44 protein-coding genes, 2 tRNA genes, 3 pseudogenes, 1 riboswitch and 1 other annotated feature (1 of these 51 running past the window's edge) are annotated in these 57,671 nt (G+C 33.1%); of the genes and pseudogenes, 12 read left to right on the top strand and 37 right to left on the bottom strand.

Annotation, left to right across the window (positions count from 1 at the left end; genetic code table 11):
* From SAMSHR1132_RS00250 to SAMSHR1132_RS14030, 3 genes are all read right to left on the bottom strand, one after another.
* Positions 1-329: the 5' portion of a hypothetical protein gene (locus SAMSHR1132_RS00250; RefSeq protein WP_000673114.1), read on the bottom strand. Its footprint begins 292 nt before the window's first position; only the first 329 of its 621 coding nucleotides appear in the window; it begins with the start codon at positions 327-329; its stop codon lies beyond the left edge, outside the window.
* A 128-nt stretch (positions 330-457) separates the two neighbouring features.
* Positions 458-829: an HNH endonuclease gene (locus SAMSHR1132_RS00245; protein ID WP_001549968.1), complete on the bottom strand. Its 372-nt coding sequence runs from the start codon at positions 827-829 to the stop codon at positions 458-460.
* Entirely contained in the window at positions 826-963 is a 138-nt protein-coding gene (locus tag SAMSHR1132_RS14030; protein WP_001791883.1) for a hypothetical protein, read from the bottom strand. The genes SAMSHR1132_RS00245 and SAMSHR1132_RS14030 overlap by 4 nt, the downstream gene beginning before the upstream one ends.
* A 55-nt stretch (positions 964-1,018) precedes the next feature.
* Between SAMSHR1132_RS14030 and cstB the strand changes: the two are divergent.
* Positions 1,019-2,337: pseudogene (gene cstB / locus SAMSHR1132_RS00240) on the top strand (persulfide dioxygenase-sulfurtransferase CstB).
* 372 nt (positions 2,338-2,709) lie between these two features.
* Here cstB and SAMSHR1132_RS00230 read toward each other — a convergent pair.
* Positions 2,710-4,200, bottom strand: coding sequence for an RNA-binding domain-containing protein (locus SAMSHR1132_RS00230; RefSeq protein WP_000554504.1), 1,491 nt, complete (start codon positions 4,198-4,200; stop codon positions 2,710-2,712).
* A 562-nt stretch (positions 4,201-4,762) separates the two neighbouring features.
* Positions 4,763-5,812 carry a hypothetical protein gene (locus tag SAMSHR1132_RS00225; protein WP_000613248.1) on the bottom strand — a complete coding sequence of 350 codons (1,050 nt, stop codon included), beginning with the start codon at positions 5,810-5,812 and terminating at the stop codon, positions 4,763-4,765.
* Positions 5,813-5,950: 138 nt separating this feature from the next.
* Here SAMSHR1132_RS00225 and ssb point away from each other — a divergent pair, with 138 nt between their 5' ends.
* From ssb to SAMSHR1132_RS00185, 8 genes and pseudogenes are all read left to right on the top strand, one after another.
* Positions 5,951-6,241 carry a cassette chromosome ssDNA-binding protein gene (gene ssb, locus SAMSHR1132_RS00220; protein WP_001036438.1) on the top strand — a complete coding sequence of 97 codons (291 nt, stop codon included), beginning with the start codon at positions 5,951-5,953 and terminating at the stop codon, positions 6,239-6,241.
* Positions 6,241-8,028 (top strand): cassette chromosome replicative helicase, encoded by a 1,788-nt coding sequence (gene cch1 / locus SAMSHR1132_RS00215; RefSeq protein WP_000122620.1) that lies wholly within the window; start codon positions 6,241-6,243, stop codon positions 8,026-8,028. The genes ssb and cch1 overlap by 1 nt, the downstream gene beginning before the upstream one ends.
* Before the next feature lie 233 nt (positions 8,029-8,261).
* Complete coding sequence (gene ccrA / locus SAMSHR1132_RS00210; RefSeq protein ID WP_000815640.1) at positions 8,262-9,611, top strand: cassette chromosome recombinase CcrA; 1,350 nt, start codon at positions 8,262-8,264, stop codon at positions 9,609-9,611.
* 21 nt (positions 9,612-9,632) lie between these two features.
* Positions 9,633-11,261 carry a cassette chromosome recombinase CcrB gene (gene ccrB / locus SAMSHR1132_RS00205; RefSeq protein ID WP_001186608.1) on the top strand — a complete coding sequence of 543 codons (1,629 nt, stop codon included), beginning with the start codon at positions 9,633-9,635 and terminating at the stop codon, positions 11,259-11,261.
* Positions 11,262-11,782: 521 nt separating this feature from the next.
* Entirely contained in the window at positions 11,783-12,133 is a 351-nt protein-coding gene (locus SAMSHR1132_RS00200; RefSeq protein ID WP_000849672.1) for an SAUGI family uracil-DNA glycosylase inhibitor, read from the top strand.
* A gap of 86 nt (positions 12,134-12,219) precedes the next feature.
* Positions 12,220-12,531 carry a DUF960 family protein gene (locus SAMSHR1132_RS00195; protein WP_000700851.1) on the top strand — a complete coding sequence of 104 codons (312 nt, stop codon included), beginning with the start codon at positions 12,220-12,222 and terminating at the stop codon, positions 12,529-12,531.
* Between the two features lie 14 nt (positions 12,532-12,545).
* On the top strand, positions 12,546-13,052 hold the full coding sequence (locus SAMSHR1132_RS00190; protein WP_001092189.1) for a DUF1643 domain-containing protein: 507 nt from the start codon (positions 12,546-12,548) through the stop codon (positions 13,050-13,052).
* Positions 13,053-13,100: 48 nt separating this feature from the next.
* Positions 13,101-14,711: pseudogene (locus tag SAMSHR1132_RS00185) on the top strand (IS1182 family transposase); the annotation flags it as partial.
* On the opposite strand, the pseudogene SAMSHR1132_RS00180 reads toward SAMSHR1132_RS00185, so the two are convergent.
* Both SAMSHR1132_RS00180 and SAMSHR1132_RS00175 read right to left on the bottom strand, forming a co-directional pair.
* Positions 14,702-14,944, bottom strand: a pseudogene (locus SAMSHR1132_RS00180) (type I restriction enzyme endonuclease domain-containing protein); the annotation flags it as partial. The pseudogenes SAMSHR1132_RS00185 and SAMSHR1132_RS00180 sit on opposite strands and share 10 nt — an antisense overlap.
* Positions 14,934-15,920: a beta-lactam sensor/signal transducer MecR1 gene (locus SAMSHR1132_RS00175; protein WP_001549960.1), complete on the bottom strand. Its 987-nt coding sequence runs from the start codon at positions 15,918-15,920 to the stop codon at positions 14,934-14,936. The pseudogene SAMSHR1132_RS00180 and the gene SAMSHR1132_RS00175, both read right to left, overlap by 11 nt.
* Positions 15,921-16,016: 96 nt before the next feature.
* On the opposite strand from SAMSHR1132_RS00175, the gene mecA reads away from it, so the two are divergent.
* Complete coding sequence (mecA, locus tag SAMSHR1132_RS00170; protein ID WP_001801873.1) at positions 16,017-18,026, top strand: PBP2a family beta-lactam-resistant peptidoglycan transpeptidase MecA; 2,010 nt, start codon at positions 16,017-16,019, stop codon at positions 18,024-18,026.
* A gap of 45 nt (positions 18,027-18,071) precedes the next feature.
* Here the strand turns inward: mecA and SAMSHR1132_RS00165 are convergent, their stop codons facing one another.
* The 3 genes from SAMSHR1132_RS00165 to SAMSHR1132_RS13615 form a co-directional block, all read right to left on the bottom strand.
* A complete protein-coding gene (locus SAMSHR1132_RS00165) occupies positions 18,072-18,500 on the bottom strand; it encodes a MaoC family dehydratase (RefSeq protein WP_000872606.1) in 429 nt (142 codons plus the stop codon).
* Positions 18,501-18,596: 96 nt separating this feature from the next.
* The gene (locus SAMSHR1132_RS00160; protein ID WP_000958858.1) at positions 18,597-19,340 is read right to left on the bottom strand and encodes a glycerophosphoryl diester phosphodiesterase; all 744 of its coding nucleotides are present in this window, start codon (positions 19,338-19,340) and stop codon (positions 18,597-18,599) included.
* Positions 19,341-20,216: 876 nt separating this feature from the next.
* A complete protein-coding gene (locus tag SAMSHR1132_RS13615; RefSeq protein WP_020444595.1) occupies positions 20,217-20,606 on the bottom strand; it encodes a hydroxymethylglutaryl-CoA synthase in 390 nt (129 codons plus the stop codon).
* A 35-nt stretch (positions 20,607-20,641) separates the two neighbouring features.
* Here SAMSHR1132_RS13615 and SAMSHR1132_RS00150 point away from each other — a divergent pair, with 35 nt between their 5' ends.
* Complete coding sequence (locus tag SAMSHR1132_RS00150; protein WP_001106057.1) at positions 20,642-21,316, top strand: IS6-like element IS257 family transposase; 675 nt, start codon at positions 20,642-20,644, stop codon at positions 21,314-21,316.
* Positions 21,317-21,347: 31 nt separating this feature from the next.
* Here the strand turns inward: SAMSHR1132_RS00150 and SAMSHR1132_RS00145 are convergent, their stop codons facing one another.
* The 21 genes from SAMSHR1132_RS00145 to hutH form a co-directional block, all read right to left on the bottom strand.
* Positions 21,348-21,587 carry a hypothetical protein gene (locus SAMSHR1132_RS00145; RefSeq protein WP_001282728.1) on the bottom strand — a complete coding sequence of 80 codons (240 nt, stop codon included), beginning with the start codon at positions 21,585-21,587 and terminating at the stop codon, positions 21,348-21,350.
* A 414-nt stretch (positions 21,588-22,001) separates the two neighbouring features.
* Entirely contained in the window at positions 22,002-23,258 is a 1,257-nt protein-coding gene (locus SAMSHR1132_RS00140; protein ID WP_000566670.1) for an MrcB family domain-containing protein, read from the bottom strand.
* Positions 23,259-23,579: 321 nt separating this feature from the next.
* Positions 23,580-24,059 (bottom strand): 23S rRNA (pseudouridine(1915)-N(3))-methyltransferase RlmH, encoded by a 480-nt coding sequence (gene rlmH, locus SAMSHR1132_RS00135; protein ID WP_000704775.1) that lies wholly within the window; start codon positions 24,057-24,059, stop codon positions 23,580-23,582.
* Positions 24,060-24,427: 368 nt separating this feature from the next.
* A complete protein-coding gene (gene adsA, locus SAMSHR1132_RS00125; protein WP_000645783.1) occupies positions 24,428-26,740 on the bottom strand; it encodes an LPXTG-anchored adenosine synthase AdsA in 2,313 nt (770 codons plus the stop codon).
* A 227-nt stretch (positions 26,741-26,967) separates the two neighbouring features.
* Complete coding sequence (locus SAMSHR1132_RS00120) at positions 26,968-27,750, bottom strand: MBL fold metallo-hydrolase (protein WP_096001332.1); 783 nt, start codon at positions 27,748-27,750, stop codon at positions 26,968-26,970.
* Between the two features lie 408 nt (positions 27,751-28,158).
* Positions 28,159-28,947, bottom strand: coding sequence for a two-component system regulatory protein YycI (locus tag SAMSHR1132_RS00115; protein ID WP_001104160.1), 789 nt, complete (start codon positions 28,945-28,947; stop codon positions 28,159-28,161).
* Positions 28,948-30,282 (bottom strand): two-component system activity regulator YycH, encoded by a 1,335-nt coding sequence (yycH, locus tag SAMSHR1132_RS00110; RefSeq protein ID WP_001060153.1) that lies wholly within the window; start codon positions 30,280-30,282, stop codon positions 28,948-28,950.
* Positions 30,275-32,101: a cell wall metabolism sensor histidine kinase WalK gene (gene walK, locus SAMSHR1132_RS00105; protein ID WP_000871615.1), complete on the bottom strand. Its 1,827-nt coding sequence runs from the start codon at positions 32,099-32,101 to the stop codon at positions 30,275-30,277. Before walK ends, yycH begins: the two co-directional genes overlap by 8 nt.
* Before the next feature lie 12 nt (positions 32,102-32,113).
* A complete protein-coding gene (yycF, locus tag SAMSHR1132_RS00100) occupies positions 32,114-32,815 on the bottom strand; it encodes a response regulator YycF (protein WP_000101976.1) in 702 nt (233 codons plus the stop codon).
* A 606-nt stretch (positions 32,816-33,421) separates the two neighbouring features.
* Positions 33,422-33,494, bottom strand: a tRNA-Asp gene (locus SAMSHR1132_RS00095).
* 7 nt (positions 33,495-33,501) lie between these two features.
* A tRNA-Glu gene (locus SAMSHR1132_RS00090) sits at positions 33,502-33,576 on the bottom strand.
* Positions 33,577-34,006: 430 nt separating this feature from the next.
* Entirely contained in the window at positions 34,007-35,290 is a 1,284-nt protein-coding gene (locus SAMSHR1132_RS00085; RefSeq protein WP_000095325.1) for an adenylosuccinate synthase, read from the bottom strand.
* A gap of 277 nt (positions 35,291-35,567) precedes the next feature.
* The gene (gene dnaB / locus SAMSHR1132_RS00080; RefSeq protein ID WP_000375656.1) at positions 35,568-36,968 is read right to left on the bottom strand and encodes a replicative DNA helicase; all 1,401 of its coding nucleotides are present in this window, start codon (positions 36,966-36,968) and stop codon (positions 35,568-35,570) included.
* A 31-nt stretch (positions 36,969-36,999) separates the two neighbouring features.
* On the bottom strand, positions 37,000-37,446 hold the full coding sequence (gene rplI, locus SAMSHR1132_RS00075; RefSeq protein WP_000864301.1) for a 50S ribosomal protein L9: 447 nt from the start codon (positions 37,444-37,446) through the stop codon (positions 37,000-37,002).
* On the bottom strand, positions 37,443-39,410 hold the full coding sequence (gene gdpP / locus SAMSHR1132_RS00070; RefSeq protein WP_001081649.1) for a cyclic-di-AMP phosphodiesterase GdpP: 1,968 nt from the start codon (positions 39,408-39,410) through the stop codon (positions 37,443-37,445). The genes rplI and gdpP overlap by 4 nt, the downstream gene beginning before the upstream one ends.
* Before the next feature lie 14 nt (positions 39,411-39,424).
* Positions 39,425-40,363, bottom strand: coding sequence for a YybS family protein (locus tag SAMSHR1132_RS00065; protein ID WP_042354529.1), 939 nt, complete (start codon positions 40,361-40,363; stop codon positions 39,425-39,427).
* Positions 40,364-40,658: 295 nt separating this feature from the next.
* On the bottom strand, positions 40,659-41,627 hold the full coding sequence (metX, locus tag SAMSHR1132_RS00060) for a homoserine O-acetyltransferase MetX (RefSeq protein ID WP_000186483.1): 969 nt from the start codon (positions 41,625-41,627) through the stop codon (positions 40,659-40,661).
* A gap of 59 nt (positions 41,628-41,686) precedes the next feature.
* A riboswitch (SAM riboswitch) is annotated at positions 41,687-41,785 on the bottom strand.
* Between the two features lie 207 nt (positions 41,786-41,992).
* Positions 41,993-42,322, bottom strand: coding sequence for an AzlD domain-containing protein (locus SAMSHR1132_RS00055; protein ID WP_000210511.1), 330 nt, complete (start codon positions 42,320-42,322; stop codon positions 41,993-41,995).
* Complete coding sequence (locus SAMSHR1132_RS00050) at positions 42,319-43,014, bottom strand: AzlC family ABC transporter permease (protein WP_000200566.1); 696 nt, start codon at positions 43,012-43,014, stop codon at positions 42,319-42,321. Before SAMSHR1132_RS00050 ends, SAMSHR1132_RS00055 begins: the two co-directional genes overlap by 4 nt.
* 574 nt (positions 43,015-43,588) lie before the next feature.
* Positions 43,589-44,875 (bottom strand): serine--tRNA ligase, encoded by a 1,287-nt coding sequence (gene serS, locus SAMSHR1132_RS00045; RefSeq protein ID WP_000884201.1) that lies wholly within the window; start codon positions 44,873-44,875, stop codon positions 43,589-43,591.
* Positions 44,876-44,961: 86 nt separating this feature from the next.
* Positions 44,962-45,176: a binding site (T-box leader), on the bottom strand.
* 74 nt (positions 45,177-45,250) lie between these two features.
* Positions 45,251-46,765 carry a histidine ammonia-lyase gene (gene hutH / locus SAMSHR1132_RS00040; RefSeq protein WP_000177481.1) on the bottom strand — a complete coding sequence of 505 codons (1,515 nt, stop codon included), beginning with the start codon at positions 46,763-46,765 and terminating at the stop codon, positions 45,251-45,253.
* A gap of 324 nt (positions 46,766-47,089) precedes the next feature.
* Between hutH and SAMSHR1132_RS00035 the strand changes: the two genes are divergently transcribed.
* On the top strand, positions 47,090-47,902 hold the full coding sequence (locus SAMSHR1132_RS00035; protein WP_000449218.1) for an NAD(P)H-hydrate dehydratase: 813 nt from the start codon (positions 47,090-47,092) through the stop codon (positions 47,900-47,902).
* A gap of 88 nt (positions 47,903-47,990) precedes the next feature.
* Here SAMSHR1132_RS00035 and gyrA read toward each other — a convergent pair whose 3' ends face one another.
* From gyrA to dnaA, 6 genes are all read right to left on the bottom strand, one after another.
* Positions 47,991-50,660, bottom strand: coding sequence for a DNA gyrase subunit A (gene gyrA, locus SAMSHR1132_RS00030; RefSeq protein WP_000819073.1), 2,670 nt, complete (start codon positions 50,658-50,660; stop codon positions 47,991-47,993).
* A 36-nt stretch (positions 50,661-50,696) separates the two neighbouring features.
* The gene (gyrB, locus tag SAMSHR1132_RS00025) at positions 50,697-52,631 is read right to left on the bottom strand and encodes a DNA topoisomerase (ATP-hydrolyzing) subunit B (RefSeq protein ID WP_000255579.1); all 1,935 of its coding nucleotides are present in this window, start codon (positions 52,629-52,631) and stop codon (positions 50,697-50,699) included.
* A gap of 9 nt (positions 52,632-52,640) precedes the next feature.
* Positions 52,641-53,753, bottom strand: a complete 1,113-nt coding sequence (recF, locus tag SAMSHR1132_RS00020; protein ID WP_000774108.1) for a DNA replication/repair protein RecF — start codon at positions 53,751-53,753, stop codon at positions 52,641-52,643.
* A complete protein-coding gene (gene yaaA, locus SAMSHR1132_RS00015) occupies positions 53,750-53,995 on the bottom strand; it encodes a S4 domain-containing protein YaaA (protein WP_001789359.1) in 246 nt (81 codons plus the stop codon). The genes recF and yaaA overlap by 4 nt, the downstream gene beginning before the upstream one ends.
* Positions 53,996-54,379: 384 nt before the next feature.
* Positions 54,380-55,513, bottom strand: coding sequence for a DNA polymerase III subunit beta (gene dnaN, locus SAMSHR1132_RS00010; protein ID WP_000969812.1), 1,134 nt, complete (start codon positions 55,511-55,513; stop codon positions 54,380-54,382).
* Positions 55,514-55,791: 278 nt separating this feature from the next.
* Positions 55,792-57,153 (bottom strand): chromosomal replication initiator protein DnaA, encoded by a 1,362-nt coding sequence (gene dnaA, locus SAMSHR1132_RS00005; RefSeq protein WP_001290429.1) that lies wholly within the window; start codon positions 57,151-57,153, stop codon positions 55,792-55,794.
* Between the last annotated feature and the right edge of the window lie 518 nt (positions 57,154-57,671).

The raw sequence follows: 57,671 nt of genomic DNA, 5'->3' as shown, positions 1-57,671 counted from the left end.
TTCTTTCGGCAATAATCTATAAAATCTTTTCTTTGATATCCTAAGTCCATTTTAACTTCTAGTATATTTTTAATTTCATTATCTTCACAAATTAATAAATCCGGATATCTTGTACTTAAAGATTTATCAATCATAGATAAAGGCTGATCAATAAATATTTGGACACCTTCCAATCTACTAATCAAATAAGCACCCAGCAAGTCTTCTCCAATACCTGAAATACTATGATTACGTCCTCGATATAAATTTTCATGAGGATAAGTAGGCTTTCCTGCTTCTTTATATGCCTTTACAAGATGTTCGATAACTTCCACTTCAGTGAATTTCATACTCAATCACCCTATCTATAGATACTCTATATTTCAACAAACAAAGTATATCACACATTTGAAAGCATAAATACAAAAAACCTCCTAATAAATTAAGAGGGTTGAATGATAGTTTATAAAATATTAAATTATTTGCTATTATAATTAACTATTTTGGTTAATTCTTTAATCGTTAAAGGTTTTTTAGTATTTCTATGAATCATTTTATGGCAATTAGAACATAGTGGGACTAAATCTTTTTGTGGATTTACTTTTATTTCTCTTTTTATTGAAAACATTGGTTTTAAATGATGAATTTCAATAAAACCCTCACCTAAATCGCCATACTTAGCTTTAAAATCAAATCCACATACTTTACATGTAGTTCCATGAATTTTAATAGCTTCATTTCTTAATGCCTGATTTCTTTCATATTTAATACCGTACTGTACATATGGTTTACCTTCGACATATTCAGTGTTTTCTAACTCATTATCTAAATTTAAAATATTCGTTTTCAAGACTTTTGTATATAACTTTTTAAAGGTTCCTTTAAAGTCATAGGACCTTGAACATTACCTTTTAACCCATTATCTTGTAAAAATTCTAAATCTAATTGGTCATCATCAAGTTTGTTTAATAACTTTAATTCCATGTAATTACCATAGTTAATATAATTATCACCCTTGATAACAAATTGACTATCATCAATTTATGATAAACATTTATCTCAAGCATCTTATTTAATCGGTTGTCAAAAAACTGGAGAAGCCATGATCATTGATCCTATTTGTGACTTATCTTCATATATTCGAGTTGCCGATGAAGAGAGTTTAACCATTACTCATGCAGCTGAAACACATATACATGCAAATTTTGTTTCAGGAATTAGAGATGTTGCTATAAAGTTAAATGCTAGTATTTATGTATCGGGCGAAAGTGATGACATGTTAGGTTATAAAAATATGCCTAACCACACTCATTTTGTTCAACATAATGATGATATTTATGTAGGAAATATAAAATTAAAAGTGCTTCATACACCTGGTCACACGCCAGAAAGTATAAGTTTTTTACTTACTGACGAAGGTGCTGGAGCACAAGTTCCAATGGGACTATTCAGTGGTGATTTTATTTTTGTAGGAGATATCGGTAGACCTGATTTACTAGAAAAAGCTGTTAAAGTAGAAGGATTATCTGAAATAGGCGCAAAACAAATGTTTAAATCTATTGAAAGTATTAAAGACTTGCCAGACTACATTCAAATTTGGCCTGGTCATGGCGCTGGTAGTCCTTGTGGTAAATCTTTAGGTGCTATTCCAACATCTACGCTTGGCTATGAAAAACAAACGAACTGGGCTTTTTCTGAAAATAATGAAGCTACCTTTATCGATAAACTCATTTCTGACCAACCTGCACCACCACATCATTTTGCACAAATGAAAAAAATTAATCAATTCGGTATGAATTTATATCAACCTTATACGGTTTATCCAGCTACAAGTACAAACAGATTAACTTTTGATCTCCGCAGTAAGGAGGCTTATCATGGTGGACATATTGAAGGTACAATCAATATTCCATATGATAAAAATTTCATCAATCAAATTGGCTGGTATCTAAACTATAATCAAGAAATTAACTTGATTGGAGACTATCACCTTGTTTCAAAAGCAACACATAACATACTTTACAACTTATTGGATATGATAATGTGTCTGGATATCAGTTACCACAAGCTCAAATTCAAACACAATCTGTTCATAGTAAAGACATAACTGGTAATGAAGCACATGTCTTAGATGTACGTAATGATAATGAATGGAATAATGGCCACTTATCCCAAGCGGTTCATGTGCCACACGGCAAACTTTTAGAAACAGATTTACCTTTCAATAGAAACGATGTTATTTATGTAGACTGTCAGTCTGGCATTAGAAGTTCTATAGCTATTGGTATTTTAGAACACAAAGGTTATCACAACATTATTAATGTAAACGAAGGTTACAAAGATATATACCTTTCTTAATAATTATATTTATACTAATGAAGAAGGACTATAAGTAGTTAGATATAGCTTTTAGATATAGCTTATAGTTCCTTTTTATATTATTGGATAAATATCTATTTAAAAATCATTTATATACCCTCGCTTTATATCATTTAATAAATATTTTACATAGTACATACCTTTTTTGTTTATTGATGTGATCAAAAAACATAACAGCAATTCCTATAAACCTCATATGTTCTGATACGTTCAAAATCCCTTTATGAAGTGTCTAAAAAACCGCATCTCTGCGTATCGGTTAATGATACGGTTTTCTATGATATTTATTAATAAATATAAGATGCGAAGCATTTGTATAATCCAAACACTTCGCACCTATCTCTTGTTTTTTTATTTATTCCTAAAGAAAGACTCTAAACTTTTAATTACTTTTTTAGTTCGCAATATATCAGCTTCTTTTGATTCTATTAACACATATTTAGTAGCCGGACCTTCACCTTCTTTTTTTATCAAGTTATCATCTTTTAGTTTTTTTAAAATATTTCTAAACTGATATTCTGTCATATTTTCCATTTTTAAGGCTTCACCCTTACTTATTGATCCATAGTCAATAATATACTTTATTACTTTTTTGTCTAACTCAGGATATTTTTCAAACTCCTTCATTAAATCTTGTTTCCAAAGTACTACATTAGTGTCCATGTCCGTTAATTCTATTTCAGGCGTTTTAAGCTTATGTCTATTAACTACATCGAATATCCTTGGTCCTCCAGATCCAGCTTTTTCTGAATATCCTACTCTTCTGAAAAGCGTCGATAATATACTATTTCTGTCCTTTGAATGCCCTCCATGAATAAAATCTTCTTTATTTATTCTCATATTACCCGGATTATAAAACTCTATAAAATCTTCACAATTAACTATTTTAATACTTTGCTTAGTATCATAATACGCATGCATTAATGTATTAACCAGTGCTTCGCGAATTGCTACTTTTAAATCTCTTGCATAATTTTGTCTAGTCAAACCATCATTTAGGCTAAATGATTCCTCAATGTTATCAGTTAATTTTATCAATACTTTTTCAAAAAAACTATACACGTTTAAATCTTCATTACCTAAATCTCCACTTGATATTCTATCTTTCCAATCAGTATCTAGGTAATTTGTTTTCTTAAAATAATCTAATTGAAATCCTGGGAATCTATCACTAATCGCATTATACTTACCAAAGAATAATAAACATGCTGTAGTCATTTTATACTGTTTGTCTTTCGAACTTCTATCTTTTCTATATGCTCCTAAATCTATCATTAAATCCAGTTGGCTCATATTCGCATATCTCTCATCATTAGTATTTTTTAATAGAAGTTTCCTATAATTTTCGATAGATTCGTGATTTAAATCAGACATGTCATAGTTATCTAATAATTCTGTATCTATATCGTCTTGAGAATTTACAATCATGAATTTATACTCTTCTTCAGTCGCAATTCTATCAGCATCATCAACTCTTTTATATACTAAATCTTTTTTATTATCTACATATATCGGTTTCTTCGAATAAGGCGCTTCTGGTACATGAATTTCAATGCACGCTTTATTTTCAATATTAACAATTTTAACATCTTTATTTGATAAAATATTTTGACTAACTTTACTTCTTCCATATAGTGCATTCCAAAAATCTTCAATCATTTTCTCTGGATCTTCAACACCAACTGAAACAAAGACTTTTTTGTCCTCGATCTTTTTTTCTTCAATTCCTAAATATATAGTACCACCTTCAGTATTTGCAAAAGCACTATACGTAGACCAAATATCATTAGATAATCCTTTTCGTGATTTCTTATACTCTATATATTTACTTTCTCTATGCAACGCAATTCCTCCAAACCATAAATATTAAAATACTCCATTAATTTACTCAAACCGTCTACCATAGTATTTCACGCGATTTTCGCGCGATTACTACGATGATTTCAAACGATTCCTCTGATTATTTCACGCGATTTTCGCGCGATTACTACGATGATTTCAAACGATTCCTCTGATTATTTCACGCGATTTTCGCGCGATTACTACGATGATTTCAAACGATTCCTCTGATTATTTCACGTGATTTTCGCGCGATTACTACGATGATTTCAAACGATTCCTCTGATTATTTCACGTGATTTTCGCGCGATTACTACGATGATTTCAAACGATTCCTCTGATTATTTCACGTGATTTTCGCGCGATTACTACGATGATTTCAAACGATTCCTCTGATTATTTCACGTGATTTTCGCGCGATTACTACGATGATTTCAAACGATTCCTCTGATTATTTCACGCGATTTCCACAACATTTTTCGTATTTCAGAACGATTAAGACTACATTATCCTGGCTTAATATTAATTAATTTTAATTATATCTATAAATATTTTCAGTGAAAAACTATTTCTTTAAGGCATCTAATGCTTTAAAAAACAACGATACATTGTACTCAATATTGTTATGCTTTGTTTTTTCTCTAGGAAAGCAGTAGGCTTTATAATAATCAATTTTAACTTTCAACATATTTTGTTCAATAGATAAAGTTGCATTTAATAACGATTCTTCTAATCCATTTTTAAATCTTTTAATCTGATCTTTTACGTATCTATACTTTTTAATAGATTCTTCTATCAGTGTAATTCTTTTGTAATTATCTTTTTCTCCTTCACATGTATCTACAATGTCTCTAATAATATATAATCTAACAACAGGTAATCGTATATCTATAAGTAAAATAATGACATATGATTGAATAAATTCGTTTAATTTTTTCCCAAACTCATAATCTGTTTTCTTTTGTCCTTTAAATGCCTTCAAATACAATTCTATCAAATAAAATAGTTCATTTAAAAAAGCCCAAGCATATTCCTGTTCTAATGCAACATAACTAATCAATTGATTATTAAGATTATAAAACTGAATCTCATTATATAAATATTTCCAATGATTCTCCAATTTTGTATACGATATTTTTTCTCCTAACCGTACATATTCATTTTCTTTTTTTGACTGATTATAGAGTGTGTCTATCTTTGTAACTAATCTTTTTTGCGTTTTGTTTATTTCTGCCAATGCTTTTGAAGTAATATTTGAATCATAACTCATATGTGCATCTACTTTCTTTATCGCGAGTAGTGATTTCAATTGTTCTTCATTTATAAATGGATTACGTTTAAAATTATTATTTTGACTATTGATATGCGTCATGATATTTAAATTACTGTAAATCTTATTGATACTTCTAAACTCAGTATCATCTAATAAATAATCGAAATTTGAGTTTAAATGTTTTTTTATAAATGAAACTCTATCCATCTTTTGATGTTCATTTAAATCGCTTAAACTTCTTAATAACAACAAATCTTCATAAACCTCAACTGTTACATCAAATTTCAAATAATCAACTAAGTTTCCATACTTATCAATAATTTCTTCTAGCGTAGGTATCAATATATACCCCCCCTCCCCATTTTTTGTTCCGCGTCTAATCATAATGCTTCATTTATGCTTATTATAGCAATCAATTGAAGATAGTTTAACCTATATGATATTGATTGACTCCTTAAAAATTATTGGAGGAATTTTAAAATGAATAAGAAATCTAAGCAGCAAGAAAAGCTTTATAATTTTATAATTGCTAAATCTTTTCAACAACCAGTTGGAAGTACGTTCACTTATGGTGAATTAAGAAAGAAATATAATGTGGTTTGTAGCACGAATGATCAACGTGAAGTAGGACGTCGTTTTGCTTACTGGATTAAGTACACGCCAGGATTACCATTTAAAATTGTAGGAACAAAAAATGGCAGTTTATTATATCAGAAAATAGGGATAAACCCATGCAATAATAGCACGCCTTCGAAAGGAGGTGATTGCTAATGAGTTACACATTGTTTGAAATTGGCCCATTTGCTTTAGATTCCTTCGGTTGGAAAGAAACGATACCACCTAAAAAAGATGGTGACAGTGAAAAAGTGGTTAGAATGGCTAGCCCTATTATTGTTAATGCAAGATTTTCTGATCCAATTACTGGTGTTGAAAAGTTGATTATTACTAACAACAATGGTAAAAAAGACATTTTTGAGTCTGATATCTTAACAACACGAAACTTACCTTCTTTAATTAAATATGGCTACAGTATTAACGAGAAGTATATTAGATCATTGAGTTATGCCTTGCAATTGATGCGAGATAGATTACCACTTTCTGAATTATATGAGGGTGTAGGTATACTAGAGACACCTTTTGGCTACTTGATATCGCTAGATAAAGTTCTCAAATCTATTCAATTTAATCAGTCCTCACCTTCATACCCTATTGTAGATAGTGCTTATGACTTAACTCCTAAAGGTACATTTGATAATTGGTTTAACATGTATATTGACGAGGTTAAAGGTCATCTTCTTTTAGAATTGGCAGTCATATTTGGGATTTCTGCCTTAGTGACAAGTTTTCTGAAGCATAAACATGAAATCGAATTTGCAGGAATTCTCTTTAGTTTTACAGGTCAATCCTCAACCGGTAAGTCAACCGCAGCTGCTTTAGCTGTATCAGTCGCTGGTAACCCTACCAAAGGTAATGAAACTCTTTTTAGAAGTTGGAATGCCACACGAAACGCACTTGAAGGTTATTTGAGTAACAATTATGGCATTCCTATAGTATTTGATGAGCTTTCATCTACGACACTTAGAGATACCACGGGTTTGTTATATTCCATCGCTGAAGGTCAAGGTCGTCAACGTTCAAACGTTCATGGAGAAGTTAAAACGCCTAAGAATTGGGGTACTTCTGTCATTTCAACGTCAGAATACAGTATTTTTAATGATTCAGCTCAAAACGATGGATTACGTGTAAGAACCATCGAGATTAATGAACAATTCACTACAAATGCGACCAATGCTGACAATATTAAAAAAGCTGTAGCACTAAACTATGGTCATGTTTTACCGTTAGTAGCTAAATATCTTATAAATCGTGAAGATGAAGTTATTCAATGGTTTTACAAGGAAGTAGATTGGTTTGAAGCTAAATTGAAAGATGAAACAAACAATACAGGTATTCGTATGTTTAAGCGTTATGCAGTCATTACAACATCTGCGAAAATATTAGGTCGTGTTTTATCTACAGATATTGATATCGCTAATATAAGAGACTACTTTATTGATTATCATACTCATACAGTCTCTGAACGCTCATTAGCTGATAAAGCTATTGATGTCATCATTCAATTTGTGGCACAAAACAGAGGTAAGTTTTCAGATGAAGGTGCTTTGAAAAATATGTTTGAGAACTATGGATTAATCTCATTAAAAGATGACCATATCGAAGTAAAAATAATTGCGAACGTTTTTAAACAGATGCTAAACAATCATCAATTTCAAGATGTTAATAATGTTGTCAACGCCTTAAGAGATAAAGGTTTCATATTAGCTGACCGTGGACGCCAAACAACTAAAAGAAGTGTCAAAGATAATAGCGGTAAAAAACAATCACTTGTATTTTACCATCTAAAATTAGATGTAGAGTTTGCATCTATCCTCGGATTAACTAAAGATAAGTCGTTACTTCAAAATTGGACACCGTCAAATGATAACAAAGCTGCGAAAGAACTTTTTAAATCCGCTAATGAAGGGATAGGCCCTTCAGGAGTTCACGAAGATTTCTAATTGTCTTTATCATACAACTGTGAAGCATCAAACTGAATAATCGACGTATTGAAGATAGAACAAATAACGGAGTGAAAAACATGGATGAACTTATCGAGATATTAGCCGATTTGGTAATTGAAGAAATCAATCAAACAAATGACTAATATGGACGCCCAACATCTCATTGATGTTGGGCTTATATATCAATTCATCCATAAATATATATTATCACTGTGAAAGGAGGAGCCGATATGAAACAAGTCATAGGCTATTTACGTCAAAGTACGATGAAACAACAATCTCTTGCAGCACAGAAACAAGCTATCGAAGCAATAGCCGAAAAACATCATATTCAACATATCAACTTTTATAGCGACAAACAATCAGGTCGCAAAGATAATCGTAGTGGGTATCGACAAATAACACAATTAATTCAACAAGGACAGTGTGACATATTATGCTGTTATCGTCTTAATAGGTTGCATCGTAATCTGAAAAATGCATTAAAACTCATCAAATTATGTCAAACGTACCATGTTCATATCTTAAGCGTACATGATGGTTACTTTGATATGGATCAAGCTTTCGACCGACTCAAGCTTAATATCTTCATCAGTTTAGCCGAACTTGAATCGGATAACATTGGAGAACAAGTCAGAAATGGGCTTCAAGAAAAAGCAAAGCAAGGTCGATTGATTACAACACATGCACCTTTTGGTTACGAATATCACAACGGAACATTCATCATCAATCAAAATGAGTCACCAACGGTAAAGGCTGTATTCAATTATTACATTAAAGGTCATGGTTATAAGAAAATTGCACAGTTATTAGAAGAAGATAACACGTATATCAATCGACAACCCTATCAAGTTCGTAACATTATCATCAATCCTAATTATTGTGGTCGTGTCAACAATCAATATGGCCAATTCGACAATATGTTTCCTTCTATTGTTTCCACAAGTATATATGAGCAAGCGCAGAGACTTCGATTGCAAAAACAAACCAAACAGACACCTTCGGATAATCAACTCAAACAAAAAATCAAATGCCCATGTTGTAATGCAACACTTACAAATATGACCATTAGAAAAAAGAATCATACATTACGTTACTACGTCTGTCCTAAAAACATGAATGCTTCACGCTTTGTCTGTGATTTTAAAGGCATCAATGCACAAACACTTGAAGATAAAGTATTAGAAGTGTGCCGAGACTTTTATCAAAATCAACGCATCTACACAAAAATTAAAAGTGCGATTGACAAACGCATCAAAAGACAAAGAAACATAGAAAAACATCACACATTGACTCAAGAACAACTGATAGAAAAGTTGGCACAAGGCATCATTGATGCAGAAACGTTCAGAGAGCAAACACAATCATTACGTCAACAACCGCAACGCACTACATCTATCAATGGGCATCAAATACAACACATCATTCAAAATATTATTCAAAAACGTTTCACGTTAAACATATTGTACCCCTATATTGAAACCATTCACATTACGAAAGATAAAAATCTTATAGGAATCTATTTCAAAAATGAACCACTCAATATTGTCAATCAAACCATGCAATCATCGATTGCATAAATGAAGAAAGGATGTAACATAATGCAACAACTTAAAACAAAACGTGTCGGTATCTATGTACGTGTATCAACAGAAATGCAAAGCACAGAAGGTTATAGTATCGACGGACAAATCAATCAAATCAAAGAATACTGTGACTTCCATCATTTTGAAGTTAAAGATATATACGCTGACCGTGGTATTTCAGGTAAATCTATGAACAGACCTGAGCTCCAACGTATGTTGAAAGATGCAAAAGAAGGCAATATCGACTGTGTTATGGTATACAAAACAAACCGATTAGCTCGTAATACATCTGATCTTCTCAAAATTGTCGAAGATTTACACAAACAAAATGTCGAATTTTTCAGTTTGTCAGAGCGTATGGAAGTCAATACTTCTTCTGGTAAACTCATGTTACAGATACTTGCGAGTTTCTCAGAATTCGAACGTAATAACATTGTCGAGAACGTATTTATGGGTCAAACGAGACGTGCCCAAGAAGGCTATTATCAAGGCAATTTACCACTAGGTTATGACAAAATACCAGATAGTAAACACGAGCTAATGATTAACCAACATGAAGCTAATATTGTAAAATATATATTCGAGTGCTATGCCAAAGGACATGGCTATCGTAAAATTGCCAATGCATTGAATCACAAAGGATATGTCACTAAAAAGGGGAAACCTTTCAGTATTAGTTCAATCACATACATCTTAGCTAACCCTTTCTATATCGGCAAAATTCAATTTGCGAAATACAAAGATTGGAGTGAAAAACGTCGTAAAGGGCTGAATGATAAACCAGTGATAGCTGAAGGTAAGCATTCCCCCATTATTAATCAAGATTTATGGGATAAAGTACAAATGCGTAAGAAACAAGTCAGTCAAAAACCCCAAGTCCATGGCAAAGGAACGAATCTGCTTACAGGCATTATTCACTGTCCCCAATGTGGCGCACCTATGGCAGCAAGCAATACCACGAATACTCTTAAAGACGGGACTAAGAAACGTATTCGTTACTATTCATGTAGTAATTTTCGGAACAAGGGTTCCAAAGTATGTTCGGCAAACAGTGTAAGAGCTGATGTGATTGAAGATTATGTGATGAAGCAAATACTTGAAATAGTCAAAAGTGATAAAGTCATTCAACGCGTAGTAACACACGTCAATCAAGAAAATCAAGTTGATGGCGCTGCACTTCATCACGATATTGCTTATAAGCAACAACAATATGATGAAGTACAAATCAAAATAAATAACTTGATTAAAACCATCGAGGATAATCCGGACTTAACATCAGTAATCAGACCAAGTATTCAAAAATATGAAAAGCAACTCAATGACATTACGAATCAAATCAACCAACTCAAAAATCAACAAAATGAAGATAAGACTTTATTTGATGCCAAAGAAATCAGTAAACTATTACAACACATCTTTCATGATATTAAGCACATAGAAAAATCTCGACTCAAAGCATTGTATCTATCAGTGATTGATCGCATTGATATTAAAAAAGATGGTAATCATAAAAAACAATTCTATGTCACACTCAAACTTAATAACGAAATCATTAAACAACTTTTCAATAATAAACAACTCGACGAAGTGCATCTCAGCACTTCGTCTTTATTTTTGCCCCAAACACTATATCTTACTATTTAGCTAATAGAATCATTGTTATAACAATAATTTTCACTATATTCTTTCGCTTATTTTATCTAACTATTTTCAAGAATTGCTCTTTATCAATTTCAATAACACTTATCTAATGAAACAGTTATTGTCGTAATTTTTTCATAACTATACAATGCTTATATTGAAATTGCTAAAGAACATCCCACAATGATTTTTTATCGGGAAATGATTGGGATTTGCAGATTCGAAGAAACAGAAGGATTGTGCAAGCACAATCCCAAAATCCCGTTACTTTTTATAAATAAATAATATATATAAGGAAGCAGAGACACAACCCTATCATCAATACTTATAAATAATGAGTTGATTGTTTGTCAAAATAGGCGGAATTTCAGGATTTCCTTGGCATACCAACGTTTGTAGCGGGTTTTTATATGGAATTTTCTCTTATTCCCACCGGGATTCGTAATAAATGACAAATCAAATATATATTATCTCAATGATGTATATGAACTACATCACTATTACACTATCTAGGAGGCAATAATATGAAAACCATCACTCAAGAACTCAAACAATATATAACCCACCTATTCCAACTATCTAATAACGAAGCTTGGGAATGTGAAGCGCTGGAGGAAGCAGCAGAAAATATTCTACCGGAACGTTTTATTAATGATTCTCCACTGGTACATCTCACACTCGAGACTTATACCTACTATAATGATGAACTACATGAGCTAAGTATCTATCCATTTCTAATGTATGCCAATAACCAACTCATCAGTGTCGGATACTTAGACCATTTTGACATGGACTTTCTGTACCTTACAGATACTCAAAATATCATTATTGATGAACGTCATTTACTAAAACAAGGAGGTCAGGACCATGAATAATTGGATCATAGTTGCTCAATTATCCGTCACAGTTATCAACGAAATCATCGACATCATGAAAGAAAAGCAGAAGGGAGGGAAATAGCATGAAAATCAATCGATACATCACAAGAGGAATTAATGAAAGTATTCCACTAGACCTTCAAATCTTACTTTGGCACATGGTAGAAAAAAAAGATAACCAGCCTCATACAGATTACCTACACATTTTTAAATTACAAGAAGATGAGAATATACTCTCAATCACACATGAACAAGAACAACCCACATACAAATTGGAATATCACTATACAAACTATGAAAAAAATCAAAATGCATTACCTAAGAAAGTCTACGTCATTCGTGAAGATGACGTGGACGCTTTTTATTATGTGATGCTTTTACCAGAAGAATACTAAAGGAAGTGACGATGATGAATACAATCAAAAGTACGATACACACAGAAGCCATATTTAGCGATGATGAACAGCACCGCTATTTACTCAAGAAAACATGGGATGAAAAGAAAGCTGCATGCACAGTGATAACGATGTATCCTCATTTAGACGGTGTATTATCACTCGATCTCACAACTGTTCTTATCCTCAACCAATTAGCCAATTCAGAACGATACGGTGCTGTATATCTTGTAAATCTATTCTCTAATATTAGAACACCCGAAAACCTCAAACATATCAAAAATCCATACGATGAGCACACTGATATTCATTTGATGAAAGCGATTAGTGAAAGTGACACAGTGATTCTTGCTTATGGTGCCTATGCGAAGCGACCAGTTGTTATCGACCGTGTCGAACAAGTGATGGAAATGTTAAAACCTCATAAAAAGAAAGTAAAAAAGCTCATCAATCCAGTAACAAATGAAATTATGCATCCACTCAACCCTAAGGCACGTCAAAAATGGATTTTGAAATCATAGCAAATACATGGAGGTCAATATGGAAACAAAACAAATCAACATCGTTTTACTGTAAATGATATTGTTGAAACAATTCCTGACAATGAATTCGACGAATTCAGACATCACCGTGGTGCAACTTCGTACCATCCTAAAATGATGTTAAAAGTGATTCTATATGCCTACACACAATCTGTATTCTCAGGTCGTAAAATAGAAAAAATGCTTAATGATAGCATCCGAATGATGTGGCTATCACAAAATCAAAAACCTTCTTATAAAACAATTAATCAATTTAGAGTAAATCCAAAAGTAGATGCTTTATTAGAATCTTTATTTATTCAATTTTACAGTCAGTGTGTAAAACAAAATCTTATAGATGATAAAGCTATTTTTATTGATGGTACAAAAATTGAAGCAAATGCCAATCGATATACATTTGTATGGAAAAAGAGTATTCAAAACCATGAATCAAAGATGAATGAGGATTCTAAAGCCCTCTACCATGAATTGGTAACCAATAAAATCATACCGGAAATTAAAGAAGATCATGATAATGAATTAACAAAAGAAGAAATAGATTTGATTGGTAGTCACTTAGATAAAGAAATCGAAGATTTAAACCAACATATCAACAATGAAAAATGTACTAAAACAAGAAAACAAATACGTCTCAAAAGAACTAAAATCAAAAAATACAAAAAGCAAATCAATGATTATTTTGAGCGAAAGTATCGATACGAATTTCAAAAATCTATTTTAAAGGATAGAAATAGTTATTCTAAGACAGATTATGATGCGACATTTATGAGAATGAAAGAAGATCACATGAAAAATGGACAACTTAAGCCAGGGTATAATTTACAAATAGCAACAAATTCCCAATTTGTTTTATCTTATAATGTGTATCAAAATCCAACGGATACTAGAACGATGATTCCATTTTTAAATTCAATTCAAGAGACCTACGGTCATTTACCTGAATATATTGTAGCTGATGCAGGTTATGGTAGTGAATCAAATTATAAGGCAATTATAGATGACTTTAATCGAACGCCACTCATAACATATGGAATGTTTATAAAAGATAAAACTAAAAAATATAAAAGTGACATCTTTAATACTCAAAATTGGAACTATGACGAAATTAATGACGAATTCATTTGTCCGAATAATAAACGGCTAGGTTTTAAAAGATATGCCTATCGTCATGATAAGTATGGTTATAAGCGAGACTTCAAATTATATGAATGTGATGATTGTTCAGAATGTCCTCTGAAAAATCAATGTATGAACTTCAATTCAAAAACAAACAAAAAAATAATGAAGAATTATAACTGGGAATATTTTAAATCCCAAATTAACAAAAAGCTTTCAGAACCAGAAACAAAAAATATCTACAGTCAAAGAAAAATTGATGTGGAACCTGTTTTTGGATTTATGAAGGCTATTTTGGGTTTCACTCGGATGTCTGTCCGAGGACTCAATAAAGTCAAAAGAGAACTTGGTTTTGTATTAATGGCACTTAATATAAGAAAAGTAGTAGCTCAACGAGCTGAAAATAATCAAAAAATTTATAAAAAAGACAATTTCTATATTATTTCAATAGAAATTGTCTTTTTTCACTTATCCAAGAACTTTATGTCCCGGACTCATTATGATTTATTTTTTTATTGCTGACTTGCCATTAATTCTGCTTGCTCTACAACTTGTTCCACAGCCATTTTTTGAAGATCTGGTGGATAGCCATATTTCTTTAATAGGCGTCTAACTTGAACTCTCATTTTAGCTTTAGCACTGTCTCGTTTAGACCAATCAACACTCATGTTATCCTTAACTGTTTTAGTTAACTCATGTGCAATGGCTCTTAACTCTTTATCGCCCAAAGCTTCTTTAGCTGTTTCATGTGAAGCTCGATATACTACATACAATATACGCAACAATACGCTTGTTTCGATTAGGTTTAGGCATTGAATCATAAAGTGCAATATACTTAACACGTTCTTTAATATTTGAATTAAAACCTAGTAAATATTGTGCTGCCACATTATTTATGTGCTGAGATTTTAAAATAGAGCATTTTAATATCGATTCACCATAACGTATATGTTCATGGCGATTCAAAATTTTTAAAACGTTTCTATCACATACTTTTTCACAGTCATTGTCCATCATTGTTTTACTTATATATAGTGCAGGATTAAACCAGAATATCATTTTAAAAACAACATAAAGCTGGTTGAATATTAAGTCATGACTTTTCACATGTGATAGTTCATGTAGAATAATATATTCAATTTCTTTGTCATTCATGGTTTCGACTACGACAGTTGGTAGTACAATTTGGGATTTCACTAAACCAAATACCATCGGATTATCAATGTTTGAACTATAACTAATTGTTATATGCTTTTTGTAGAACTGCATCTTACTTTGACATACTTTAAGTCGTTCATTAAGATATGACGATTCCAATGACGAACTTTTAATAACATCAATTTGTCGGAATGCCTTAATCATATAAAATAAGCACAACAAACTACCAAATACCCATATCAAAAGAATCATATACGTTATATTTGAGGTCTCAAACTGATTAACATTAATTGCTAAGTCTTTCGTAACAGATGATTGTTGACCATCTAACATATGACTAACCGAAGAAGTCGTGTCAGATACATTTCGATTCATCATATCTTTTGAAAATGTAAAATTCGATATTTTGTAAAATGGTATTAATGGAATTAACGTGGAGACGAGCACTAATAACCAAATCTTATGTGACATAATATTTTGAGTATATTTTATATAGAGCATTCTCACTAAAAAAATTACACATATCGTGAGCAATGAACTGATTATACTTAACATTAAAAAAGATGATAACACCTTCTACACCTCCATATCACAAAAATTATAACATTATTTTGACATAAATACTACATTTGTAATATACTACAAATGTAGTCTTATATAAGGAGTATATTGATGAAAAAGATAAAAATTGTTCCACTTATTTTAATAGTTGTAGTTGTCGGGTTTGGTATATATTTTTATGCTTCAAAAGATAAAGAAATTAATAATACTATTGATGCAATTGAAGATAAAAATTTCAAACAAGTTTATAAAGATAGCAGTTATATTTCTAAAAGCGATAATGGTGAAGTAGAAATGACTGAACGTCCGATAAAAATATATAATAGTTTAGGCGTTAAAGATATAAACATTCAGGATCGTAAAATAAAAAAAGTATCTAAAAATAAAAAACGAGTAGATGCTCAATATAAAATTAAAACAAACTACGGTAACATTGATCGCAACGTTCAATTTAATTTTGTTAAAGAAGATGGTATGTGGAAGTTAGATTGGGATCATAGCGTCATTATTCCAGGAATGCAGAAAGACCAAAGCATACATATTGAAAATTTAAAATCAGAACGTGGTAAAATTTTAGACCGAAACAATGTGGAATTGGCCAATACAGGAACAGCATATGAGATAGGCATCGTTCCAAAGAATGTATCTAAAAAAGATTATAAAGCAATCGCTAAAGAACTAAGTATTTCTGAAGACTATATCAAACAACAAATGGATCAAAATTGGGTACAAGATGATACCTTCGTTCCACTTAAAACCGTTAAAAAAATGGATGAATATTTAAGTGATTTCGCAAAAAAATTTCATCTTACAACTAATGAAACAGAAAGTCGTAACTATCCTCTAGGAAAAGCGACTTCACATCTATTAGGTTATGTTGGTCCCATTAACTCTGAAGAATTAAAACAAAAAGAATATAAAGGCTATAAAGATGATGCAGTTATTGGTAAAAAGGGACTCGAAAAACTTTACGATAAAAAGCTCCAACATGAAGATGGCTATCGTGTCACAATCGTTGACGATAATAGCAATACAATCGCACATACATTAATAGAGAAAAAGAAAAAAGATGGCAAAGATATTCAACTAACTATTGATGCTAAAGTTCAAAAGAGTATTTATAACAACATGAAAAATGATTATGGCTCAGGTACTGCTATCCACCCTCAAACAGGTGAATTATTAGCACTTGTAAGCACACCTTCATATGACGTCTATCCATTTATGTATGGCATGAGTAACGAAGAATATAATAAATTAACCGAAGATAAAAAAGAACCTCTGCTCAACAAGTTCCAGATTACAACTTCACCAGGTTCAACTCAAAAAATATTAACAGCAATGATTGGGTTAAATAACAAAACATTAGACGATAAAACAAGTTATAAAATCGATGGTAAAGGTTGGCAAAAAGATAAATCTTGGGGTGGTTACAACGTTACAAGATATGAAGTGGTAAATGGTAATATCGACTTAAAACAAGCAATAGAATCATCAGATAACATTTTCTTTGCTAGAGTAGCACTCGAATTAGGCAGTAAGAAATTTGAAAAAGGCATGAAAAAACTAGGTGTTGGTGAAGATATACCAAGTGATTATCCATTTTATAATGCTCAAATTTCAAACAAAAATTTAGATAATGAAATATTATTAGCTGATTCAGGTTACGGACAAGGTGAAATACTGATTAACCCAGTACAGATCCTTTCAATCTATAGCGCATTAGAAAATAATGGCAATATTAACGCACCTCACTTATTAAAAGACACGAAAAACAAAGTTTGGAAGAAAAATATTATTTCCAAAGAAAATATCAATCTATTAACTGATGGTATGCAACAAGTCGTAAATAAAACACATAAAGAAGATATTTATAGATCTTATGCAAACTTAATTGGCAAATCCGGTACTGCAGAACTCAAAATGAAACAAGGAGAAACTGGCAGACAAATTGGGTGGTTTATATCATATGATAAAGATAATCCAAACATGATGATGGCTATTAATGTTAAAGATGTACAAGATAAAGGAATGGCTAGCTACAATGCCAAAATCTCAGGTAAAGTGTATGATGAGCTATATGAGAACGGTAATAAAAAATACGATATAGATGAATAACAAAACAGTGAAGCAATCCGTAACGATGGTTGCTTCACTGTTTTATTATGAATTATTAATAAGTGCTGTTACTTCTCCCTTAAATACAATTTCTTCATTTTCATTGTATGTTGAAAGTGACACTGTAACGAGTCCATTTTCTTTTTTTATGGATTTCTTATTTGTAATTTCAGCGATAACGTACAATGTATTACCTGGGTATACAGGTTTAATAAATTTAACGTTATTCATTTGTGTTCCTGCTACAACTTCTTCTCCGTATTTACCTTCTTCTACCCATAATTTAAATGATATTGAAAGTGTATGCATGCCAGATGCAATGATACCTTTAAATCTACTTTGTTCTGCTTTTTCTTTATCTATATGCATATATTGAGGATCAAAAGTTGTTGCAAATTGGATAATTTCTTCTTCTGTAATATGAAGGCTTTTTGTTTTGAATGTTTCTCCTACTATAAAATCATCGTATTTCATATATGTCTCTCTTTCTTATTCAAATTAATTTTTTAGTATGTAACATGTTAAAGGTAAGTCTACCGTCACTGAAACGTAAGACTCACCTCTAACTTTCTATTGAGACAAATGCACCATTTTATCTGCATTGTCTGTAAAGATACCATCAACTCCCCAATTAGCAAGTTGGTTTGCACGTGCTGGTTTGTTTACAGTCCATACGTTCAATTCATAACCCGCTTCTTTTACCATTTTTACTTTTGCTTTAGTAAGTTTGGCATCTTCAGTGTTTACTATTTTAGCATTACAGTAATCTAAAAGTGTTCTCCAGTCTTCACGAAACGAAGTTGTATGGAATATAACTGCTCTGTTATATTGTGGCATGATTTCTTCTGCAAGTTTAACAAGCACAACATTAAAGCTTGAAATGAGCACTTCTTGATTCTGATTTAAGTTTGTTAATTGTTCTTCCACTTGCTTAACCATACTTTTAGAAAGTGCTAGTCCATTCGGTCCAGTAATACCTTTTAATTCTACATTTAAATTCATATTATATTCATTTGCTATTTTTACTACATCATCGAAAGTTGGCAAATGTTCATCTTTGAATTTTTCACCAAACCAAGATCCTGCAGAAGCATCTTTAATTTCATCATAATTCAATTCAGTTATTTCCCCGGACATATTTGTAGTCCGTTCTAAATAATCATCATGAATGATAATCAGTTGTTCATCTTTTGTAATTGCAACATCTAACTCCAACCAGTTTATACCTTCTACTTCTGAAGCAGCTTTAAATGATGCAATTGTATTTTCCGGAGCTTTACTAGGTAATCCTCTATGTCCATATACAGTTAGCATATTACCTCTCCTTGCATTTTTATTTTTTTAATTAACGTAACTGTATTATCACATTAATCGCACTTTTATTTCCATTAAAAAGAGATGAATATCATAAATAAAGAAGTCGATAGATTCGTATTGATTATGGAGTTAATCTACGTCTCATCTCATTTTTAAAAAATCATTTATGTCCCAAGCTCCATTTTGTAATCAAGTCTAGTTTTTCTGTACCCCTTATCTGCAATTTTACTTAGGATTGCTTTTAACTTACCCCTTATCAGCAATTTTACTGAGAACTGCTTTTAACGCACCTCTTATCTGCAATTTTGCCTAGAACTGCTTTTAACGTACCTCTTATCTGCAATTTTACTGAGAACTGCTTTTAACTTACCCCTTATCAGCAATTTTGCATGGAATTGCTTTTAACGTACCTCTTATCTGCAATTTTACTTAGAACTGCTTTTAACAAACCTCTTATCTGCAATTTTACTTAGAACTGCTTTTAACGTACCTCTTATCTGTAATTTTACTGAGAACTGCTTTTAACAAACCTCTTATCTGCAATTTTACTTAGAACTGCTTTTAACAAACCTCTTATCTGCAATTTTACTTAGAATTGCTTTTACTATTCCTCTTATTAGTATAATCTCAGTAAGAATGCGTATAAAAATGAAAATTACAACCGATTTTGTAAGTGCTGACGCCTGAGGGAATAGTATGTGCGAGAGACTAATGGCTCGAGCCATACCCCTAGGCAAGCATGCACGTACAAAATCGTAAGATAAAAAAATAAGCATATCACTGTAAACTTTAAAAAATCAGTTTAGTGATATGCTTATTTATTTCGAGTTAGGATTTATGTCCCAAGCTCATCAAGCACAATCGGCCACTAGTTTATTTCTCTATCTTATATGTTCTGATATGGTCTTCTATACTGTATAAGTATACTTTTGAATATGGATCTTGTGTCAATTCACGTTCGAAATCAAATTCTTGATTATCAAATCTGTTAAAGAATGTTTCGTATTCTTCGACTGATAATTGCTCTCTAGATTCTAGCATATTTAAGTGTTTCTCTTTATCTAATGCTTTGTCATATCCTTTAACGATTGAACCACTAAAGATTTCTCCTACTGCTCCTGAACCATAACTAAATAGACATACTTTCTCTTCTGGTTGGAATGTGTGGTTCTGTAATAACGAAATTAAACTTAAGTATAATGATCCTGTATAAATGTTACCAACATCTCTATTCCATAATACGGTTCTGTTGCAAAGTTGAATTTATAGTATAATTTTAACAAAAAGGAGTCTTCTGTATGAACTATTTCAGATATAAACAATTTAACAAGGATGTTATCACTGTAGCCGTTGGCTACTATCTAAGATATACATTGAGTTATCGTGATATATCTGAAATATTAAGGGAACGTGGTGTAAACGTTCATCATTCAACGGTCTACCGTTGGGTTCAAGAATATGCCCCAATTTTGTATCAAATTTGGAAGAAAAAGCATAAAAAAGCTTATTACAAATGGCGTATTGATGAGACGTACATCAAAATAAAAGGAAAATGGAGCTATTTATATCGTGCCATTGATGCAGAGGGACATACATTAGATATTTGGTTGCGTAAGCAACGAGATAATCATTCAGCATATGCGTTTATCAAACGTCTCATTAAACAATTTGGTAAACCTCAAAAGGTAATTACAGATCAGGCACCTTCAACGAAGGTAGCAATGGCTAAAGTAATTAAAGCTTTTAAACTTAAACCTGACTGTCATTGTACATCGAAATATCTGAATAACCTCATTGAGCAAGATCACCGTCATATTAAAGTAAGAAAGACAAGGTATCAAAGTATCAATACAGCAAAGAATACTTTAAAAGGTATTGAATGTATTTACGCTCTATATAAAAAGAACCGCAGGTCTCTTCAGATCTACGGATTTTCGCCATGCCACGAAATTAGCATCATGCTAGCAAGTTAAGCGAACACTGACATGATAAATTAGTGGTTAGCTATATTTTTTTACTTTGCAACAGAACCGAAAATAATCTCTTCAATTTATTTTTATATGAATCCTGTGACTCAATGATTGTAATATCTAAAGATTTCAGTTCATCATAGACAATGTTCTTTTCAACATTTTTTATAGCAAATTGATTAAATAAATTCTCTAATTTCTCCCGTTTGATTTCACTACCATAGATTATATTATCATTGATATAGTCAATGAATAATGACAAATTATCACTCATAACAGTCCCAACCCCTTTATTTTGATAGACTAATTATCTTCATCATTGTAAAACAAATTACACCCTTTAAATTTAACTCAACTTAAATATCGACAAATTAAAAAACAATAAAATTACTTGAATATTATTCATAATATATTAACAACTTTATTATACTGCTCTTTATATATAAAATCATTAATAATTAAACAAGCCTTAAAATATTTAACTTTTTTGTGATTATTACACATTATCTTATCTGCTCTTTATCACCATAAAAATAGAAAAAACAAGATTCCTAAAGAATATAGGAATCTTGTTTCAGACTGTGGACAAACTGATTTTTTATCAGTTAGCTTATTTAGAAAGTTTTATTTAAATTACAGTTTCTATTTTTATTAGATCACAATTTTATTTTAGCTCTTGTTCAAGTAATCATTTTTCGCCAAAAACTTTATACTGAATAGCTTCTACATTAAATACTTTGTCAATGAGATCATCTACATCTTTAAATTCAGAATAATTTGCATATGGATCTATAAAATAAAATTGTGGTTCTTTACCGGAAACATTAAATATTCTTAATATTAAATATTTCTGCTTATATTCTTTCATAGCAAACATTTCATTTAGCGACATAAAAAATGGTTCCTCAATACTAGAAGATGTAGATGTTTTAATTTCAATAAATTTTTCTACAGCTTTATCTGTATTTGTTGGATCAAAAGCTACTAAATCATAGCCATGACCGTGTTGAGAGCCTGGATTATCATTTAAAATATTCCTAAACTGTTCTTTCTTATCTTCGTCTATTTTATTATCAATTAGCTCATTAAAGTAATTTAGCGCTAATTTTTCTCCAACTTTACCGGTTAATTTATTCTCTTTATTTGATTTTTCAATTTCTGAATCATTTTTAGTAGTCTTTGATACACCTTTTTTATATTTTGGAATTATTCCTTTAGGTGCTTCCACTTCCTTGAGTGTCTTATCTTTTTGTGCTGTTCTAATTTCTTCAATTTCGCTGTCTTCCTGTATTTCGTCTATGCTATTGACCAAGCTATCATAGGATGTTTTTGTAACTTTTGAAGCTAATTCATTAAATAGTTCTAAAAATTTCTTTAAATCCTCTAGCATATCTTCTTCTGTGAATCCTTCATTCAAATCATAATATTTGAATCTTATTGATCCATGAGAATATCCTGATGGATAATCATTTTTTAAATCATAAGATGAATCTTTATTTTCTGCGTAATAAAATCTTCCAGTATTAAATTCATTTGATGTAATATATTTATTGAGTTCGGAAGATAAAGTTAATGCTCTTTGTTTTGCAGCATTTTTATCCCGCGGAAACATATCACTTATCTTTGACCATCCTTGATTCAAAGATAAGTATATGCCTTCTCCTTCCGGATGAAAAAGATATACCAAATAATATCCATCCTTTGTTTCTTTTGTTATATTCTCATCATATATTGAAATCCAAGGAACTTTACTATAGTTCCCAGTAGCAACCTTCCCTACAACTGAATATTTATCTTCTTTTATATGCACTTTTAACTGCTTGGGTAACTTATCATGGACTAAAGTTTTATATAGATCACCTTTATCCCAATCAGATTTTTTAACTACATTATTGGTACGTTTCTCTTTAATTAATTTAAGGACCTGCATAAAGTTGTCTATCATTTGAAATTCCCTCCTATTATAAAATATATTATGTCTCATTTTCTTCAATATGTACTTATTTATATTTTACCGTAATTTACTATATTTAGTTGCAGAAAGAATTTTCTCAAAGCTAGAACTTTGCTTCACTATAAGTATTCAGTATAAAGAATATTTCGCTATTATTTACTTGAAATGAAAGACTGCGGAGGCTAACTATGTCAAAAATCATGAACCTCATTACTTATGATAAGCTTCTTAAAAACATAACAGCAATTCACATAAACCTCATATGTTCTGATACATTCAAAATCCCTTTATGAAGCGGCTGAAAAAACCGCATCATTTATGATATGCTTCTCCACGCATAATCTTAAACGCTCTATACACTTGCTCAATTAACACAACCCGCATCATTTGATGTGGGAATGTCATTTTACTGAATGATAGCGCGTAGTTACTACGTTGTAAGACGTCCTTGTGCAGGCCGTTTGATCCGCCAATGACGAATACAAAGTCGCTTTGCCCTTGGGTCATGCGTTGGTTCAATTCTTGGGCCAATCCTTCGGAAGATAGCATCTTTCCTTGTATTTCTAATGTAATGACTGTTGATTGTGGTTTGATTTTGGCTAGTATTCGTTGGCCTTCTTTTTCTTTTACTTGCTCAATTTCTTTGTCGCTCATATTTTCTGGTGCTTTTTCGTCTGGAACTTCTATGATGTCTATCTTGGTGTATGGGCCTAAACGTTTTTCATATTCTGCTATGGCTTGCTTCCAATATTTCTCTTTTAGTTTCCCTACAGCTAAAATGGTGATTTTCATGTCGTTTGGTCCTCCAAATTGTTATCAACTCGCCAGTTATCCACAAGTTATTAACTTGTTCACACTGTTCCCTCTTATTATAACAATATTTTTTGCAGTTTTTGATATTTTTCTGACATTTATGCCCATTTTTCAGTGTATAACTTGTGTATTTGTGGATAACTCTGTGGGCATTGTGGGTATTTCTCTTTAAATTGTACACAATTCTGGATAACTATCCCCATTTCTGTGGATAAATACCTTGATGTCTTATTACTTATCCCCGTTTTTATATCCCATGTTTATCAACGTTTATAGCTTTTTTCCATAAAAAAAACACTACCGTACCTCTTATTTAAGAAATACAGTAGTATTGTTTTCAATATATTTTAGCTAGCTTTTCTACGTCGTACAGTCGCGATTAAACCTATACCTGCTACTAATACAAACATCGCTGCTGGGCTTGAACTTTGATTAGTTCCAGTTTTTGGTAACTGTTTCTCATGCGCGCTACCTTTAGGCACTGACATTCTAACCAATTGGTTCCCACTCTTGCTTGATACAGTAGCTCCTTCTAATGTGCGACCAGAACCTTCTGTACCACTACTAACAGTTCCTCTATGCGCTGGTAACAATACAACTTTACCTGGAGCTGGTTGTTTCGCTGGATTCATCACTTTGTCGTCACCAATTGGTTGTGCATCTTTGCCAGACTCACTACCTTTGCTACCTTGTTGTCCTTTAGCTGGTTGTTCACTTACTGCTGGTTTACCTAATAACATACGTTGTGGTTCTGTCGTATCATACTTAGCTAAGTTAGCTGTTTTTAAATAACTTGCTAGTACTTGATCTAATGAAATACCTTCTTCTCTAGGGCCACCGAACATACTATATCCGTCGCCACCTGATGCTGTGAAGTCATTCATTGTTACGTGATATACACGTTTTAAATCAATATTTTCAAACTTACCTGTCTTTTTATTTAAAATTTGAATAGCGTTAATTCGTTTACCAGATGGTTTATTCATATCATAGTAAACACGAATTGAATCCGAGATATGTAGTAAACCGCCATTCGCTGTTAACACTGTCTTACCATCTTTTTGTGTTGTTGGTGCGCCTAAACTATGTTCAAAAGCTGTCCAGACGTCTGAACCTTTTACATCAATTTGCGCAATCGTATTTCCAAATGGTAATACTGAGATTAAATCATAGCGTGTCACCTTACCTTTGGCGATAGAGGCACGAATACCTCCACCATTTGTCACGGCAAAGTCAGGCTTTTTAGAGAAATTTTTAACGCCATATGCTTCCATAGCATCTGCAATAGCGTTTCCTAAATTTGTTTCACGCGTTCTAACGTCGTCTCTTTCTCCTTTGAAATCAATGGTATTGTTTGGAATAATAACCTCTGCTGTTTGTGCTCTAAATGTTTGATCAGCTTGATTAATTTGTTCAGCTAATGCCTTGTTCGGTGTTACATTTTCAACGTCTTTAACATTAATCAATGACGGCTTAATATTCGATACTTCTCCATTGCGATAATTAAATGTAATCTTACCGATATTCGCAAGTGCTGTACCTGTTTGTGCTAATGCATCATTGTTATAAATTTGACCATTTTGAAGTACGGTATGTGAATGTCCATCAATGACTGTAATACGTTTCTTCAATTGTGGATTTTGACTTAATTGTTTCACTAAGTAATCGCCACGCCATGTTTCTTGTGTTGAAGGATCAATACCTAAATGAGATATAACAACAAATGTATCTACATCTTTATAAATACGCATCATTTCTGCTGTCACACTTTGTAATGGATCTCTAAATTCAACACCTTTAATGCCTTCAGGTCTTGTTTTCGTCTTTGTTTCTGGTGTCGTTACGCCAATAATTCCATAACGAATACCATTTTTCGTTACAATCGTTGAAGGCTTAAACGCGCGCTTCCCATCTTTATAAACGTTTGTACTTAGCATCGGGAAGTCTAACATACCCTCTAACTTTTTCAACTGATCGTATCCAAAGTCAAATTCGTGGTTACCGACTGCCATAGCATCATAACCTACTGCATTCATCGCTTTAGCCATTTCTTCACCTTTAGATTGGTTTGAAAGTGGTAAACCTTGGAATGCGTCTCCTGCGTCTAACATTAAATCAGGCTTTTCTTGTTCTTTTACTGTTTTTAATTTAGCCATACCGATGACACGCCCTTTTTCTTCGGCTAGTCGGCCATGGATATCATTTGTATGTAATATTTTATGTGTTGTTGTTTGTGGTGCATTGGCAGCAAACATTCGTGGTGAAAGTGATGCTGTTTTAGCATTTGATAATGTGAATGTTGCTGATTGAGTTGGTTTTTGTGTTGAGGTTTGTTGTGCATCTACATCGCGCGTTTCGTTTCCTTTTGTTGAAACTGCTGTAGATGGTTTATTAGATGGTGCGTTGAATGTTACTTTGTTATTTGTATCATCAGCTGTTCCCTGTGCTGATATGTTAGTAGCCGCTTCTTCACCAGAATGATGAGCCGCTGCCTTTATTGGTGGTACTAGTTGCTTATCAGTTGTTGCTTTGTCTATCGTTGTTACTACTTGTGCCTTCATTGGTGTATGCTGCTCAGCCGCGTTCGAGACTTGCCATAATCCCATCACACTAAAAAGCAAAACGAGCCATACACTTGTTTTAAGTAATAAAGCTTTCATTTCGTTCCCTCCATTAACTGTCATACACCAATATATTATCATAATCCTTATATTAAAATGATTGATTTTATGTAAATTATTTATAAATTACATTTAATATCGAATTATTTTTTACATCTCAACTAGCCCCCTTAAACCCAACAACAGCCATTTCCCACCAATAACATAAAAAAGCACCCGATAAAGTTGTCTCACAGCAATGTAGAACTTTATAGGGTGACTCTCATTTATATTGTATATATTGGCGTTGGAATAGCTTTATCCGTATCACATAGTAACACTTCTTTTTCCGTATCAATATCGTGTTCTTTCAATACTTGACCAACACTCATACGCGCCAAATCTTTCATGTTATTATCTTGTGATAAATGCGATAGGTAAATACGTTTCGTGTTGCCTGTAATCACGTCTGTCATCGCATGGCCCGCATCCTCATTAGATACATGTCCCATATCGCCTAAAATACGTTGCTTCGTCTTCCATGGATAACGGCACATTCTCAACATATCGACGTCATGATTACTTTCAAAAATAAAGGCATCACTTCCACGTATCATACCTTTCATACGATCAGACACGTAACCCGTATCCGTTAAAATCGTAAACTTCTTATAGTTATTATGGAAAATATAAAATTGCGGATCTATCGCATCATGTGACACGTTAAACGATTCAACATCAAAACCTGCAATAGATTTCGTTTCATAAGGATTAAAAATGAATTTCTGATCCATAGGGATGCGACTATCTTTCTTTTCAATTTCCTGCCAAGTCTTTTCATTCGCATAAATTGGCAATTGATATTTACGCGCCAAAACACCTAAACCTTTAATATGGTCAATATGTTCATGTGTTACTAAAATGCCATTTAAATCTTGAATATTACGGTCAATTTGACTAAACAATTCTTCCATTTTCTTGCCAGTCAAACCAACATCAACTAATAGACTACCTTTTTCATTTTCTACAAAAGTGGCGTTACCTGTACTACCACTTGCTAATACACTCATGCGTATCAAGCGGCTTCATCCTTTCTATTTAAGCAGTCAATCTCTCTATATGACTGCAATATACATCAGTGCAAATATACGATTTTCCCTACAGAAACTATCAGTATATTAGCTGTTTTGTATACCTTTCCTATTATGTAACTTTAGTTCATCGACCGGTCTCTTATAATTAAATTTTGATAATCACGTGCAATGAATGTCCTAATTATTATAACAATGATTAGGCAAATACTAAAGTTTTTAAAATAACAGTTGTAGTAATTTTGCAATGCGATACTACTTAATAAGTTAATAAATGCGCACGTTGGAGACACTGAAACGTCAGCCATAAAAACTCGCACCATTAAAATAGCTAGCACTGCTTCTCACATATTATGAGTTTGCACTGCTAGCTTATTATGATTCATATTAATGATTAATAATTTTAGGGTTATTATTTGTCGCTTCGACATAGTAAGTATTCGTTTTCTCTTTACCGTTATGCTTTACTTTAATTTCCCAGTTTGGCTGTAACAATTGAACGTTCGTTTCATTCACAACCGAATAGTAACCAAGTCTTGCATTGATTACTTCGTCACCTTTTTTCAAGTAACGATTATAATATAATGCCTCGATTGCTTTTCTCACACTAATAACTTGATGCTTCTTATCTGCACCATCTGTTGGCTTAATGTCGTCCATCATTGTCTGTTTATAAGTTGTCGCTTTGTTGTCTTCTATATTAAAATTCAACATCGCTTTGCTATTATTTAAAATTGGAAAATCATCATACGTTTGTTCATATTTTACGGAACCTGAACTAATCTCACTTAATTGATATTCTGTACCTTTAAATACGCGTTTGTTAACGTAATCTTTTAAGTCTTTTAAGTTATTATCACTAACTTTTACCGATTGGCTGATGTTCGCATTTAGTAATTTTCCACCATCTGATGTAGACAAATCTGAATCACCTTTAGCTTTAGAACTAAAGTCTTTTGAACGCCCTGTAATTTGCTCTAATTGTATGCCTTTAACTGATTTATTTAAAATACTAGCCGGCACCTTAATTTCTTCTTGTTGAAAATTCACTTCATTGTTGCTTTCAACTTCATTAATGTGTGAACGATTAACTTTGTTAATATAAATCGATACTAACACGATGTTGACAAGAATAAATACGAAAATGAAAAGCGTCTTCGTCAATTTCCAGTTCATTTATTCAAGCCTCCCATCGTTATAAACATACCATTTACCGTCATATTCTACATACCAACGAGGTACGAGTTCACTGTTAATCTGCACTTCGATGTGATTATGATCTGGATTATCTTGCATTTCGTAACCGATAGCGATGTTTGTGACTTTTTCAAAATTAATATCACTATTGTTAGCTAAACTTGAACGCACAGATTCCAATTTCGGCAATGTTTTATTATCTTCACTATTTAAAACAACGTCTGTGCGCAATAATGATCGGCGATAATCAAAGACGCCCTTTTCACCCCAAGTGACTTGAATTTCATTAGAGTCTTCTTTATTAAACGTTGGATAACCATTAAGGAAACGTTGATATGTTAGCTCACCTGACTGATTATTCGTACTAAACAATCTGAAGTCTTCTTTTAAGAAGCCACCATGATTATTAATAAAATCAAAGGTTCCTGGTATTGTTTCTTCCATTTTGCTGGAACTTGCTTCATCTTCAGACAAGTTTTTATAATGATATTTTTCATTTTTATCATTATAGTTTGCGACACCTGTATTATTATTATACGTAGTGACACCACTCTTCGAACTACGAACAATGGTTGAATCGTCAAATAATATAGCATTCATTTTTTCAACACTAATTGTATTAAATACCATGCGATAAGTTTTTAATTTTTCAGGTTTACTTGGTGCAAAGACATGTGTCGTACGATCAATTGTATCTTTATTTGTAATGATATCTGAATATGGTTGCATTTCTTTTTTAACTGTAGATAAAGCATCCATAAAATGATCATTTTTCGTTGTAGTTGTCAATTTCACGTAATCGTGACGATCTTTACTAATGGCATAAAGTACGATATGTCCTTGGGCATCATGATCAATCACTAAACGATTGAAATTAAAATGGTTCGGTACTTTCGCATTCATGTTCAGTACTTGACCAAGATACGTTGATAACGGTAAATCATACGTAAAATCAAATATCGTAAAATCACTGCTCAAATCTGGAATCATTAAGTTATGATCTCGACGAACATGTTCCACAGATTTTATTTCTTTATTTTTCAGGGGCTTTGTCAGCTTATTCACGTTAGATACTGTCGCAACCGTCCCTTCAGGATGATCATTTTTCGAATGAATAATCTGAAACGGCGTAATTGTTGTATCCATTTTGGCTGTCATTGGTGTCGTTAAAGGTTTTGTTTCACTTTTCTTACTATCTGTATTATCGACATTTGCGATATCAGGAGAAAAATTCCATACCATATATGTCAATACGACACTCATCAAGACGAGTAGCGCTAAAATGACAGATTTAATATGTTCCTTATTATTCATCCCAATCACCGTCTTCAATGACTTCACAAGGAAGTGTAATAAAGATAGATGTACCTTGACCTTCTACACTGTTTGCCCAAATACGACCATTGTGCGCTTCCACAATCTCTTTCGAAATGGCTAATCCTAATCCAGTACCACCCATTTTACGCGTACGTGCCTTATCAACACGATAGAATCTATCGAATATCTTATCTACTTTATTAATAGGGATACCGATACCATTATCTTTAATACGAATGGTCATTCGATTATAAAGTGGGTTTTGTTTCACGTGGAACTCGACACGTTTATCGCCCCTCGAATATTTCATCGCATTCGTGATGACATTATCAAATACTTGCGTCATTTTATCAGGATCAAATTCAGTGAAAATTGTCTTCTTCGGAATATCTCGAATAAATGTCGTATCTTTAGCAGACATTTCATGTCGGTTAATAATTTTATTAATAAACATGTTAAAGTCGATAATTTCTTTGTTGATTTGATCTGATTCATTATCCATTTTTGATAATTGTAGCAAGTCATTTACAAGTCGAATCATTCGTTCCGTTTCTTCACGAGTAACGGATAAAAATTGTGGTGCCAGTTCTTCATCTTTCCATGCGCCTTCTTCAAGTGCTTCAATGTAACTATTCATTGATGTTAATGGTGTACGTAACTCATGTGATACATTGGCAACGAATTCGCGACGTTCACGTTCAACTTGTTGTTGTTCAGTAACGTCATGTAACACGGCAATATAACCCGTTACAAAGCCTGTTTCCTGCACAATCGTACTAAAGTTAACACGTGCGATTAGACCTTCTTCTTCGTTTAAATCTAGTAAGAAACTATCGTTATTCTCTTGAATCTCTTCAAGTTTAAACTCATCTTCAAGACTTAATACACTTAACATATAGTAACCAATAATATCTTCTTTAGCCATACCAAGCATTTTAAGTGCCATGTCATTGACAATACGAATACGTCCTCGGCGGTCTGTTGCGATAATACCATCACTCATATGTGTAATAACTGAGTCAAGTCTACGTTTCTCACTTTCAGTATTAGCCTGAGCTTCTTGCACACGTTTGGACAAGTTATTGAATGCTAGGGCTAATTCACCAATTTCATCATTACCATAAATCTTCACACGTTGCGTGTAGTTACCTCGCGACATTTCGACTGTCTGGTTACGCATATCGGTGATAGGTTTGGTAATTGTTCGCGCTATAAAGAATCCCAAGATGACTGTAATTAATAATGAAATAGCTGTACCAACAATGAATATTTGGTTAATATTATTTAATTGGTTATAAACGTCATTAATTTTTGATTCGATATAGATATTACCTATTACTTTTTTATCGACTTTAACTGGAATGTTATACACCCACACACGGTCTTTTCCGTTACCATAATCTTTTAAAATTAAATGATCATTCGATTGTCCTAATGATAATGCTTTTTGAACAGAACTATCATTTGCTTTTTGATTGATTAGACTACGGTTAGACTGCTTCGTCGTTGCGACAATAATTTGGTCTTTATCTATAAAACGAATTTCTCCAATTTCTTGACGGTTGGCATACTCACTTAATAAATTTTGAATATCTTTTTGTGCATTTACGGAGCCCTTTTCGTCATATACTTTTTCAATACTAATTTCTAATTGTTTTGCATATTGGGTAATATTCTTTTTAAAATTATCAAGTAGCTCTTTTTCAAGGTTATTTGTAAAATATAACCCGATAATTTGCATACCAATGATAATCAGTAATACATAAACAATTACAAGTTTAGTATGAAGGGATTGTAGTTGTTTTAGCCACTTCATTCGTTTCGACCTCTACTCATGCTGTTGGAGGAAATATCCAACGCCTCTACGCGTAACAATATATTCAGGATGTGACGGATCATCTTCAATTTTTTCACGTAAACGACGAATCGTTACATCGACTGTACGTACATCGCCAAAGTAATCATAGCCCCATACTGTTTGTAATAAATGTTCACGTGTCATAACTTGCCCCATATGTTTTGATAAATAATGAAACAATTCAAATTCACGATGTGTTAATTCAATATCTTCGCCACGTTTTTTAATAGAATATGCGTCAGGATAAATCACAATATCTTTAATTGTGATTTCATTCGTCACGTTCCCAGTGTCTTGCGCTGGTTGTGAGTAATGACGGCGTAAATTAGCTTTCACACGTGCAATTAATTCACGCGTACTAAATGGTTTCGTTACATAGTCATCTGCACCTAGTTCTAAACCAAGTACTTTATCAATTTCTGAGTCTTTAGCAGTTAGCATAATAATTGGCATTTCGTATTTTTTGCGCACTTCACGACATACTTCCATACCATCACGACCAGGTAACATAATATCTAATAATACGATGTCTGGTTCTTCTTCATAAATTAAGTCTACTGCGTCATTACCATCATATGCACAGTACACATCGTATCCTTCTTTTTTTAAATTAAATTCTAAAATATCAGCAATCGGTTTTTCATCATCAACTACAACAACTTTTCTAGCCATTTGCATAAACCTCTTTTCTTAAATCATTAATATCATTTTATCATTTTTTGATCTTTATCGTTTATGTTTGTGTAAAAAATCACAGGATGTCGCTTACTATTTTTGTTATTGTGCGCATTTTCCGTCTTATAACGTATAGTAACCTATTATATAATTTACCATTTATAAGCTATTAATTCTATTTTCCAATATAAACTTATATATTAATATTTTTTATTAGTTTCTCACGGCGTATTGTAATAATAATTAGTCTTTCCCTATAACATGGCCACGAAATCATTTTTATATTATTAAAGGTGCGAAAAATTCGAAATTCCTATTGGTGTGGATATGAGGAAAATAAATACTATTATATTTATGTTAGGTGGGCGCTATTGGCATATCACTATGAAGTAGTATATTAACAAAGGCACATGGTAATCTAATTAAAGAATTTGTTTTTTACATTTGTCTTTAATTCATTGCAACTGAATTACCAGAAATTTGTATATTATAAATAAAATGGACGAATAGATAAATCATTTTGTTTATCATTCGTCCATTTGTCTTCAATTGATATAATTTTAAACGTAAAAAAATGCCTATCCTCTTGGATAGGCATTTGTACGGTCTCGACGGGAATCGAACCCGCGATCTCCTGCGTGACAGGCAGGCGTGTTAACCGCTACACTACGAGACCTAAAACATGGTGACTCCTACGGGACTCGAACCCGTGTTACCGCCGTGAAAGGGCGGTGTCTTAACCGCTTGACCAAGGAGCCGTTCTTAAGCACAAGATAGATTATAGCACAGCCAAACTTACCATGACAAGATATTTTTTACATAATTTTGCTATTATTTTTCGAACTATGTTATAAGTGAAAAATTGCATTTTATTGGTAGTCTATTTATTATAAAATTTACTCTCTTTTTGAAAATTTTCTATTTCCATCACCTTTATTTATACTGTATCTACGCTGTTTTAATAGTTATTTTTCGATACTAAAATTCTTTCATTTAAATATTTCATCTTTATTTCGTTGTATACCTTCGCGACAAACCTTCTAATATATGACATGCGATATTACCTATACATTAATAATCGTTTCCATCAAAACAATCGACTTTCAAGATTACATAATAAAAGCCTTCTACCAATAAAGATAGAAGGCTCATGCATTTATAATCATTGTGTATTACTTATATAAAGTTTTACCACAATTCTTTTAATAAGTTTGTTTGTGCTCTATCTGGACCAACTGAGAAGATAGAAATTTGTACATTACATAATTCTGAAATACGCTCTAAATATTTACGTGCATTTTCAGGTAATTCTTCTAATGTACGCACACTTGTTACGTCTTCTGTCCAACCTGGTAACTCTTCAAAGATTGGTTTACAACGTTTTAATTGATCTAAGTTCGCTGGGTATTCAGTAATTTCTTCACCATCTAGTTCATAAGCTGTACAGATTTTCACTGTATCTAAACCTGTTAAAACATCGATTGAGTTAATAGATAAATCTGTAATACCACTTACACGACGAGAGTGACGTAATACAACTGAATCAAACCAACCTACACGACGTGGACGTCCTGTTGTTGTACCGTATTCACGACCAACCTCTCTAATATGATGTCCATCTTCATCGAATAATTCAGTTGGGAATGGACCGTCACCAACACGTGATGTGTAAGCTTTACATACACCAATTACTTTTGAAACGAATGTTGGGCCTACACCTGTACCTACTGTAACGTTACCTGCAATTGGGTTACTTGATGTAACGAATGGATATGTACCATGGTCGATATCTAACATTACACCTTGCGCACCTTCGAAAAGAACTTTTTCATCTGCTACAAATGCATCGTCTAAGATTTTTGATGTGTCTGTTACAAATTCTTTTAGACGTTGACCTGCTGCATAGTATTCTTCAAAGATGTCATCAAATGATGGGCACGTTTCATTAAACATACCTTTGAAATATGCTTGTTTATATTCAATATTTGATTTCAATAATCTTTCAAACGTTTCTTTTTCAAGTAAATCTGCCATACGAATTCCGATACGTTGAACTTTGTCTACATATGCTGGACCGATACCTTTTTTAGTAGTACCAATCTTGTTGTCGCCACGTAAACGTTCCTCATATTCATCTTGTGCTAAGTGATATGGTAAAATCACTTGCGCGCGATTAGAAATACGTAAATTACTTGTAGGAATGCCACGTTCATTTAATCCGTCTAATTCTTTTAATAGTGCAACTGGATCAACAACGACACCGTTACCGATTACCGCTAATTTATCTTTGTAAAAGATACCAGATGGCACTAAATGTAATTTATATGTTTCTCCGCCAAATTGAATTGTATGGCCTGCATTATTACCACCTGAAAAACGTGCGATAACATCCGATTGTTCTGCTAAGAAATCCGTAATCTTTCCTTTTCCTTCGTCTCCCCATTGTGTCCCAACTACTACGATTGATGACATGTGAGCACCTCCAAGTTTTTATCATTTAACCATTTGATATTCTACCAATAACGAGACCATAATGCAAATGAAAATCGAACATTGATTTTTACACTTTTTAAAAGAAAAATCATGTTAATAAATTTAGCGAAACAGTTAACAAACCCTTTAATAAAGGGGTTTAAGTCGTTTTCTCATCTCTTTTAATATACAAACTTAACATATATCAACCCATTCAGAACAAAATAAAAACCGTACAATAAAATCGTTTTAATGATTATTGTACGGAAAAACTTTTTTACATCATATCGGCATGTGCATAATCGATATCTGTAAATTTATTGTATTGTTTCATAAAGTGTAACTTAACTGTTCCTGTTGGACCGTTACGTTGTTTGGCAATGATGATTTCAATTTCACCATTTTCATCATTAGTTTGTGGCTCGAAACCACTATCGTCGTCATCATCTTCATCGCCACCACGGTTATAGTAATCATCACGATATAAGAATGCAACGATATCGGCATCTTGCTCAATTGAACCAGATTCACGAATATCACTCATCATTGGACGTTTATCTTGTCGTTGTTCTACACCACGAGATAACTGACTCAATGCAATAACTGGACATTCTAATTCACGAGCTAATGCTTTTAATGTACGAGAGATTTCAGAAACTTCTTGTTGTCTGTTATCCGACGCACGTGAACCACTACCTTGAATCAACTGTAAGTAGTCAATCACAATCATGTCTAAACCATGTTCTTGTTTTAATCGACGGCACTTAGATCGTAAATCATTAATTCGAATACCTGGGGTATCGTCGATAAAAATCTTCGTACGCGACAATTTACCGACAGCAATCGTGAATCGACTCCAGTCTTCCTCAGTCATAGTACCTGTTCTTAATCGGTTTGAGTCAACATTACCAGAACTACAAATCATACGTGTTGCTAACTGGTCAGCACCCATCTCTAGTGAAAAAATACCAACTGTATACATATCTTCGTGTGTTGCAACTTTTTGTGCAATGTTAAGTGCGAACGCAGTCTTACCTACAGATGGACGCGCTGCAAGGATAATTAAATCATTACGGTTAAACCCAGCTGTCATCTGGTCTAAATCTCGATATCCTGTAGGGATACCTGGCGTTTGACCACTATTTTGATCAAGTTCTTCAGCTGTTTCATATACTTGTCCCAACACGTCACGAATATCTTTAAAGCCATCACTTTCGCGAGAAGATGATAGCTCTAAAATACGACGTTCTGCATCACTCAATATCGCATCTAGTTCAAGTTCATCATTATATCCATCATTGGCAATACTATCCGCAGTCTGTATTAATCTACGCTTTAATGCATGCTTAGAAACGATGTCCGTATAATACTGAACATTTCGTGTCGTTGGTACATTTGTAGATAACTCTGCAAGATATTGCGGACCACCCGCTTCATTCAACGTACCTTCACTTGATAACTGATCCATCAATGTTACAACATCAATTTCTTTGTTATCTTCATTTAAGTGCATCATTGCACGGAAAATATGTTGATGGGCACCCCTATAAAACGACTCAGGAAGCAAGACTTCCTGAGTAGTATTAATCAATTCTGGATCGATAATAATTGAACCTAAGACAGACTGTTCAGCTTCATTGCTATGTGGCATTTGATTTTGCTCATACATTCTATCCATGAATGGTTACACCTCTTATTTCAATCCAACTTTATTGTTCAACTGTGTGTACGCGAATTGTACCTTCAACTTCTTTATCCAATTTAACTGGTACATTCGTATATCCTAGGGAATGAATTCCGTTTGGTAAATCCATTTTACGTTTATCGATTTTAATATCGTGTTGCGCTTTTAATGCTTCAGCAATTTGTTTCGTACTTACTGAACCAAACAACTTACCGCCTTCACCAGTTTTAGCTGATACTTCAACTTCGATATTTGATAATGTTTCTTTTAATGCTTTAGCATCTTCAATTTCTTGTTGTCTTTCTTCTTTTGCACGTTTTTTCTGTAACTCTAATTGTTTAAGGTTACCTGGTGTTGCTTCGACTGCATAATTCTTTTTCAATAAGAAGTTATTTGCATAACCTACTGGTACTTCTTTAACTTCACCTTTTTTACCTTTACCTTTAACATCTTGTGTAAAAATTACTTTCATGCATCTTCACTCCTACTTAATTGTTCTGTAATTGCTTGTTGTAATTGTGCTATCGCTTGTTCAACTGTAACACCTTTAAGTTGTGTTGCAGCATTAGTTAAATGCCCACCGCCACCAAGCGCTTCCATTGTTAGTTGGACATTTACTGAACCGAGTGAGCGTGCTGATATACCTATCAAATTATCTTCACGTCTCGCAACAACATACGATGCTTCTATACCTTCTAAACTTAACAGTTCATCTGCCGCTTGCGCAACTGTTACTGGGTGATAAATTTTATCTTCTGAACCATGGGCAATTGCTATGCCATTATCTTCAACTTTTACTGTTCGAATAAGTTCAGATCGATTAATGTACGTATCCACATCATCTTTTAAGAAATGTTGGGTTAAAATCGTATCTGCCCCATGAGCACGTAAATAACTTGCTGCATCAAACGTTCTTGAACCTGTACGTAATGTGAAGTTTCTTGTATCTACAATAATACCTGCATACATTACAGTTGATTCAAGACGTGTTAAACGTTGTTCTGTTGGTTGGTACTCCAGTAATTCTGTTACAAGTTCTGCTGTTGAACTTGCATATGGTTCCATATATACCAACAACGGATTAGAAATGAAGCTTTCACCACGTCTATGATGATCGATAACAACTTTACGGTTTGCTTTATTTAAGACATTTTCATCTAAAACAAGTTCCGGTTTATGTGTATCAACAATCACTACGGTTGTCTTAGATGTCATCATATCCCAAGCATCATCTGATGTAATAAATCGCTCTCTTAACTCTGGCTTTTTATCAATTTCATTCATAACACGTCGTAATGTTGGATCAATATCTGACTCATTCAATACGATGTACGCTTCTAAATTGTTCATCATCGCAAATCGAGATACCCCAATTGCCGCACCGATTGCATCTAAGTCAGGACGTTTATGTCCCATAATAATAACTTTGTCACCTTCTGCAAGGATATCTTTTAATGCATGTGAGATAACACGTGCTCTTACACGAGTACGTTTCTCCATCGGGTCAGTCTTACCACCGTAAAAACGCACATTGCCATTAATACTCTTAATAGCAACTTGGTCACCGCCACGTCCTAATGCTAAGTCCAATCCTGATTGAGACAACTCACCTAAATCGATTAAGTTTTCAGTACCTTCACCAACACCGATACTTAATGTTAATTGAGCACGATAACCAACACTCTTTTCACGTAATTGACTTAAAATATCAAATTTAGACTCTTCTAAGTCCGCTAATATTTTTTGGTTTAAATATGCTACAAATTGATCAGAACTATATCTTTTAAAGAATATGTTATATTCTGTCGCCCATCGACTAATGACACGCGTCACCATAGAATTAATTTCCGAACGCTGTGTGTCATTCATATTTTGCGTAATCTCATCGTAGTTATCTAAAAATAATGTCGCAATAATCGGTTTAGAGTTTTCATATAACTCATTTGTTTGTACTTGTTCAGTTATATCAAAGAAATAGAGACAGTGATCATGCTCTGAATAACGTACTTGGAAATGATACTGATTATATTCTATTTCAACAGATTTCACTCTATCTAATTGCTTTAAAATGTTAGGAAATACTTCATTCACAGATTCTGAAATGACATTTGCTTCCATATGATCCGTCATGAATTGGTTAACCCATTCGATATGGTCATTTTCATCTAAAACAATTATACCTATTGGTAAATGTTTGATTGCTTTATTATTCGTTGTTGAAATTTGGGCACTCAAATCATCTACATAATTATCCATTTTCATTAAAGCTTGTCTAAATAAAATGACGCTAACAATAATCATCACGACAAGAACGATAGATGCAATTAATGCTATAAGACTATTAAAGATAAACCATACACCCATTAAAACAATTGCTGTGATAATCATGATGACAAATGGTATTAGTAAAGCTTTCTTAGTGGACTGCCGATTCATTATTCCACCTCTATTCACTTTTTAGAATTATTTTTCATGATTCGCTTCAAATTCAAACTTAAATCGATAACACCAAGTAATCCTACAATATGTGTCGTAGGTGTCAATAATGTACCGATAATCAATAGTAAAATCGTTACTGCATTCGGCAAACCTTTCGCTTTACCAAAGAAATGAATAACACTTAAACCTTGAATATACATCACTAATGATAACACAAGTTGGAAATTTAAAAGTATGCTCTGGAACACACTTGGTTGACTTGTAAATAACAAGCATATAAGGACAATAATATATATCCATAATAAAATTCCGCTCATTTGCCATGCGAAAAGTGGCTTAAACACTGGTGTTGCGATTTTAAATTTTCGTAAAATCGGAAATGTAACGATTAAGTTAATTAAGACAATAAAAAATGTAATGATAATGATGAAACCAGGTAATTGAACGGTCGCTTGTCTAAACCCTTCTTCTAGCATTTGGGTCATATTTGCATCGACGCCACTCATCGTAATCACTTCATGAAGTGATTGTTTAAAAGGTTTTACTAAGCTTGCTGAGGAAGGAATTTTCCCGAACGTTTGAAGTAACATGAATGCGATTAATGAAATCAAACTCATCGCTACAGTTGTTACGTATAGAATTCTCTCTTTAGATGTCTTTTCTTTTAATAATTGACCGATAATTAAACTTGCGATTAAGACTAATATAATAGCACTTAACACGAAAGTATTACCTAGAATGGTTGTTATAATCACTGTAATAAGTGCACTAATTCCAAAAGATTGTGTTGATTTATTCCATAAAACGATACCTGGTATGGTTGCAAATAATGCAAATACTAGTCCTAAACCAGGCATTTGATATAAAGCTAAAGCGACAAATATCAACATTATTGTTGCAATCATTGTTGCTTTAGGTTGTATTTTTGAAAACACATAAGCCACTCCCATATTTTTAACTATAGCTATTATTTTAACCTCTTTAATAGAAATTAACAATTTATAGGTTATCTCTTTCTATCACATTTAATTGATTATTATTTTTGTTGTTTTGCATCTTTCAACGCATGCCATTTAGATTGTTATATTATTTCCTTTAAAGCCATTATGCTTCAATTTTTCACGATTACTATATCGCATTTTAGATACAGTCATTTCTATTAGTTATTTATGTCATTTATTTAAAATTATTCAAATTTAGTAACTATAGTTTAAACGTCTCATTTTTAAGACAAATAAAATGATATTACTTACGTTTGAAATGCTTTAAATTTAAAAAATGATATAAATTAGGTGCCCACGTATTAAAATTTAGTAGGAATCCATCATGACCTACGTTATCAGGCACAAAGAAATGACGGTGATATTTAAATCGTTCACCTAAGGCACGTACTTGATCATCTGGATATAATAAATCATCAATAAATCCCATTGTTAAAACTTTTGTTTCTAAATTTTTAAAAACATGGGTTACATCAGTACGACCGCGGTCAATGTTGTGGCTGTCTAAAACATCAAGCAGTGTTAAATAGCACTTCAAGTCGAAACGCTCTTTAAATTTATTACCTTGATGTTGTTGATATGCTACGACTTCTTCTGGTGTGAAACGTTCATCGTAACTTTTAGATGACCGATATGTCAAAAAACCTAACTGACGTGCAATACTCAATCCTTCTTTACCACCAATATGAATCGCTTGTCTTGCAATCTCATTGAAAGCTCTGCTGTATGACGAAGTTCTACTAGTAGCAGCAAGAATGATAGCTTTATCTACTTGAAATTGTTGGTTATACAATAATTCCATAGCTTGCATACCACCAAGACTCCCACCTATTAATATATTAATTTTGTCATATCCAAGTGCTCGAATACCTAATTCGTTAGCTCTAACGATATCTCGTAATGTTAGCTTTTTAGGAAATTGAGCATCGTTCAAAGGTGAACTTGAGCCAAATGGACTTCCTATGACATCAAAAGTTAAAAATTGATAGTCGTTGATGGGCACATATCCACCATCAATAATTTCTCGCCACCATCCCGGATTATCATCTGTACCATATGTTAAATGGTTACCGGTTAATGCATGACAAACTACAACTAATGGTTGTCCATAATAACCTACATGTTCGTATCGTAAACGTAAATTATCTATGACTTCCCCAGATTCTGTTATAAATTCCCCTAAATTTAAAGTATCTACTGTGTAATTTGTCATTGTCCTTTCCTCCTTAAATAAAAAAACTTCTTACCCTATTGAAAAGTAAGAAGTTTATATACTTATCATTCGAGTAACTCGTTGGTTTTAGCACCGTGCTATAAAGTCGGTTGCTGAAGTATCACAGGGCCAAGTCCCTCAACTTCTCACAATAAGACATATGAAATTGTTATGTGTTTAGTTGAGTTTAAGTCATGAATTACTTTTTATCATTTGAAAACATTGTTATCAAAATCATGCGATTAACCAAACCGTTTTATATTTATGATTTCCCATATCTCTACAAACGATTTTTGTATCAGAATTTTCTGATTAATATCAGTTTACCTAAGTTTAAATATCTGTTCAATGATTTTAAAGTATTTTTAAAAGAAAAATCTTAGTGCAGCCATGATAATAATCCCACTAATAATTGTAATAGTTAAACTGCGTGTAATTATTGATAAAACAACAGTAGGAATTAATGCAATGATATAAGGTATATTCAGTGTATATCCATCGCTATGTGATGTTTGTTGAATGATGCTATCGATGACCAGTGCCGTAAATAATGTAATAGGAATAAATGAAAGCCATCGAACAACGACATCTGGTAACTGTACTTTAGAAATCATGATAAAAGGAATGATTCGAATTAGTAATGTTACGATGCCGCATAATAAAATAAGTATTAACATGTTCATATTCGTTGTCATCGTTCCATCATCACTCCTAACGCAGCCGCAATTGTTGCTGCAAATAATATGGCAAGGTAAGAAGGCATAAATAAGCTTAAAGATAACATCATTACAATTACTACAATAACTAATACAATGTATATTCTTAATCGTGACTTAGTGATTGATTCGAATTGTGCAATTGCCAAAAAGATAAACATGGCTGTAATGGCAAAATCTAAACCTAATGCTTGCGGATTTGAAATATATTTTCCAAATAAAGCCCCAGCTACAGATGAAACTGTCCAAAATAAATATGCCGTTATATTCAGACCGTGCAGCCATCGATCATTGATGGGTTCTCCTTTTAAATAAGGTGTAATGGCAACACCAAATGTTTCATCAGTTACTAATGAACCTAATCCTATACGGTTCCAAAACCCATATGTTTTGTAATTTGGCGCAAGCGACATACTCAAGAGGAACATTCTAGAATTTACAATGAATGTAGTTAATACAATCGCTGATATTGGCGTTCCTGCAATAAACAACGCGCACATAATAAATTGAGCAGCACCAGCGTATATAATAAGACATAACAATGTGATTTCTAAAATACTGAAATTTTGTGATGCCGCTACAATGCCAAACGAAATACCAACACCTGCATAACCAAACAAAGTAGGAATACATTCTTTTACGCCTTGCCTGAAACTTAAATGCGATGTCATCTGTTCACCCTCCTTTAATATTTTTAATGTTTATAATTACGTAAAAATAATATACCTAGTCTAATACACTTCATATACACAAGCAATATTTTTAGACTTCGGTTTGTCTTACGTTAGACTTACGTGAGTTTCAAAACGCTTTTGTTGTAGTATTTTATTTGTCAGAATTTTTGAATAAAAACTTAAGACATCCCTACGTTTATATAAAATTTTCGTCTTGCATTGAAGTGTTTTAATAATGTTCTTTTAGGCATTTTTCCATATTTTTTATGCTGTTTGTCTCACTCTTTATTCCACATCTCCTCCCCTTCCCCCTCCTCTGATAATATTTATATGTAATAACGCTTCCTATTCATGCATCAAGAGTAGTATATGTGCACCGCATCATTAAATATGGTGATAGTTAATATAGCTTTCGTCCATCAGGATGATTCATCGTTGGCTCCATAATTATATTGACAAATAGAGTAAAAATTTTATTCATATGAGCTGTTAACGATGGCTCCATAATATTAATTTTCGCAACAAAAAAGTGGTGACAGATTCGTCACCACTTTTTATTACAAATCTTTAATTATTTAACTGGTTTTGAAATTTGTGTTTTACCACCCATAAATGGTACTAATGCTTCTGGAATTGTTACTGTTCCATCTTCATTTTGGTAGTTTTCAACGATAGCAGCAAATGTACGTCCAACTGCTAAACCACTACCATTTAATGTATGTGCTAATTCTGGTTTAGCTGCTTTATCACGTTTGAATCGAATATTTGCACGACGCGCTTGGAAATCAGTACAGTTAGAACATGAACTAATTTCTTTATAGTCATTGTAACTTGGTAACCAAACTTCTAAATCATATGTTTTACTTGCGCTAAAACCGATATCACCAGTACATAAAATAACACGACGATATGGTAAGCCTAATTCTTCTAGAATTGCTTCTGCATTTGTTGTCATTTCTTCTAAAGCATTCCATGAATCTTCTGGTTGTTCGAAACGTACCATTTCTACTTTATCGAATTGGTGTAAACGAATTAACCCTCTTGTATCTCTACCAGCTGATCCCGCTTCACTTCGGAAACATGCAGATTGACCAGTGAATTTTTCAGGAAGTACACCTGGTTGAATAATTTCATTACGATAGAAATTCGTTAAAGGTACTTCAGCAGTTGGAATTGTATATAATCCTTCTTTTTCTACTTTAAATAAATCTTCTTCAAATTTAGGTAATTGACCTGTACCATACATTGTATCTGCGTTCACAAGTTGTGGTACCATCATTTCTGTATAACCATGTTGTGTTGTATGTTTTGTAATCATATAATTCATTAAAGCACGTTCTAATTGCGCACCTTCATTTGTTAAGTATACAAAACGCGCACCTGAAACTTTAGCTGCACGATCAAAATCAGCCATTTTTAATTCTTCAACAATGTCCCAATGTGCTTTTGGTTCAAAATCAAATTCACGTGGTGTACCCCACTTTTTAACTTCAACGTTATCTTCGTCAGATTCACCTTGAGGTACATCATCACTAATTAAGTTCGGAATACGACAAAGTATACTTGTCATTTTATTATCTATTTCATTTAATTGATTATCTTTTTCTTTAATATCGTCACCTAATGTGCGCATTTCAGCTATTACATCATCGGCATTTTCTTTATTACGTTTTTTTAAAGCAATTTCTTCACTTACTTTATTACGACGTGCTTTCATTTCTTCTGTAGCACTAATCAATTTACGTCGTTGCTCATCCAATTCTAAAATTTCATCTACAACTTTTGGATCATCTCCGCGTAATTCAATTTTGCTCTTAACTTGATCAGGCTCATTTCTAAAAAGTTTAATATCTAACATTAACATTCATCCTTTCCCAAAAAATTATCATTTATTATTGAGTAACATGCATTTTATTTTTGAAAATAAAAAAAGACCACATCCCTACAAGGGACGTGGTCTACGCGTTGCCACCCTATTTAACAATTTTAGATATAGTTATACACTAAAATCTAAATTGCACTTCACTAAAATAACGGTTATTACCGATTGTTCTTTCAATTAAGTAGGTAGATTCATATATAGGTTGATTCTTGTTCACACTAACCACAAGCTCTCTGACATCAAACACCGTATATTACTTGTCCTACGAACAATATCTTATTAAGTTAGTTTTAATATAGCAAACTATATTTGCTTTTTCAAGTGACGATTAAGAACTTACTTCATGTCGATTTAATGACATCCAGACGTTTGATAAAGAGATTGCTTTAAATAATGTGCAACCGCTTCAATATCTTTATGAAATTGACGATCATGTGTAATAGAAGGCACTATGCTTCGAAACTCTTCATATTTACGACGTGTTTTTGGTGATAATCCTTCAATACCTTTCAACTCTGCTGCTTGTAATGCAATCACACACTCAATTGACAGCACACGTCTTGCATTTTCAATAATTTGATAACCATGTCTAGCTGCTGTGGTGCCCATAGATACATGATCTTCTTGATTTGCAGACGATGTAATAGAATCTACACTTGCAGGATGAGCTAAAGTTTTATTTTCAGAAACAAGGCTTGCTGCAGCATATTGCATAATCATTGCGCCACTTTGCAATCCTGGCTCCGGACTAAGAAATGCTGGTAAATCGCCATTTAACTGAGGATTTACTAATCTCTCAAGACGACGCTCAGATACATTCGCTAATTCACTTACACCTAATTTAAGATGATCCAAAGCAAAGGCAATCGGTTGGCCATGGAAGTTACCACCTGAAATGACTAATGTTTCATCTGTTTCCTCAAATATTAATGGATTATCATTAGCCGCATTCATTTCAAATTCTAATTGTTGTTTAACATAGTTAAATACTTGAAAACTTGCGCCATGAATTTGTGGAATGCAACGTAGCGTATATGCGTCTTGTACACGAATTTCTGCTTGTCGGGTTGTTAATTTTGATCCTTCTAACCAATCACGCATGCGTGCTGCCACATTAATTTGTTCCTGAAAATTTCGAACAGCGTGCACTTCATGACGATATGCATCTATAATGCCATTGAGCGACTGATGTGTTAATGCTGCAATCCATTCAGATTGATATCCTAAATCTTCTGCCTCTATATAACTAATGACACCTTGTGCTGTCATAGCTTGCGTACCATTAATCAATGCTAAACCTTCTTTAGCCTGCAGTTTCAAAGGTGGTCTATCTAATTGCTTTAATACGTCTGCACTATCCATTTCTATATCTTTATAAAACACTTTTCCTTCACCAATTAATGCTAATGCTAAATGTGATAGTGGCGCTAAATCTCCTGATGCACCAAGCGAACCTTGTTGCGGAATCACTGGTATAATACGCTCATTTACGAAGAATTGTAATTGTCTTACGAGGTCTAAAGTAGCACCTGAATGCCCCTTTAATAATGTGTTTAATCTTAATACCATCATGACGAGCGCTACTTCTTTTGAAAATGGCTCACCTAATCCACAAGCATGTGAACGTATAAGGTTCACTTGTAATTCATTGTATTGTGTTGGGTCTATACGCACATCACTAAATAATCCGAATCCTGTTGTAATGCCATAAACTGTTTCTTCATTTTCAATAATACGTTCAACTACATCTCTACTTTTTTTGACACGCTCTAATGCCTCATCAACAATTTCTATCTTAGATTGTTGTTGTAAAAATGATTTAATACCCTCAATTGTTAGTGTTTCTCCATCTAAATATAATGTCATACATGTTACCCCCTTGTTAATATTAAGAAACCCATCCTTCTTGAAGTATACGTTTTCATATTTATTGAAACAATGGTTTTAAGTACATTTATAACCTATTATCAGAGCACTATTGTAGCGTATTAAAGGATAATAATATTGTTGCAAGTATATTTAATAATTTATCTATTGACGAATTGCATATACAGGTATAGTATTTTCTATTGTATTTAACGACAAATAATAATGAATTCACATATTTATAATACATTTTGTTAAAACTTACTATATATTTTTAAAATTGAATATATTTGGAAAAGCTTTTACATGGGAGGTTATATCACTATGGAAACGTTAAATTCTATTAACATTCCTAAGCGTAAAGAAGATTCACATAAAGGTGATTATGGCAAAATTTTATTAATTGGTGGATCTGCTAACTTAGGTGGTGCCATTATGTTAGCGGCTCGTGCATGTGTATTTAGCGGTAGTGGTTTAATCACTGTAGCAACACATCCAACAAATCACTCAGCATTACATTCGCGCTGTCCAGAAGCCATGGTTATCGATATTAATGATACGAAAATGTTAACGAAAATGATTGAAATGACTGATAGTATCCTTATTGGTCCCGGACTTGGTGTTGATTTTAAAGGGAATAATGCCATTACATTCCTATTACAAAATATACAACCACATCAAAACTTGATTGTCGATGGTGATGCAATTACAATTTTTAGTAAACTTAAACCACAATTACCTACATGTCGTGTCATATTTACTCCTCACCTTAAAGAATGGGAACGTTTAAGCGGTATCCCAATTGAGGAACAAACATATGAACGTAATCGTGAAGCGGTAGATCGTTTAGGTGCAACAGTTGTACTTAAAAAACATGGTACTGAAATTTTCTTTAAAGATGAAGACTTTAAATTGACAATTGGTAGCCCTGCGATGGCTACTGGAGGTATGGGTGATACACTTGCCGGTATGATTACAAGTTTTGTCGGTCAATTCGATAACTTAAAAGAAGCGGTTATGAGTGCCACATATACACATAGTTTCATTGGTGAAAACCTTGCAAAAGATATGTATGTGGTGCCACCATCAAGACTTATCAATGAAATACCATACGCAATGAAGCAATTAGAAAGTTAATCATTACTAATCATTGAATATAGTATAGCATTGCTTTCTAGCATAAAAATAAGACTCCCCTACATTCAGGGAAGTCTTATTTTTTATATTATTCTTCATCATCATCTGATGCTTGTTGTATATCTTCTTCAACACGATCCATGAAATCTTGTCTTACTTCAATACGTCCATCATCATCAGTTTCTTCTGATTCAATCACTTCAGTATGAATTGCATTTCCTGGTGTTTCATCATTTACAACCGCTTCATGTCGTTGCTCTGTACCATCTTCAGATACAGCTGAAGTTGATTGCTCATCTTCATTTGCTTCATCTTCTGCATCTTCTTTTACTTTAGCAACAGTAGAAACAAATTGATCATCACCTAAGCGAATTAAACGAACACCTTGTGCTGCACGACCATTTTGCGAAATATCTGCAACGTCTAGTCGAATAATAACACCTGCATTTGTAACAATCATTAAATCTTCTTCACCAGTAACAGTTGTAATACAAACAACATTACCGTTACGTTCAGTAATCGTTGCAGTCTTAATACCTTTACCACCACGATTTGATAAGCGATAGTCATTTACTGGCGTACGTTTACCATAGCCATTTTCAGTAACAACTAATACTTCATCAACACTATTTGCATGAGCTACATCAAGCCCTACAACTTCGTCACCTTCACGAAGTGTAATCCCTTTCACACCTGTTGCAGTTCGACCTAAAGGACGTAATGTTGATTCAGGGAATCGAATTAATGATGCATGAGAAGTACCAATCAAGATATCTTCTTGACCACTTGTTAAACGTACTGCGATTAACTCGTCATCTTCTCTAAATGAAATAGCAATCTTACCATTTCTGTTAATTCTTGAGAAGTTACTTAATGCTGAACGTTTTACAATTCCACGTTTCGTTGCAAACACTAAGAAGTTTTCTTCACTTTCAAGGTCTTTTACAGCAATCATTGTACTAATGACTTCATCATTTTCAAGTTCAATAGCATTCACTACAGGAATACCTTTAGATTGTCTAGATAACTCAGGCACTTCATAACCTTTAAGTTTGTATACGCGACCTTTGTTAGTAAAGAACAATACATGGTCATGTGTACTTAACGTTACTAATTGACTAACGAAGTCTTCTTCTAATGTATTCATACCTTGAACACCACGACCACCACGGTTTTGAGCACGATATGTAGATACCGGCAAACGTTTAATGTAGTTATTATGGCTCAATGTAATTACAATTTGTTCTTCTGGAATGAGGTCTTCATCTTCTAAATCTTCAAATCCACCTAATTGAATTTCAGTACGACGGTCATCACCAAAACGATCTCGAATTTCTGTTAATTCATCTCTAACTAACTGTAATAACACTTCTTCATCAGCTAAGATTGCTTCTAATTCACTAATATAATTTAATAACTCATTATATTCTGCTTCAATTTTGTCACGTTCTAAACCTGTTAAACGTCTCAAACGCATGTCTAAAATTGCTTGTGCTTGTTTCTCAGAAAGTTTAAAGCGTTGTTGCAAGCTTTCCATGGCAATTTTATCTGTATCTGATTCACGAATCGTTGAAATAATTTCGTCGATGTGATCTAACGCAATACGTAACCCTTCTAAAATGTGGGCACGATCTTTAGCTTTACGTAAATTATATTGCGTACGTCTTCTAACAACTGTCTTTTGATGCTCTAAGTAATGTACCAAAGCTTCTTTTAAATTAATAAGTTTTGGTCTGCCATTTACAAGTGCAATCATATTCACACCAAATGATGTTTGAAGTGGCGTTTGTTTATATAAGTTATTTAAAATGACACTAGCATTTGCATCCTTACGAACATCAATGACTACTCTCACACCTGTACGTAAACTTGTTTCGTCTCGTAAGTCAGTGATACCATCAATTTTTTTGTCGCGCACTAGCTCTGCAATTTTTTCAATCATACGTGCTTTATTCACTTGGAAAGGAATTTCAGTCACAACAATACGTTGACGACCACCGCCACGTTCTTCAATTTCCGCTCGAGAGCGCATTTGAATTGAACCACGACCTGTTTCATAAGCACGTCTAATTCCACTTTTACCTAAAATAAGTCCAGCAGTTGGGAAATCAGGACCTTCAATATCCTCCATCAACTCAGCTATTGAAATATCAGGATTCTTACTTAAACTAAGCACCCCATTGATTAATTCTGTTAAGTTATGTGGTGGAATATTTGTTGCCATACCTACAGCAATACCTGATGCACCGTTTGCTAATAAGTTAGGGAAACGTGCTGGTAAGACTGACGGCTCTCTTTCATTACCATCATAGTTATCGATAAAATCTATTGTATCTTTATTAATATCACGTAACAGTTCAAGCGTAATTTTAGTCATACGTGCCTCAGTATAACGCATTGCTGCTGCACCGTCTCCATCCATTGAACCAAAGTTACCTTGACCATCAACAAGCGGATAACGATAACTAAAATCTTGAGCCATACGTACCATTGCTTCATAAATAGATGAGTCACCATGAGGGTGATATTTACCCATTACGTCACCAACGATACGTGCTGATTTTTTATATGATTTATCCGGTGTCATACCTTGTTCATTCAATCCATAAAGTATACGACGATGTACTGGTTTTAAACCGTCACGAACATCTGGCAATGCACGAGCAACAATAACACTCATCGCATAATCTAAAAATGATTCACGCATTTCACTGGTAATATTTCGTTCATTTATTCTTGATTGAGGTAATTCAGCCATCAAGAGATCCTCCTTCAAAAGTTCAGTTCACAGCGCTTAGAAGTCTAAGTTTGCATAAACTGCATTATCTTCTATAAATTGTCTACGGTTTTCTACAACGTCACCCATTAACATTTCAAATGTTTGGTCCGCTTCAATAGCATCTTCAAGTTTCACTTGTAATAATGCACGGTGTTCAGGATTCATAGTTGTTTCCCATAATTGATCTGCATTCATTTCTCCAAGACCTTTGTATCGTGCAATTGACCATTTTGGCGTTGGGTTCAATTCAGATTTAAGTTTTTCAAGTTCCCTATCATTGTATACATAATATTTTTGTTTACCTTGTGTTAATTTATATAATGGTGGTTGTGCAATGTACACATAACCTGCTTCGATTAACGGTCTCATAAATCGATAGAAGAATGTAAGTAACAATGTTCTAATATGCGCACCATCGACATCTGCATCGGTCATAATTACGATTTTATGGTAGCGTGCTTTTGCTAAATCAAAATCGCCACCGATACCTGTACCGAATGCTGTAATCATTTGACGAATTTCATTATTGTTTAAGATTCGGTCTAATCGAGCCTTTTCAACGTTTAATATTTTTCCTCGTAACGGAAGAATGGCTTGCGTTCTAGAGTCACGGCCGGATTTTGTAGACCCCCCGGCAGAGTCACCCTCGACTAAGAAGATTTCACATTCTTCAGGACTTTTACTAGAACAATCTGCTAATTTACCTGGTAAACTCGCAACATCTAATGCTGACTTACGACGCGTTACTTCACGCGCTTTTTTCGCTGCAACACGCGCACGTGCCGCCATAATACCTTTTTCAACAACCGTACGTGCTACTTGTGGATTTTCATATAAAAATCTTTCAAAATGCTCAGAGAACAATTTATCTACAACTTGACGTACTTCAGAGTTACCTAATTTCGTCTTTGTTTGACCTTCAAACTGAGGATCACCATGTTTGATAGATATAATTGCTGTCATACCTTCACGTGTATCTTCACCAGAAAGTCTATCTTTGTCTTCTTTCATAATCTTGCTACTTAAACCATAACTGTTTAAAACGCGTGTTAATGCACGTTTAAATCCATCTTCATGCGTACCACCTTCATACGTATGAATATTATTTGCGTAAGTTAACAGATTCGTAGCATATCCCGAGTTGTATTGAATCGCAATTTCCACTTCAATATCATCTTTAGATTGATGTATATAAATTGGTTCATCATGAATTGGTTCTTTCTTTTCATTTAATAATTCAACGTACGATTTAATACCCCCTTCATAGTGATAGGAGTCTTCTCGAATATTGTCTTCATCACGTTCATCTCTTAACGTAATTTGAATACCTTTATTTAAGAAAGCAAGCTCTCTAATACGTTGCTGTAACGTTTCATAATTATATATTGTTGTCTCTGTGAAGATTTCTCCATCTGCTTTAAAACGAATGACAGTACCTGTCTTATCAGTTGTGCCAACTTCCTTTAAGTCAAATTGAGGTACACCTTTTTTGTATGCCTGATGATAGATTGCCTCATTTCTGTGTACATATACTTCTAAGTCTTGTGACAATGCGTTTACTACTGATGAACCAACACCATGTAAACCACCAGATACTTTGTATCCGCCACCGCCGAATTTACCACCAGCATGTAAAACAGTTAAAATAACTTCGACAGCTGGACGTCCCATTTTTTCTTGAATATCAACTGGGATACCACGTCCGTTATCTGTTACTTTAATCCAGTTATCTTTTTCAATAACGACTTCAATTTGGTTTGCATAACCAGCTAATGCTTCGTCGATACTGTTATCAACGATTTCCCATACTAAATGGTGCAAACCTCTTTCTGAAGTTGAACCAATATACATACCTGGTCTTTTACGTACTGCTTCTAAACCTTCTAATACTTGTATTTGCCCAGCACCATAATTATCCGTGTTGTTTACATCTGACAATGCAGTCACCATCGCTTTCTGTTACTTTATAATTTCACCTTGATTAATACGATACAATTTAGCGTTATTCATAATTTCATGATCAATACCATCAACAGATGTCGTAGTGACAAATGTTTGTACTTTATGCTGAATTGTACTTAATAAATGCGTTTGACGTGAATCATCTAATTCACTAAGTACATCGTCTAATAATAAGATGGGGTATTCCCCAACTTCGATATTCATTAATTCAATTTCAGCTAACTTAATGGACAATGCCGTTGTACGTTGCTGACCTTGAGAACCATATGTTTGTGCATCCATGCCATTTACATCAAAACTAATATCGTCTCGATGTGGTCCAAACAAGCTAATACCACGCTCTTTTTCTCTTTGCATGTTATCACTTAGAATAGACATAATCTCTTCAAGACGTGCCGCTTCAATTTGAGCATCATCGAATTTAAGACTAGGTAAATAATTCAGCGACAACGTTTCTCTATCATTTGTAATCCCAGCATGAATTGGTTTTGCTAATGATTCTAGCTCTTGAATAAAATGCGCACGTTTATCAGTCACCTTTAAAGCATATTCTGCAAACTGCTGATTTAAAACTTCCAGCATAGTCAGGTCCTTTTTCTGACCTAATTGTAACTGTTTCAAGTAATTATTCTTTTGCTTTAAAATACGTTGGTATTGTGCTAAATCATTTAAGTAAACAGCAGAAATTTGGCCCAACTCCATATCTATAAAGCGTCGTCTTATTTGAGGAGAGCCTTTAACAATATTTAAATCTTCTGGCGCAAAAAGAACCACATTGAGATGACCAACATATTGTGTTAGTCGACTTTGCTCTAAGTGATTCACTTTGACTTGTTTACCTTTTTTAGTTATAAACATCGTTAATGGCATCGTACCATGTCTATAACTAAGCTCACCTTCTATTTTAGCATAATCAGCGTCGAAACGTATGAGTTCCTTATCATTACTCGTTCTATGACTTTTTGCTAAAGCTAAGGTATAGATTGATTCAAGTAAATTTGTCTTTCCTTGTGCATTTTCTCCAATAAGGATATTCACATCAGGATGACACTTCAACGTAACCTCATCATAGTTACGATAGTTTTCTAATTGGAGTGTATTTAATTTCATTGTTCACCTTGATGAATGATTAAGAAAGAACCAGCATCTTCAGGTAACTCTGGGATATCTATACGATCTTGATGTTCTAACTTTTTACCGCGACGTGTTTCACGCACTCCATTAATTAATACTTCAACGTCTTGCAAGAACCATTTTGCTTGACCACCAGACTCAATAATCCCTTCTGTTTTTAGAAATTGACCTAAATTGATGTCGCCTTCTACTACAACTTCTTGAACCAAAATAATCACTCCATTTCTTTGTATGTCATTAATATATTATACCTTTTTTTGTCACAAATTTCATTTAAAAGAGAGGGAAAAACCGTTTACATATAAATAATTTATTCATTATTTTTCTTGATATCACTAATTTTAATTTCAAAGCCCTATTTAACCAAGTTTTACTATTCATTTTCAATTTATCTGTTAGTAATTTGAAATTTAAAATTTAAGGGGCATTTAAGCGCAATTATTTAAATCATGACATTTCTATCATAAATTTCATTCAAGCTTTTTATTTACCATTTAAAATGCTGTCACTTTTATTTTACATACGCATCTAGAATTATTTTTGCCAAAAAATAAAGGATGACGTGGTTAATTAAAACGTCATCCTTTATGATTGTTTAATTTTTAGTATGTTCTGATTGGTAAAATTAATTGCGTTACTGAGTCGTCACCTTTTGGTTTTAAAATGAACGGCTTCATTGTACCAAAGAATTCAACCTCAACTTCGTCATTATCAATTGCTTTTAAAGCGTCCATCATATATTTAGAGTTGAAAGAAATTTTTAAGTTTCCGCCTTCAACATCATTTGCATCAACTTCTTCTTTAACAGTACCAATTTCTGGTGATGTAGAAGACAATTCAACAACGTCATCACCTGTACTTAATTTAATAACGTTATTGCCACCTTCACGTGCTAATAAAGATGCACGATCAATTGCATGATAAAATTCGCCATTGTCTATACTTAATTTAATTTCATAGTTTTCAGGGAATAAACGTGTTGTATCAGGATAATGTCCCTCTAATAATCGAGAAATAAAGTTTACATTTCCTACTTTGAATAAAACTTGATTTGAAGCAAAGAAGATATCAATGTCTTCTTCACTATCAGACATAATTTTATTTAGTTCAGCTAAGGCTTTACCTGGAATGATGACATTTTTATTTTCAGAAACATCTTCTAACTGCAACTTTCTTACAGCCAAGCGGTGTGAGTCAGTCGCTGTGCATATTAATTCATTTTCTTGTATAAGCCAGTTCACACCAGTCAATACTGGGCGTGTTTCTGAGGTGGACACTGCGAAATTCGTTTGTGCAATCACGTTTTTAAGCACTTTTACTGACAATTGAATTGCGTCATCTCTAGAAACTTGTGGTAATAAAGGATATTGATCTGGATCTAAGCCACTTAAATTAAATTCAGAATGACCTGATGTAATTAATGTTTGGAATTGCTCATTTGTAGATAATTTAACATCTTTACCAGGTAATTTTTTTATAATATCAACAAAGAATCGTCCAGGTAACACAACTGAACCTGTTTCTGAAATGTTGACAATATCTTCGCCATCAACAGTTTTAGGAATAGTGATTTCAATTGAAATTTCAGAGTCTGAACCAGTTAGTATCACTTCATGTTCTTTCGCATCGATTTTGATACCAGTTAAAATTGGTAATGTTGTTCTTGGTGATATTGCTTTTAATGTGTCATTTAATTGTGTAATAAAATAATCTCTTTTAATAGTGAATTCCATCATTAATTTAAACTCCTTCCAGTCGTTTACATATAATTATATAGGTTTTAAGTTCTTAGTAATAGTAGTAGGTGCTGTGGATTAGTGGATAAGTCTTAAAAACATTGAATTTGCAAAGTTATACACATGTTGATAACTTGTGTATGGTGTGTATGACTTTTGAACATTATCCACAAAATAGATTTTAACCATCATGCCATTTCATTTATTAAATATAAACGAAAAGATAGCTTCTATTATTGCTGTTATATAACAGATTCTATTTCCCACTTATCTTCTACTTAAATATTTCTTATTTCTTTTTCAAGATTCTCTACTTCTTGTTTAAAAATAGGATCTTCTTTTAAATCTTTAGATATCTTTTCATGAGCATGGATTACAGTTGTGTGATCACGCCCGCCAAATTCTTCACCAATTTTAGGTAATGAAAAATCAGTAAGCTCTCTAGATAAGTACATAGCTATTTGACGCGGATATGCGATTGACTTTGTACGTTTTTTAGCACTGAAATCTTCAATTCTAACATTATAGTACTGACCTACTACCTTTTGAATATCTTGAATTGTAATTTTCTTAGATTTTGGTGCTTGAATGATATCTTTTAAAGCTTCAGCAGTTAATTCAGTTGTAATTGGTTTTCCTAATAATTGTGAATATGCAAGTAAGCGTGTCAATGCACCTTCTAATTCACGAATATTAGATTGAATTTGATTTGCTATATAATTTAAAGCTTCTGGTGGAATATCTAATTTCTCTTCTTCAATTTTCTTCTGCAAAATTGCCATTCGAGTTTCGTAATCTGGTGGCGTAATATCAACAATTAGCCCCCATTCAAAGCGTGAACGTAATCGATCTTCTAATTGTGCAATCTCTTTTGGTGGTCGATCACTCGAAATAACGATTTGCTTGTTATTCTGATGTAATTCATTAAAAGTATAGAAAAATTCTTCTTGCGTTTGAACTTTATTTTGTATGAACTGAATATCATCGATTAATAAGACGTCGATATTACGATATCTTTCTCTGAAAGCTTCACCCTCGTTATCACGAATCGATTTGATAAATTCGTTTGTGAATTTTTCACTTGATGTGTAAATCACTTTGGCATCTGGATTATTATCTAAAACATGATGACCAATGGCATGCATTAAATGGGTTTTTCCTAAACCAACACCTCCATATATAAATAATGGATTATACGCTTTTGCTGGTGCTTCGGCAACGGCTAAACTTGCTGCATGTGGGAAGCGGTTACCAGGTCCGATTACAAATGTGTCAAATGTGTTATGGGCATTGAATTGCTCTCTACCAAGCACATGATTATCTTCAGTTGTTTCAGTAGAAGATTTTGGTGTTTCCTGTACCGTAGAAACATCTTTATTACTATAATTTGCTAATTCCTCAGTAGTAATAAAATGAGGTTTCACTTCATAACCTACAACATCAAATAAGATTGCTTGGATAATTTCAGCATATTGTTGATTTAACCAATTTGCATTAAAAGGAATACTCGATAATACGATAGCTTCACCATCTTTAATCGTGTAAAGCTCGGTATCTTTTAGGAAAGTTGAGTAACTTACAGCTGATAATTTTTCTTGAGCAATTTCAAGCACTTTTTCCCAAATTTCTTTTTCCGACATAAATTTACTCCATCTTTCTTAAATTTTTAAGTTATACACAAAAATAACAGCCGTGGATAACTTTTAAACACACCATGTTAATAATTATCCACAAGTTAATAACAATCGGTGGATAACTTTACCTTGCTTAATAGTTATGCACAGTGATTTTCATGTAAAAATCAATAAATAAATCCTTATAAAATCATGAGTTGGACGACTTATCCACACAATTATACTTTTTCAGTTCTCTATATGTCAAATAGCTGTGAATATGTTGCTAAAAATAGTATAAGTTTGTGCGTAACTTTTAATTATCCACAATTTCAAAAACTACCTTTGTGTATAAGTGGATAACTTTCTCTTCTATAATAAAATTATTCGCATTTGTACCAAAACAGTTTGGGAAATAATTTATAGAGCTTGTATAAGAAATGTATAAGCTATTCAAATTAAGTAAATATGTAGGTTTGAGATGAATTCTGTGGGAGTTGTAACGAAATTACAGCGCATGCGTTGTGTATTTCTATCTTTAATCG

This window comes from Staphylococcus argenteus, assembly GCF_000236925.1.
GTDB classification, from domain to species: Bacteria; Bacillota; Bacilli; order Staphylococcales; family Staphylococcaceae; genus Staphylococcus; species Staphylococcus argenteus.
This window is presented reverse-complemented; position numbering and strand designations above follow the sequence as displayed.

Coding starts and splice junctions, on each gene's coding strand:
- SAMSHR1132_RS14030 (WP_001791883.1), bottom strand. CDS start 963: ATGGAATTAAAGTTATTAAACAAACTTGATGATGACCAATTAGATTTA.
- ssb (WP_001036438.1), top strand. CDS start 5,951: ATGAATAAGAAATCTAAGCAGCAAGAAAAGCTTTATAATTTTATAATT.
- cch1 (WP_000122620.1), top strand. CDS start 6,241: ATGAGTTACACATTGTTTGAAATTGGCCCATTTGCTTTAGATTCCTTC.
- ccrA (WP_000815640.1), top strand. CDS start 8,262: ATGAAACAAGTCATAGGCTATTTACGTCAAAGTACGATGAAACAACAA.
- ccrB (WP_001186608.1), top strand. CDS start 9,633: ATGCAACAACTTAAAACAAAACGTGTCGGTATCTATGTACGTGTATCA.
- SAMSHR1132_RS00200 (WP_000849672.1), top strand. CDS start 11,783: ATGAAAACCATCACTCAAGAACTCAAACAATATATAACCCACCTATTC.
- SAMSHR1132_RS00195 (WP_000700851.1), top strand. CDS start 12,220: ATGAAAATCAATCGATACATCACAAGAGGAATTAATGAAAGTATTCCA.
- SAMSHR1132_RS00190 (WP_001092189.1), top strand. CDS start 12,546: ATGAATACAATCAAAAGTACGATACACACAGAAGCCATATTTAGCGAT.
- SAMSHR1132_RS00165 (WP_000872606.1), bottom strand. CDS start 18,500: ATGAAATACGATGATTTTATAGTAGGAGAAACATTCAAAACAAAAAGC.
- SAMSHR1132_RS00160 (WP_000958858.1), bottom strand. CDS start 19,340: ATGCTAACTGTATATGGACATAGAGGATTACCTAGTAAAGCTCCGGAA.
- SAMSHR1132_RS00150 (WP_001106057.1), top strand. CDS start 20,642: ATGAACTATTTCAGATATAAACAATTTAACAAGGATGTTATCACTGTA.
- SAMSHR1132_RS00145 (WP_001282728.1), bottom strand. CDS start 21,587: ATGAGTGATAATTTGTCATTATTCATTGACTATATCAATGATAATATA.
- SAMSHR1132_RS00140 (WP_000566670.1), bottom strand. CDS start 23,258: ATGATAGACAACTTTATGCAGGTCCTTAAATTAATTAAAGAGAAACGT.
- rlmH (WP_000704775.1), bottom strand. CDS start 24,059: ATGAAAATCACCATTTTAGCTGTAGGGAAACTAAAAGAGAAATATTGG.
- adsA (WP_000645783.1), bottom strand. CDS start 26,740: ATGAAAGCTTTATTACTTAAAACAAGTGTATGGCTCGTTTTGCTTTTT.
- SAMSHR1132_RS00120 (WP_096001332.1), bottom strand. CDS start 27,750: ATGAGTGTATTAGCAAGTGGTAGTACAGGTAACGCCACTTTTGTAGAA.
- SAMSHR1132_RS00115 (WP_001104160.1), bottom strand. CDS start 28,947: ATGAACTGGAAATTGACGAAGACGCTTTTCATTTTCGTATTTATTCTT.
- yycH (WP_001060153.1), bottom strand. CDS start 30,282: ATGAATAATAAGGAACATATTAAATCTGTCATTTTAGCGCTACTCGTC.
- walK (WP_000871615.1), bottom strand. CDS start 32,101: ATGAAGTGGCTAAAACAACTACAATCCCTTCATACTAAACTTGTAATT.
- yycF (WP_000101976.1), bottom strand. CDS start 32,815: ATGGCTAGAAAAGTTGTTGTAGTTGATGATGAAAAACCGATTGCTGAT.
- SAMSHR1132_RS00085 (WP_000095325.1), bottom strand. CDS start 35,290: ATGTCATCAATCGTAGTAGTTGGGACACAATGGGGAGACGAAGGAAAA.
- dnaB (WP_000375656.1), bottom strand. CDS start 36,968: ATGGATAGAATGTATGAGCAAAATCAAATGCCACATAGCAATGAAGCT.
- rplI (WP_000864301.1), bottom strand. CDS start 37,446: ATGAAAGTAATTTTTACACAAGATGTTAAAGGTAAAGGTAAAAAAGGT.
- gdpP (WP_001081649.1), bottom strand. CDS start 39,410: ATGAATCGGCAGTCCACTAAGAAAGCTTTACTAATACCATTTGTCATC.
- SAMSHR1132_RS00065 (WP_042354529.1), bottom strand. CDS start 40,363: ATGGGAGTGGCTTATGTGTTTTCAAAAATACAACCTAAAGCAACAATG.
- metX (WP_000186483.1), bottom strand. CDS start 41,627: ATGACAAATTACACAGTAGATACTTTAAATTTAGGGGAATTTATAACA.
- SAMSHR1132_RS00055 (WP_000210511.1), bottom strand. CDS start 42,322: ATGACAACGAATATGAACATGTTAATACTTATTTTATTATGCGGCATC.
- SAMSHR1132_RS00050 (WP_000200566.1), bottom strand. CDS start 43,014: ATGACATCGCATTTAAGTTTCAGGCAAGGCGTAAAAGAATGTATTCCT.
- serS (WP_000884201.1), bottom strand. CDS start 44,875: ATGTTAGATATTAAACTTTTTAGAAATGAGCCTGATCAAGTTAAGAGC.
- hutH (WP_000177481.1), bottom strand. CDS start 46,765: ATGACATTATATTTAGATGGAGAAACACTAACAATTGAGGGTATTAAA.
- SAMSHR1132_RS00035 (WP_000449218.1), top strand. CDS start 47,090: ATGGAAACGTTAAATTCTATTAACATTCCTAAGCGTAAAGAAGATTCA.
- gyrA (WP_000819073.1), bottom strand. CDS start 50,660: ATGGCTGAATTACCTCAATCAAGAATAAATGAACGAAATATTACCAGT.
- gyrB (WP_000255579.1), bottom strand. CDS start 52,631: ATGGTGACTGCATTGTCAGATGTAAACAACACGGATAATTATGGTGCT.
- recF (WP_000774108.1), bottom strand. CDS start 53,753: ATGAAATTAAATACACTCCAATTAGAAAACTATCGTAACTATGATGAG.
- dnaN (WP_000969812.1), bottom strand. CDS start 55,513: ATGATGGAATTCACTATTAAAAGAGATTATTTTATTACACAATTAAAT.
- dnaA (WP_001290429.1), bottom strand. CDS start 57,153: ATGTCGGAAAAAGAAATTTGGGAAAAAGTGCTTGAAATTGCTCAAGAA.